The organism is Arthrobacter sp. TJ-236 (assembly GCF_058269235.1).
Window position 1 is genome coordinate 1,763,436 of the sequence record NZ_JBZCNI010000001.1, and the last position, 53,543, is coordinate 1,816,978.

General features: G+C 68.6%; 56 protein-coding genes, 1 tRNA gene and 3 pseudogenes (1 of these 60 only partly in view). 36 read left to right on the plus strand and 24 right to left on the minus strand.

Features of this window, described 5'->3' with window-relative positions:
* Nucleotides 1-1,700, minus strand: partial view of a 4-alpha-glucanotransferase gene (gene malQ, locus AC4D16_RS08395; RefSeq protein WP_490954600.1) — the 5' portion only. Its footprint begins 463 nt before the window's first position; 1,700 of the gene's 2,163 nt are visible here — the first part of the coding sequence; its start codon is at nucleotides 1,698-1,700; the stop codon falls past the left edge of the window.
* Between the two features lie 177 nt (nucleotides 1,701-1,877).
* Between malQ and AC4D16_RS08400 the strand changes: the two genes are divergently transcribed.
* Nucleotides 1,878-2,351 carry a hypothetical protein gene (locus tag AC4D16_RS08400; protein ID WP_490954601.1) on the plus strand — a complete coding sequence of 158 codons (474 nt, stop codon included), beginning with the start codon at nucleotides 1,878-1,880 and terminating at the stop codon, nucleotides 2,349-2,351.
* On the opposite strand, the gene AC4D16_RS08405 is transcribed toward AC4D16_RS08400, so the two are convergent.
* The gene (locus tag AC4D16_RS08405) at nucleotides 2,235-3,239 is read right to left on the minus strand and encodes an MBL fold metallo-hydrolase (RefSeq protein ID WP_490954602.1); all 1,005 of its coding nucleotides are present in this window, start codon (nucleotides 3,237-3,239) and stop codon (nucleotides 2,235-2,237) included. The two genes, AC4D16_RS08400 and AC4D16_RS08405, sit on opposite strands and share 117 nt — an antisense overlap.
* A gap of 128 nt (nucleotides 3,240-3,367) precedes the next feature.
* Between AC4D16_RS08405 and AC4D16_RS08410 the strand changes: the two genes are divergently transcribed.
* On the plus strand, nucleotides 3,368-4,441 hold the full coding sequence (locus tag AC4D16_RS08410; RefSeq protein ID WP_490954603.1) for a hypothetical protein: 1,074 nt from the start codon (nucleotides 3,368-3,370) through the stop codon (nucleotides 4,439-4,441).
* A gap of 245 nt (nucleotides 4,442-4,686) precedes the next feature.
* Here the strand turns inward: AC4D16_RS08410 and AC4D16_RS08415 are convergent, their stop codons facing one another.
* Both AC4D16_RS08415 and AC4D16_RS08420 read right to left on the minus strand, forming a co-directional pair.
* Nucleotides 4,687-4,791, minus strand: coding sequence for an MFS transporter small subunit (locus AC4D16_RS08415; RefSeq protein WP_490947856.1), 105 nt, complete (start codon nucleotides 4,789-4,791; stop codon nucleotides 4,687-4,689).
* Nucleotide 4,792: 1 nt separating this feature from the next.
* On the minus strand, nucleotides 4,793-6,187 hold the full coding sequence (locus AC4D16_RS08420; RefSeq protein WP_490947855.1) for an OFA family MFS transporter: 1,395 nt from the start codon (nucleotides 6,185-6,187) through the stop codon (nucleotides 4,793-4,795).
* A gap of 181 nt (nucleotides 6,188-6,368) precedes the next feature.
* Between AC4D16_RS08420 and AC4D16_RS08425 the strand changes: the two genes are divergently transcribed.
* Entirely contained in the window at nucleotides 6,369-7,700 is a 1,332-nt protein-coding gene (locus AC4D16_RS08425) for an APC family permease (protein ID WP_490954604.1), read from the plus strand.
* Nucleotides 7,701-7,905: 205 nt separating this feature from the next.
* Here AC4D16_RS08425 and AC4D16_RS08430 read toward each other — a convergent pair whose 3' ends face one another.
* Complete coding sequence (locus AC4D16_RS08430; RefSeq protein ID WP_490954605.1) at nucleotides 7,906-8,448, minus strand: thioesterase family protein; 543 nt, start codon at nucleotides 8,446-8,448, stop codon at nucleotides 7,906-7,908.
* A 125-nt stretch (nucleotides 8,449-8,573) separates the two neighbouring features.
* Between AC4D16_RS08430 and AC4D16_RS08435 the strand changes: the two genes are divergently transcribed.
* A complete protein-coding gene (locus tag AC4D16_RS08435; protein ID WP_490954606.1) occupies nucleotides 8,574-9,575 on the plus strand; it encodes an NADP-dependent oxidoreductase in 1,002 nt (333 codons plus the stop codon).
* 43 nt (nucleotides 9,576-9,618) lie between these two features.
* Entirely contained in the window at nucleotides 9,619-10,071 is a 453-nt protein-coding gene (locus AC4D16_RS08440) for an SRPBCC family protein (RefSeq protein WP_490954607.1), read from the plus strand.
* On the opposite strand, the gene AC4D16_RS08445 is transcribed toward AC4D16_RS08440, so the two are convergent.
* Entirely contained in the window at nucleotides 10,068-10,700 is a 633-nt protein-coding gene (locus tag AC4D16_RS08445) for a GNAT family N-acetyltransferase (protein WP_490947850.1), read from the minus strand. The two genes, AC4D16_RS08440 and AC4D16_RS08445, sit on opposite strands and share 4 nt — an antisense overlap.
* Before the next feature lie 215 nt (nucleotides 10,701-10,915).
* Here AC4D16_RS08445 and AC4D16_RS08450 point away from each other — a divergent pair, with 215 nt between their 5' ends.
* The 5 genes and pseudogenes from AC4D16_RS08450 (at nucleotide 10,916) to AC4D16_RS08470 (ending at nucleotide 14,371) form a co-directional block, all read left to right on the plus strand.
* Nucleotides 10,916-11,743, plus strand: a complete 828-nt coding sequence (locus AC4D16_RS08450; RefSeq protein ID WP_490947849.1) for an aldo/keto reductase — start codon at nucleotides 10,916-10,918, stop codon at nucleotides 11,741-11,743.
* A 195-nt stretch (nucleotides 11,744-11,938) separates the two neighbouring features.
* Nucleotides 11,939-11,989: pseudogene (locus AC4D16_RS08455) on the plus strand (hypothetical protein); the annotation flags it as partial.
* A gap of 259 nt (nucleotides 11,990-12,248) precedes the next feature.
* Entirely contained in the window at nucleotides 12,249-12,377 is a 129-nt protein-coding gene (locus AC4D16_RS08460) for a hypothetical protein (protein WP_490947847.1), read from the plus strand.
* Between the two features lie 152 nt (nucleotides 12,378-12,529).
* The gene (locus tag AC4D16_RS08465; protein WP_490954608.1) at nucleotides 12,530-13,306 is read left to right on the plus strand and encodes a sulfite exporter TauE/SafE family protein; all 777 of its coding nucleotides are present in this window, start codon (nucleotides 12,530-12,532) and stop codon (nucleotides 13,304-13,306) included.
* A gap of 24 nt (nucleotides 13,307-13,330) precedes the next feature.
* Nucleotides 13,331-14,371 carry a zinc-binding metallopeptidase family protein gene (locus AC4D16_RS08470; RefSeq protein WP_490954691.1) on the plus strand — a complete coding sequence of 347 codons (1,041 nt, stop codon included), beginning with the start codon at nucleotides 13,331-13,333 and terminating at the stop codon, nucleotides 14,369-14,371.
* 4 nt (nucleotides 14,372-14,375) lie between these two features.
* On the opposite strand, the gene AC4D16_RS08475 is transcribed toward AC4D16_RS08470, so the two are convergent.
* On the minus strand, nucleotides 14,376-15,038 hold the full coding sequence (locus AC4D16_RS08475; protein WP_490947845.1) for a pyridoxine/pyridoxamine 5'-phosphate oxidase: 663 nt from the start codon (nucleotides 15,036-15,038) through the stop codon (nucleotides 14,376-14,378).
* A 156-nt stretch (nucleotides 15,039-15,194) separates the two neighbouring features.
* On the opposite strand from AC4D16_RS08475, the gene AC4D16_RS08480 reads away from it, so the two are divergent.
* On the plus strand, nucleotides 15,195-16,004 hold the full coding sequence (locus AC4D16_RS08480) for a phosphatase PAP2 family protein (protein WP_490954609.1): 810 nt from the start codon (nucleotides 15,195-15,197) through the stop codon (nucleotides 16,002-16,004).
* Between the two features lie 55 nt (nucleotides 16,005-16,059).
* Entirely contained in the window at nucleotides 16,060-16,620 is a 561-nt protein-coding gene (locus tag AC4D16_RS08485; RefSeq protein WP_490954610.1) for a DUF4190 domain-containing protein, read from the plus strand.
* 251 nt (nucleotides 16,621-16,871) lie between these two features.
* Here the strand turns inward: AC4D16_RS08485 and AC4D16_RS08490 are convergent, their stop codons facing one another.
* Nucleotides 16,872-17,060: a hypothetical protein gene (locus AC4D16_RS08490; RefSeq protein ID WP_490947842.1), complete on the minus strand. Its 189-nt coding sequence runs from the start codon at nucleotides 17,058-17,060 to the stop codon at nucleotides 16,872-16,874.
* Nucleotides 17,061-17,205: 145 nt separating this feature from the next.
* Here AC4D16_RS08490 and AC4D16_RS08495 point away from each other — a divergent pair, with 145 nt between their 5' ends.
* Nucleotides 17,206-19,329: a LamG-like jellyroll fold domain-containing protein gene (locus AC4D16_RS08495; protein ID WP_490954611.1), complete on the plus strand. Its 2,124-nt coding sequence runs from the start codon at nucleotides 17,206-17,208 to the stop codon at nucleotides 19,327-19,329.
* A 246-nt stretch (nucleotides 19,330-19,575) separates the two neighbouring features.
* Here AC4D16_RS08495 and AC4D16_RS08500 read toward each other — a convergent pair whose 3' ends face one another.
* Complete coding sequence (locus AC4D16_RS08500; protein WP_490954612.1) at nucleotides 19,576-20,406, minus strand: helix-turn-helix transcriptional regulator; 831 nt, start codon at nucleotides 20,404-20,406, stop codon at nucleotides 19,576-19,578.
* A gap of 347 nt (nucleotides 20,407-20,753) precedes the next feature.
* Here AC4D16_RS08500 and AC4D16_RS08505 point away from each other — a divergent pair, with 347 nt between their 5' ends.
* Nucleotides 20,754-21,020, plus strand: coding sequence for an Atu4866 domain-containing protein (locus AC4D16_RS08505; protein WP_490947838.1), 267 nt, complete (start codon nucleotides 20,754-20,756; stop codon nucleotides 21,018-21,020).
* Nucleotides 21,021-21,448: 428 nt separating this feature from the next.
* Here AC4D16_RS08505 and AC4D16_RS08510 read toward each other — a convergent pair.
* From AC4D16_RS08510 to AC4D16_RS08525, 4 genes and pseudogenes are all read right to left on the minus strand, one after another.
* Nucleotides 21,449-21,622 (minus strand): annotated as a pseudogene (locus AC4D16_RS08510) (DMT family transporter); the annotation flags it as partial.
* Between the two features lie 173 nt (nucleotides 21,623-21,795).
* Nucleotides 21,796-22,629: an Atu4866 domain-containing protein gene (locus tag AC4D16_RS08515; protein ID WP_490954613.1), complete on the minus strand. Its 834-nt coding sequence runs from the start codon at nucleotides 22,627-22,629 to the stop codon at nucleotides 21,796-21,798.
* A 565-nt stretch (nucleotides 22,630-23,194) separates the two neighbouring features.
* Complete coding sequence (ppk2, locus tag AC4D16_RS08520; RefSeq protein ID WP_490954614.1) at nucleotides 23,195-24,244, minus strand: polyphosphate kinase 2; 1,050 nt, start codon at nucleotides 24,242-24,244, stop codon at nucleotides 23,195-23,197.
* Complete coding sequence (locus tag AC4D16_RS08525) at nucleotides 24,237-24,605, minus strand: DUF7793 family protein (protein WP_490954615.1); 369 nt, start codon at nucleotides 24,603-24,605, stop codon at nucleotides 24,237-24,239. The genes ppk2 and AC4D16_RS08525 overlap by 8 nt, the downstream gene beginning before the upstream one ends.
* Nucleotides 24,606-24,845: 240 nt before the next feature.
* Here AC4D16_RS08525 and AC4D16_RS08530 point away from each other — a divergent pair, with 240 nt between their 5' ends.
* Entirely contained in the window at nucleotides 24,846-25,667 is an 822-nt protein-coding gene (locus tag AC4D16_RS08530) for a DUF1684 domain-containing protein (protein WP_490954616.1), read from the plus strand.
* Between the two features lie 16 nt (nucleotides 25,668-25,683).
* Here AC4D16_RS08530 and AC4D16_RS08535 read toward each other — a convergent pair whose 3' ends face one another.
* Together AC4D16_RS08535 and AC4D16_RS08540 are read right to left on the minus strand one after the other, a co-directional pair.
* Nucleotides 25,684-25,905, minus strand: coding sequence for a hypothetical protein (locus AC4D16_RS08535; protein ID WP_490947833.1), 222 nt, complete (start codon nucleotides 25,903-25,905; stop codon nucleotides 25,684-25,686).
* Between the two features lie 3 nt (nucleotides 25,906-25,908).
* Nucleotides 25,909-27,435, minus strand: coding sequence for a glycosyltransferase family 2 protein (locus AC4D16_RS08540; protein WP_490954617.1), 1,527 nt, complete (start codon nucleotides 27,433-27,435; stop codon nucleotides 25,909-25,911).
* A 215-nt stretch (nucleotides 27,436-27,650) separates the two neighbouring features.
* Here AC4D16_RS08540 and AC4D16_RS08545 point away from each other — a divergent pair, with 215 nt between their 5' ends.
* A complete protein-coding gene (locus AC4D16_RS08545; RefSeq protein WP_490947831.1) occupies nucleotides 27,651-28,313 on the plus strand; it encodes an alpha-ketoglutarate-dependent dioxygenase AlkB family protein in 663 nt (220 codons plus the stop codon).
* Here the strand turns inward: AC4D16_RS08545 and AC4D16_RS08550 are convergent.
* Complete coding sequence (locus tag AC4D16_RS08550; RefSeq protein WP_490947830.1) at nucleotides 28,310-28,822, minus strand: mycothiol transferase; 513 nt, start codon at nucleotides 28,820-28,822, stop codon at nucleotides 28,310-28,312. The genes AC4D16_RS08545 and AC4D16_RS08550 overlap by 4 nt on opposite strands.
* 51 nt (nucleotides 28,823-28,873) lie before the next feature.
* Complete coding sequence (locus tag AC4D16_RS08555) at nucleotides 28,874-29,581, minus strand: FadR/GntR family transcriptional regulator (RefSeq protein ID WP_490947829.1); 708 nt, start codon at nucleotides 29,579-29,581, stop codon at nucleotides 28,874-28,876.
* A gap of 114 nt (nucleotides 29,582-29,695) precedes the next feature.
* Here AC4D16_RS08555 and AC4D16_RS08560 point away from each other — a divergent pair, with 114 nt between their 5' ends.
* The 4 genes from AC4D16_RS08560 to AC4D16_RS08575 all read left to right on the plus strand — a co-directional run bounded on the left by AC4D16_RS08560 (nucleotide 29,696) and on the right by AC4D16_RS08575 (nucleotide 32,965).
* On the plus strand, nucleotides 29,696-30,997 hold the full coding sequence (locus tag AC4D16_RS08560; RefSeq protein WP_490948750.1) for an alpha-hydroxy acid oxidase: 1,302 nt from the start codon (nucleotides 29,696-29,698) through the stop codon (nucleotides 30,995-30,997).
* A 14-nt stretch (nucleotides 30,998-31,011) separates the two neighbouring features.
* The gene (locus AC4D16_RS08565) at nucleotides 31,012-31,725 is read left to right on the plus strand and encodes a class I SAM-dependent methyltransferase (protein WP_490954618.1); all 714 of its coding nucleotides are present in this window, start codon (nucleotides 31,012-31,014) and stop codon (nucleotides 31,723-31,725) included.
* Between the two features lie 129 nt (nucleotides 31,726-31,854).
* Nucleotides 31,855-32,118: a hypothetical protein gene (locus tag AC4D16_RS08570; RefSeq protein ID WP_490954619.1), complete on the plus strand. Its 264-nt coding sequence runs from the start codon at nucleotides 31,855-31,857 to the stop codon at nucleotides 32,116-32,118.
* A 91-nt stretch (nucleotides 32,119-32,209) separates the two neighbouring features.
* The gene (locus AC4D16_RS08575) at nucleotides 32,210-32,965 is read left to right on the plus strand and encodes an ANTAR domain-containing protein (RefSeq protein ID WP_490954620.1); all 756 of its coding nucleotides are present in this window, start codon (nucleotides 32,210-32,212) and stop codon (nucleotides 32,963-32,965) included.
* Nucleotides 32,966-32,984: 19 nt separating this feature from the next.
* Here the strand turns inward: AC4D16_RS08575 and AC4D16_RS08580 are convergent, their stop codons facing one another.
* Complete coding sequence (locus tag AC4D16_RS08580; protein ID WP_490947825.1) at nucleotides 32,985-34,043, minus strand: alpha/beta fold hydrolase; 1,059 nt, start codon at nucleotides 34,041-34,043, stop codon at nucleotides 32,985-32,987.
* Nucleotides 34,044-34,173: 130 nt separating this feature from the next.
* On the opposite strand from AC4D16_RS08580, the gene AC4D16_RS08585 reads away from it, so the two are divergent.
* From AC4D16_RS08585 to AC4D16_RS08625, 9 genes are all read left to right on the plus strand, one after another.
* Nucleotides 34,174-34,578, plus strand: a complete 405-nt coding sequence (locus AC4D16_RS08585; RefSeq protein ID WP_490947824.1) for a hypothetical protein — start codon at nucleotides 34,174-34,176, stop codon at nucleotides 34,576-34,578.
* A 63-nt stretch (nucleotides 34,579-34,641) separates the two neighbouring features.
* The gene (locus AC4D16_RS08590; RefSeq protein ID WP_490947823.1) at nucleotides 34,642-34,872 is read left to right on the plus strand and encodes a hypothetical protein; all 231 of its coding nucleotides are present in this window, start codon (nucleotides 34,642-34,644) and stop codon (nucleotides 34,870-34,872) included.
* 251 nt (nucleotides 34,873-35,123) lie between these two features.
* Complete coding sequence (locus tag AC4D16_RS08595) at nucleotides 35,124-35,546, plus strand: DUF2243 domain-containing protein (RefSeq protein WP_490947822.1); 423 nt, start codon at nucleotides 35,124-35,126, stop codon at nucleotides 35,544-35,546.
* Nucleotides 35,533-36,375, plus strand: coding sequence for a cytochrome c oxidase assembly protein (locus tag AC4D16_RS08600; RefSeq protein WP_490954621.1), 843 nt, complete (start codon nucleotides 35,533-35,535; stop codon nucleotides 36,373-36,375). The genes AC4D16_RS08595 and AC4D16_RS08600 overlap by 14 nt, the downstream gene beginning before the upstream one ends.
* A 62-nt stretch (nucleotides 36,376-36,437) precedes the next feature.
* Nucleotides 36,438-37,121: a hypothetical protein gene (locus tag AC4D16_RS08605; protein WP_490954622.1), complete on the plus strand. Its 684-nt coding sequence runs from the start codon at nucleotides 36,438-36,440 to the stop codon at nucleotides 37,119-37,121.
* A 150-nt stretch (nucleotides 37,122-37,271) separates the two neighbouring features.
* Nucleotides 37,272-37,694, plus strand: coding sequence for a type 2 periplasmic-binding domain-containing protein (locus AC4D16_RS08610; RefSeq protein WP_490947819.1), 423 nt, complete (start codon nucleotides 37,272-37,274; stop codon nucleotides 37,692-37,694).
* Between the two features lie 72 nt (nucleotides 37,695-37,766).
* Nucleotides 37,767-38,048: a hypothetical protein gene (locus AC4D16_RS08615; protein ID WP_490954623.1), complete on the plus strand. Its 282-nt coding sequence runs from the start codon at nucleotides 37,767-37,769 to the stop codon at nucleotides 38,046-38,048.
* Nucleotides 38,049-38,105: 57 nt separating this feature from the next.
* Complete coding sequence (locus tag AC4D16_RS08620) at nucleotides 38,106-38,579, plus strand: DUF5684 domain-containing protein (RefSeq protein ID WP_490954624.1); 474 nt, start codon at nucleotides 38,106-38,108, stop codon at nucleotides 38,577-38,579.
* Between the two features lie 185 nt (nucleotides 38,580-38,764).
* Nucleotides 38,765-39,661 carry a GNAT family N-acetyltransferase gene (locus AC4D16_RS08625; RefSeq protein WP_490954625.1) on the plus strand — a complete coding sequence of 299 codons (897 nt, stop codon included), beginning with the start codon at nucleotides 38,765-38,767 and terminating at the stop codon, nucleotides 39,659-39,661.
* Between the two features lie 408 nt (nucleotides 39,662-40,069).
* Here the strand turns inward: AC4D16_RS08625 and AC4D16_RS08630 are convergent, their stop codons facing one another.
* Nucleotides 40,070-40,450 (minus strand): hypothetical protein, encoded by a 381-nt coding sequence (locus AC4D16_RS08630; protein ID WP_490947815.1) that lies wholly within the window; start codon nucleotides 40,448-40,450, stop codon nucleotides 40,070-40,072.
* 150 nt (nucleotides 40,451-40,600) lie between these two features.
* A tRNA-Ala gene (locus AC4D16_RS08635) sits at nucleotides 40,601-40,676 on the minus strand.
* 113 nt (nucleotides 40,677-40,789) lie between these two features.
* Here AC4D16_RS08635 and AC4D16_RS08640 point away from each other — a divergent pair.
* From AC4D16_RS08640 to AC4D16_RS08650, 3 genes are all read left to right on the plus strand, one after another.
* A complete protein-coding gene (locus AC4D16_RS08640) occupies nucleotides 40,790-42,424 on the plus strand; it encodes a DHA2 family efflux MFS transporter permease subunit (protein WP_490954626.1) in 1,635 nt (544 codons plus the stop codon).
* Between the two features lie 95 nt (nucleotides 42,425-42,519).
* Nucleotides 42,520-43,989 carry a S10 family peptidase gene (locus AC4D16_RS08645; RefSeq protein WP_490954627.1) on the plus strand — a complete coding sequence of 490 codons (1,470 nt, stop codon included), beginning with the start codon at nucleotides 42,520-42,522 and terminating at the stop codon, nucleotides 43,987-43,989.
* A gap of 206 nt (nucleotides 43,990-44,195) precedes the next feature.
* Complete coding sequence (locus tag AC4D16_RS08650; protein WP_490954628.1) at nucleotides 44,196-45,965, plus strand: glycoside hydrolase family 15 protein; 1,770 nt, start codon at nucleotides 44,196-44,198, stop codon at nucleotides 45,963-45,965.
* Nucleotides 45,966-46,001: 36 nt separating this feature from the next.
* On the opposite strand, the gene AC4D16_RS08655 is transcribed toward AC4D16_RS08650, so the two are convergent.
* A complete protein-coding gene (locus AC4D16_RS08655) occupies nucleotides 46,002-46,502 on the minus strand; it encodes a DUF456 domain-containing protein (RefSeq protein ID WP_490947811.1) in 501 nt (166 codons plus the stop codon).
* Between the two features lie 167 nt (nucleotides 46,503-46,669).
* On the opposite strand from AC4D16_RS08655, the gene AC4D16_RS08660 reads away from it, so the two are divergent.
* Entirely contained in the window at nucleotides 46,670-47,788 is a 1,119-nt protein-coding gene (locus tag AC4D16_RS08660; RefSeq protein ID WP_490954629.1) for a YrzE family protein, read from the plus strand.
* Between the two features lie 88 nt (nucleotides 47,789-47,876).
* On the opposite strand, the gene AC4D16_RS08665 is transcribed toward AC4D16_RS08660, so the two are convergent.
* From AC4D16_RS08665 to cynS, 3 genes are all read right to left on the minus strand, one after another.
* A complete protein-coding gene (locus tag AC4D16_RS08665; protein WP_490947809.1) occupies nucleotides 47,877-48,794 on the minus strand; it encodes an SDR family oxidoreductase in 918 nt (305 codons plus the stop codon).
* A gap of 411 nt (nucleotides 48,795-49,205) precedes the next feature.
* Nucleotides 49,206-50,066 carry a formate/nitrite transporter family protein gene (locus AC4D16_RS08670; protein ID WP_490954630.1) on the minus strand — a complete coding sequence of 287 codons (861 nt, stop codon included), beginning with the start codon at nucleotides 50,064-50,066 and terminating at the stop codon, nucleotides 49,206-49,208.
* A 25-nt stretch (nucleotides 50,067-50,091) separates the two neighbouring features.
* A complete protein-coding gene (gene cynS / locus AC4D16_RS08675) occupies nucleotides 50,092-50,541 on the minus strand; it encodes a cyanase (protein WP_490954631.1) in 450 nt (149 codons plus the stop codon).
* A gap of 201 nt (nucleotides 50,542-50,742) precedes the next feature.
* Between cynS and AC4D16_RS08680 the strand changes: the two genes are divergently transcribed.
* From AC4D16_RS08680 to AC4D16_RS08690, 3 genes and pseudogenes are all read left to right on the plus strand, one after another.
* The gene (locus AC4D16_RS08680; RefSeq protein ID WP_490954632.1) at nucleotides 50,743-51,591 is read left to right on the plus strand and encodes a helix-turn-helix domain-containing protein; all 849 of its coding nucleotides are present in this window, start codon (nucleotides 50,743-50,745) and stop codon (nucleotides 51,589-51,591) included.
* Nucleotides 51,592-51,794: 203 nt separating this feature from the next.
* Nucleotides 51,795-53,156 carry an MFS transporter gene (locus AC4D16_RS08685; protein WP_490954692.1) on the plus strand — a complete coding sequence of 454 codons (1,362 nt, stop codon included), beginning with the start codon at nucleotides 51,795-51,797 and terminating at the stop codon, nucleotides 53,154-53,156.
* 181 nt (nucleotides 53,157-53,337) lie between these two features.
* Nucleotides 53,338-53,543: pseudogene (locus AC4D16_RS08690) on the plus strand (small multidrug efflux protein); the annotation flags it as partial.

Here is a 53,543-nt window from a genome sequence, read left to right on the forward strand (position 1 = left end):
CGACGGTAGCTCTCAGGCGGCAGCGGGCCGTCGTCGTCCTGCTCGAACCAGAGGATGGAGGTTCCGAGAATGCCGCGCTCCGCCAGGTACTCCTGGACGCCCGGCTCGAAGACGCCGAGGTCCTCGCCGACCACCACGGCGCCGGCACGCTCCGCCTCGAGGGCGAGGATGCCGATCAGTGCCCGGTGGTCGTAGTAGACGTAGGCGCCCGCCCCGGGAGCCTGGCCCTGGGGGATCCACCACAGCCGGAAGAGCCCGAGGATGTGGTCCACCCGGATGCCCCCGGCGTGGCGGAGGATGTTCCGCAGCATGTCGCGGAACGCCGCGTAACCCGACTCCGCGAGGCGCTCGGGGTGCCACGGTGGCTGGCTCCAGTCCTGGCCTTGCTGGTTGAACATGTCCGGGGGTGCGCCCACGCTGATGCCGCTCGCCAGGACGTCCTGCAGCGCCCACGCGTCCGCGCCGCTCGGGTGCACACCCACCGCGAGGTCGTGCATGACGCCGATGCCCATGCCCGCACCGGTGGCCTCGAGCTGCGCCTCCTGGAGCTGCTCGTCGACGAGCCACTGCACCCACTCGTGGAACTCGATCCGCGCGGCGTGCTGGTCGGCGAAGGCGCGGGCGGCGTCCGAGCCGGGGCGGCCGACGTCGTCCCACTCCGGCGAGCCCGGCGCGAGGGTCTCCGCGAGCGAGGACCACAGGGCGAAGTCGGCGAGGCCCTGGCCCTGGTGCGCCCGGTAGTCGTCGAAGGCGTGCTGGCGCTGCTCGGGGCGCGGGACGGCGAAGATCAGCTCGAGGGCCTCCAGCTTCGCGGCGTAGCTCGTGTCGCGGTCCAGCAGGTCGATGCTCGTGTTGGCGGTCGCGAAGCCCGCGGCGAGCTCGTGCACGCGGGCCCTGCCGGCGTCGTCGAGCCGCGCGAACTCGGGGATGTCCTCGATCCGCAGGTACAGCGGGTGGAAGTAGCGGCGCGTGGTCGGCAGATAGGGCGAGGGCTCCACAGGCGGGGTGGGTTCGGCGGCGTGGAGCGGGTTGACCAGAACGAACCCGGCGCCGTGCTGCGCCGCGGCCTGGGCGATGCCGCCGAGGTCCGCGAGGTCCCCGATACCCCAGGACGACGACGACCGCGCCGAGTACAGCTGCGCCATCAGCCCCCAGGTGCGGCTCTCCCTGAGCGCGGCCGTGGTGCTCAGCGCGTCCGGCGTCACCACGAAGGAACAGGAGGCCTCCTGCCCGTCCACTGTGGCGTGCAGCGTGTGCCAGCCGAGCGGCAGGTCGTGGGGCAGCCGGCCCTCGCGGCGCTCCATGGTGCGGCCGTCCACCTCCCGGGACCCGACGGCGTCGCCCACCGTCCCGGTGAAACGCACGCCGTCCTCGTCCACGAGCCACAACTCCACCTCCGCCCTTGCGGGGGTGTGGAGGGTGATGTGGTCGGCGTCGCTGCGGCGGACGACGACGACGCTCGGCAGGACCTCCCGCCACGGGCCCGCGTCCACCTCCTCGAGCCCTGCGGCGATGGCATCCTCCGAGGAGGCGTCGACGCCGAGGGCGCCGAGGACGGTGACGAGGGTCCCGGGTGAGACCGTGGCCGGCTCGCCGTCCCAGCCCTTGAAGGTGGTGCCCACGCGGTGCGCTTCGGCGAGCTGCTCGAGCGGTGTCGGGGTTCTCGGGGCTGCTTCTTCGTGCTGTGTCGTGTCGGCCATGCCTTCAATCTAGGCATGCATCAGGGGGTGCTGCATCCGCAGATGCCCGCCACCGGCGATTTGACGGGGCCGCCGGGGCACCGCGGACGGCTCGCAGCCCGGTGATCGACCGGCAACCGCACCCTCGGTCACCTCACTGCTGGCCGGCGCGCCGGCCGCGGTGGCACTGTAGCGCCCATGGCCTATTTCCTCGAATACGTGGTCCCTGCTGAGAGTGGCGGGGCCGAGGTACCGCTCGACGACGACGGCGACGGCGTCACGATCCCGCTCGGCGAGACCGCGGAGCGGGTGGTGCACCTGGATGCCCTAACGGCGCGCAGCCGTATCGCTGCGGACACGATCGAGGACGCGCGCGCCGAGGCGGAGCAGCTCCTCCTGCACAGCAAGGCGGACTCCGGCGAACTCTTCGAGGATCCGGAGGACTCCCTCGAGGCCGGCTCCCGCGGCGCGTGGGTGCGTTCCGCGAGGGTGCGGGATGGGACGAGGACTGAGGCCCCAACCGCCGTTCTCCACGGACGGGGCGGTTCCGCCGTGTCAGGCAGGCAGGTCGTGTCCACGGACGTAGTCGCGGTGCATCTCGGTCTGCGACAGCGCGGAGAGGAGCTGGAAGCCGTGGAGGCCCTCCCACCCGGCCGTCCACGTGAGGTGTGAGGCGATCTCCCAGACCGTGGGCTCGGTCCCGTCGGCGTCGGCCCGCGCCAGCGCCGCTGCGACCTCGCGGGTCCTCGTCAGGTGGTGCGCGGCGCACTCCGAGGCGCGCTCGGAGAGGCCGCGGAAACGGAAACCGTGTCCCGGCAGCGCCTCGTACTCGGGGTAGCGCTTCACGGCGTCGATGGAGGTGAGGTAGTCGGCGAGCGCGTTCGACGACGTCGCTCCCCCGAGTCCCAGCCCCGCCACGACGTTCGGCAGGACGTGATCACCGGTGAGGAGCAGGCGGCGATCGTCGTCGCGCAGGCAGATGTGCCCGGCCGTGTGACCGGGCGTCGCCATGACGGTCAGTGTGAAGCCGGGGATGTCGAGGGTCTCGCCGTCGGACAGTCCCTGATCGACGGCGAGGGAGAGGCTGGCCGGCGAGCGGTCGAGGTGCTGTGCCAGCTCGTCGTGACGCTCATCCGGAACGCCCCACCCGGCGACCCGCCGCCGAGCGGCGCCGACGTCGAGTACCCGGTCGCGGTGGCTCTCGAGCGTGCGCCGCTCGATGTGGTGCAGCGCGAGCGGCGCGCCCGTGGCCTTGCGGAGCCGGGCAGCCATGCCCACGTGGTCCGGGTGCAGGTGCGTGCCGGTGATCCCCTGGACCTCCGCCCTCGGCGCGATGCTCTCCAGTGCGCCTGTCAGGCGCGCCCAGTTCTCGTCGGAGTCCCACCCCGGATCGACCACGTGTACGCCGCCGGGTCCCACGAGTAGATAGCCGAGGGAGTAGGCGAGGTGGCCGCCCGGCATCGGCTGCGCGAGCGCCCAGACGTCGTCGCGCACCTGCTCGAGGGGCGGGAGCTCGCCGCTCTCGAGGGCCTGCTGCTGGTGCGTGCTCGAATTCTCCATGCGTCCTCCGGGGTCCGCTCCATTGAACCAGTGCGGCGGTGGTTCACCGGCGCTCGTTGGCGGCAGCGGGGGCGGGTCTGCAGGAGCGGGCTGGTTCGACGTCGAGGCCCGCGTGCGAGGATGACGCCATGACTCGCGGGGAGGAGCTGCTCGAAGGGCCGCGTGGGCGGCGACTCTGCCTCGAGCTGGCCTTGGAGCTCTCCCAGGACCTGTGGTCCCCGGTGCTGCACCTCGCCGGCTCCCTCGATCCCGACATGGGCACTGCGCGCGCTCACCTGGTCGCCAGGTTCGACGACGACCCGCCGACGCTGGTGCGGGAAGCACCGCGACCACCGGCGGTATCGGAGGTGGCCCGTCTCCTCGGAGGCGTGGATCCGACCGCCGTCGACGAACGCCGCATCCACCGGGCGTTCGCCGAGTCCGTGGCCACGGCCCGCGGCTGGCAGGGACCCGACGGCGAGGACATCATGGCGGCACTGCCGGAGATCCGGCACGCGCTGCTGCCCCTGGCCGAGCAGGTCATGGGGACGCCGCTCGGCAGGTCCCTCCGAGCGCCCCGGCAGACCTCCCAGTGGCACATCGGCTTCCGCGGCGCCGAGGACCCGGCCCGGCTCCCCCGCGATCCGGGCGGAGAGCTCGAAGCCTGGGCGGCCGCCGCCCGTGCGGAGGAGGAACGGGCGCACCACGATCGGCCTACCGACCCGCGGGCGCCCTACGGCGGCACGTGGTGGTCCCACGCCGAGCGCCTGCTGCAGACGGTCACCCGCGTCCCCGAAGCCCTCGATCTCGTCGAGGATGCGCCGGCCGAGAAGGTTGCCACAGCGGTATCCGTCCGCGGTCTCGGGCGGACGCTCGAGATCGTGACGGCGGACGACTGGGCGAGCCTCTGCCGTGATCACCCGCTCGACGTCACGGCGTCCCGCCGCCATTCCTGGTTCGCCGTCACGGGCCGGGACGGACCGTGGGTGATCCCCGACTGGCAGTCGGTCGCCGCCGTCTGGGATGCCGTCCACCTCACCGCCCTCGCCTACCTCCGCTGCGCGACGTCGCGCATCGACGTGGACGGGACGCGCGCGTCGGTCATCACCGGCTGGAACCCCGACACCACCATCTGGCTGACCGATGTCGCCCGCGAGTGGATCGAGCCGCGGCAGCACTGGCGGCGGTCCGTCCACGACGGCGCATGGGTACTCACGGACTGAACACCCAGGAGAGCGACCGACCAGCATGGCTGCAGATGGCACTCATGGAGGCTACGCGCGTCGCCGATCGTGCCCCGCAGGACGTAGACCCGGGGGTACTGCTCCCCTGCACGGGTGCAGTACCCCCGGGGATGAGCGCCCGCCGCGGCGGCACCGATCACGGAGGCCGGCGGCGACGGGCCGGACAGCACGGAACCGCCGTCGTTCCCGACGGCGGTTCCGTGTCGAACGGGCGCTGCTGGGTGTCAGCCTCCGAAGAGCGCGGGCACCCGGGTCAGCGTCTGGAAGACGCCATAGGCGAGGGGCACTCCCACGAGTGCCCAGACGACGGCGATGCGTGCTCCGGCCATGTCAGGCCTCCCTTACGGATTCTCGGGGTGTCGATGTTGCCTTGGTGGGTTCGTGGAACCGGGGATCCACGGGCTTGATGAGCAGGTTCGCGATGAAGCCGACGATCAGCAGGCCCACCATGGTGAGCAGTGCCGGCTGGTAGGCGCCTGCGGTGAGCTGGCCCGGTGTGCCCTGCGCGTCGAGGAACGCGTTGACGATCAGGGGTCCGGCGATCCCCGCAGCCGACCACGCGGTCAGGAGACGGCCGTGGATGGCGCCCACCTGGTAGGTGCCGAAGAGGTCGCGGAGGTAGGCCGGCACGGTCGCGAAGCCGCCACCGTAGAAGGAGATGATCACGAACGCGAGGAACACGAACAGGAGCGTGGTGGACGCCCCGGCCAGCGCGAGCACCGTGTAGAGAGCCGCTCCGACACCGAGGTAGACCATGTAGATCCGCTTGCGTCCGATGATGTCCGACGTCGACGACCAGATGAACCGGCCGGCCATGTTGCCGATCGAGAGCAGCCCCACGAAGCCACCGGCGACCGCGACGGTCACCGCGGTGGAGCCGTCCGAGCCGCGGAAGAAGTCCTGGATCATGGGCGAGGCCTGCTCCAGGATGCCGATGCCGGCGGTCACGTTGCAGAACAGCACGATCCAGACGAGCCAGAACTGGCGGGTCTTGATGGCATTCGAGGCGGAGACGTTGTCCGTGGTGACGAGTGGCTTCGACTTGAGCTGGGACGGGTCGAAACCGTCCGGCTTCCAGCCGTCCGCGGGCACCTTGATGGTGAAGGCTCCGAACATCATGTACACGAGGTAGATCACGGCGAGCGTCAGGAAGAGCTTGCCGACGGCGTCACCGCTCGCCACCCAGCCCTCGGCGCCCGAGTTGGGGTCGTACATGCGCAGCAGCTGGGTGGACAGCGGGCTCGCGATGAGCGCGCCACCGCCGAAGCCCATGATCGCCATGCCGGTGGCCAGCCCCGGGCGGTCGGGGAACCACTTTATGAGGGTGGAGACGGGCGAGATGTACCCGATGCCGAGCCCGATGCCGCCGATCACGCCGTAGCCGAGGTAGACGAGCCACAGCTGGCTGGTGAAGATGCCGAGTGCTCCCACGAGGAAGCCGGTGGTCCAGAACAGGGCCGAGGTGAACATGGCCTTGCGCGGCCCGTTGCGGTCCACCCAGGTGCCCAGCACGGCGGCGGAGAGACCCAGCATCACGATCGCGATCGAGAAGATGATGCCGATCTGGGTCAAATTGGAGTCGAAATGTTCCACCAGAGCGGTCTTGTACACGCTGGTGGCGTACGCCTGGCCGATGCACAGGTGAACGGCCAGTGCGGCAGGTGGAATGAGCCAGCGGTTGAATCCCGGTGGCGCGATGGTTCGTTCGCGGTCAAGCCAACTCATCGGATACCTCTCTGTGAGCGTGAGTGGCCGCCCCACGGCCATCGTTGATGAAGGCAAGTATGCGGTGCATCACACCGAACTGGGAAAACACTACGACGGGCGGTAGGCGTGGCGCGACGAAATGCGCAAGTCGCACAACTCACAGGAAGGGTGCTTACCACTTCTGCTTACACTCTGCCCCATGGCCACACTCGCACATGTCCCCGACACCAAGCTGAAGCGGGGCATCTCCGGACCCCTGCTCTACCTCTTCATCCTCGGCGATGTACTGGGAGCAGGCGTGTACGCGCTCGTGGGGGTGATCTCGGCCGAAGTGGGCGGCGCCATCTGGATGCCGCTCATGGTCGCTCTCGCCCTCGCGCTGCTCACCGCGGGTTCCTACGCCGAACTCGTGACGAAGTACCCGAAGGCCGGTGGGGCGGCCGTGTTCGCCGAGCGGGCCTTCAAGACCCCGTTCATCTCGTTCCTCGTGGGCTTCTGCATGCTCGCAGCGGGAGTCACCAGCGCGGCCGGGCTCGCGCAGGCCTTCGCCGGCGGCTACCTCACCACGTTCATCGACGTACCGGCGGTCCCCGCGGCACTGGTGTTCCTCGTGCTGCTGGCGCTGCTCAACATGCGCGGTATCAAGGAGTCGGTGCGGAGCAACGTCGTCATGACGGTCATCGAGGTCTCCGGGCTGGTGCTCGTGATCGTGGTCGTCGGCGTGTTCATTGCGGGCGGCAACGGGGACCTCTCCCGCGTCAACGAGTTCCCGCCCGGCGTCGGCCCCGCGTCCGCGGTGCTCGCGGGGTCGCTGATCGCCTACTACTCCTTCGTCGGCTTCGAGGTCTCCGCGAACGTGGCCGAGGAGGTCAAGGATGTCAGCCGCGTGTACCCGCGCGCTCTGTTCGGCGCCCTGCTCACGGCGGGCGTGGTGTACCTGCTCATCGGGCTCGCGTCCTCGGCCGCGATGCCGCCCGAGCAGCTGGCAGGCTCGACGTCACCCCTCCTGGACGTCGTCGCGGCCACGGGAGCGGGCATCCCCACCTGGCTGTTCAGCCTGGTGGCACTGATCGCCGTCGCCAACGGCGCGCTCCTGACCATGATCATGTCCAGCCGCCTCACCTACGGCATGGCCGAGCAGGGCCTCTTCCCCTCCGTCTTCAGCCGGGTGCTCCCCCAGCGCCGAACCCCGTGGGTGGCCATCGTCGCCACGACCGCCGTCGCCATGATCCTGACCCTCACCGGCGGCCTGGAGTCCCTGGCCTCCACGGTGGTGCTCCTGCTGCTCTTCGTGTTCCTCAGCACCAACATCGCGGTGATCGTGCTCCGGAAGGACCGCGTGGATCACGAGCACTTCCGCATCCCGGTGGTCTTCCCGTACCTCGCCATCGCCTCCTGCGTCCTGCTGCTCACACAGCAGACGGGGGAGATCTGGCTGCGCACCGGCATTCTGCTGGCCGTGGGCCTGGCGCTCTTCGGGCTCCAGCGCTTGGTGCGCGGCAGGGCGGCAAGGGCGTCGTCCGGGCAGTAGCCCCGGATCAGCCGGGCACCTCGGAGGCGAACACCACCTTGAGAGAACGAGGTGGGGCCCCGCATTCTGGCTACTTACGTGGGCACGCAAGAGGTGACGGCCCCGATGGGCCCTGACTCCGAGCCGGGTGCACCTCCTCGCGCGGCGCTGCACCGTCCGCGCATCGCGTGAACCGACCATGGCGCCCCAGTGGGTACCGGCGCCATCACCAGACGTGCGGTGCCGGTCTCCGGGTGCTGGGAAGAGTGGTGCTCAGCCGCCACTCGTGGATCCATGCGGGCAGCACCATGTCGGCGGGCGGCGTGCCGAACGCCGCGACGACGTCGTCCATGCCGACCGGGCCCGCCGTCGAGACAAGTCGCGTGCCGATGTACGCGCGGGCGTAGATCTCGCCGTCCACCACGGCGCGCTGCTCGAAGTAGATGGCACGCTCGTCGAGCCCGATGATGCGGGTCTCGATCGAGTACCGCTGCCCGAGACGCAGCGATTTCCTGAAGCTGATCGTCTCCCCCGCCGCGACGGGGCTCCACCCGCGGCGCCGCATCTCACGCCACACGCCGCTGCGCACCATGAGGTCGAACCGGCCCAGGTCGAAGACCGAGAAGTACATGCCGTTGTTCATGTGCATCGCGATGTCGATGTCTGTCAGCAGCACCGTCAGGGAGGTGCTGCCCGCGTCCCAGATGCGCAGCGGCGGCCTGCGGCGGGACACGACCAGCAGCAGCAACGTGCGCAGGAGGAGGTGCATGCGCTCATATTACTCACCGGTAACGTGGAACGGCACGGGGCGGTGCACCACGGAATAAGGACCCGGAACCACCCGTTGCCGCCGTGAGGAAGCACCACGGAACCACGTTCGCCGAAGGAGCACTCATGACCGCCAGTACGCAGATCCAGCTCGCCACCCGGCCCGTCGGGACCCCCACGGCCGAGAACTTCTCCACCGTCACGGTGGACCTGCCGCCCCTCGGCCAGGACGAGGTGCGCGTCCACAACGAGTTCGTCTCCGTGGACCCCTACATGCGCGGACGCATGAACGAGTCGAAGTCCTACATCCCTCCGTTCGGCCTCGGCGAGACGATGACCGGTGGCGCGGTGGGCAGGGTGGTCGAGTCGGCGTCGTCGGCCCTTCCCGTCGGCACCGCGGTGCTGCACAACCTCGGCTGGCGCGACCTCGCGCAGGGCCCTGCCGCGCACTTCTCGCCCCTGCCGGAAACCGATCTCCCGCTGTCCGTGTTCCTCGGCGCCGCCGGGATGCCCGGTCTCACCGCCTACGCCGGGCTCATGCGCATCGCGGGGCTCACGGAGGGCGACGTCGTCTTCGTCTCGGGCGCGGCCGGCGCCGTCGGCTCGATGGCCGGGCAGATCGCACGCCTCCTCGGCGCCTCACGCGTCATCGGGTCCGCGGGATCGGCCGAGAAGGTGGACCTCCTGCGGACGCGCTACGGGTACGACGACGCCTTCAACTACAAGGACGCACCCGTGCGGCGGCAGCTGCGGGATGCGAGCCCCGACGGCATCGACGTCTACTTCGACAACGTGGGCGGCGACCACCTCGAAGCGGCACTCGACCGCCTGAACACCGGCGGGCGCGCGGCGCTCTGCGGCGCCATCTCGCAGTACAACGCCACCGAGCGGACACCGGGTCCCGACAACATGGCGAATCTCGTGATGCGATCGCTCACCCTCAGGGGATTCATCGTGTCCGAGCACCAGGACCTCCAGCCGGAGTTCGCGGAGCGGATGACACGCTGGCTCTCCGACGGCAGCGTGGTGTTCGACGAGACCGTCGTCGAGGGTATCGACCACGCGGTGGACGCCTTCCTCGACATGATGGGCGGCGCCAACACGGGGAAGATGCTCGTGCGCGTCTGAGGCCCCGGCACGGGACGGCCGGACACGCTGGGATACTGCCGTCATGACCGTCGAATTCACCTGCACCACCACCACCCGCCTCGCACAGGCCGAGCTGTTCGACCGCTCCCGCAGCATCGACGCCCACACGGAGTCCATGCGGTTCTCCCGCGAGCGAGCCGTGGGCGGGGTGACCACGGGCCTGATCGGCATGGGCCAGCACGTCACGTGGCGGGCCTGGCACTTCGGTGTCCCGATCAGGATGACGAGCGCCATCACGGAGTACGAGGCGCCCCACCGCTTCGTCGACCAGCAGGTCCGCGGGCCGTTCCGCGCCTTCCGGCACGTCCACGAGTTCTCGACGGACGACGGCGTCACCACCATGGTGGACAGGGTCACGTTCACCGCGCCCTTCGGGCCGGTGGGCGCCGTCGTCGAGCGCGTCCTGCTGCGCCCGTACCTCCGCCGGCTGATCGAGGTGCGGAACGCACACCTGGTCGCCCCGGAGCGGGCCTAGGCCTCCGGGACGGACACCCGCACGGAGTCGAGCCTCTTGCGCTGCTCCGGCGTGAGCAGGGTGCGGTACTGGGGAAACTCCCGGAGGAAGTTCCTCACCCGCGGGCAGTAGGGCACCACGGAGATCCGGCGACGGTGCGCGTTGAGCATCACCTGGCGGATCAGTGCCGGCTCCACGTCCGTGGGATCGAAACGGGGGTCCACCACGGCCTGGATCAGCACGGCGTAGGAGCTCTTCAGCTCGTACTTGACATGGCCCACCATGGTGCCGTCGCTGAAGAGTTCGAAGCGCGAGAACAGCGCGTTGTCCCGGAAGCCCGTGCGCACCCTGACGGGTGGCTTGTTGCTCTCGGCCTGTACCTCGCGGCGTTCGATCTCCCTGACGAGCTCCTCGTACTGGTAGATCGCCTCGGCGGGCGGGAAGTCGCGGTCAAGCTGACGGTACGTCTGATTGCACAGGACACGGAGGTGCCGGGTGCTGACCACGGTGAGATCGCCGGGGAACTCCGACTCGTCCAGCCGCGAGGCCGGGGAAGGAAGCGCGGCAGGTGCTGCATTCCAGTCGACATGGCTGTCGGTGGGAGGCGTCATGCCTGCAGGACGGTGTTCGACGAACGGGAAAGTGAACATAGCAGCTCCACGAAGACGGATCGTGGCCCGCTGCTGAGCCATACACGCACCATAGGCCTGCTGAAGTCTTTCGGAGAAATTAAGTGTACTTATTACTGCCGACAGTCTGCCGCGGTGATAGTGGCGCGTCCTTCGCCTCTCGTGTAGCGGGTTGACGTGGAACCCGCCAGGACGGAAGGGTGACGTGGTACCCCTTCCCGATCAGGAGCTCCCCCATGGCACTCGCCCCCACCGTCCAATTGCGCAGCGGTGCGCGCCTCCCCCTGATCGGCCTCGGGACGTGGCCATTGACCGACGACGAGGCGGCCGGGACCGTCGACACCGCCGTCCGGGCGGGGTACCGCCTCATCGACACCGCGGAGAACTACCGCAACGAGAAGGGTGTGGGCGAGGGCATCCGCCGCTCCGGTGTTCCGCGCGAGGAGCTCTTCATCACCACGAAGTTCAACCGTGAGCACCACAGCCGCAACGACGTGCGGCGTGCGTTCGAAACGAGTGCCGGGCTCCTCGGGGTCGACTACATCGATCTCCTGATGGTCCACTGGCCGAACCCTGCGCAGGGCCGCCATGTCGAAGCCGTCCAGGGCATCGCCGACCTCCTGGAGGAGGGCCTGGTCCGCGCAGTGGGCACGTCCAACTACACACCCGCGCACCTGCAGCAGGTGATCGACGCCGGGCTGGTCCCCGACGTCAACCAGATCCAGCTCGACCCCGAGCGACCCCGCATCGAGGAACGGGCCTTCCACAACGAGCACGGCATCGTGACGGAGTCCTGGAGCCCCCTCGGCCAGGGAAGCGGTCTCCTCGACGACCCGGGCATCGCCGCGATCGCCGAAGCGCACGGCCGGACGCCGGCGCAGGTGGTGCTGCGCTGGCACGTGCAGCAGGGGCTCGTCGCCATCCCCAAGTCCTCGAACCCCGACCGGCTGGCGCAGAACCTCGCCGTGTTCGACTTCGAGCTCTCCGGCGCCGAGCTCGCCGCGGTCTACACGGCGGACGGCGAGGATGCGGACGTCGTGGACTCCGACGAGTTCGGCCACTGAACCACTCCTAGAGTCGCCTCTTCTGCTTGACACCGGCTCCGCCCGCCGGGAGGGCAGTAAGCACGCTCAGTTCCTCACGGGCCGGGTTGAACGGCCTGCGCGGGAGCATCGACCGGAAGCAAGATCAGCATGGCGGGCGAACCCGGCAACCAGACCCCGAACACCCCTGATGTCAGCGAGACGGAACTGCGCGGCATGAAAGTGGACGAGCTCCGCGAGGAGGCCAAGGAGGAGGGGCTCCCGGGCACCTCCGGGAGCCGGAAGGGCGAACTCGTCGACGCCGTCGCCCAGGCGAAGCAGGAGGCATGCCTCGGGAGCGGGCGGGTCCGGCGACGGACCCGAAAAGTCCGCCGGGTACGAGAAATCCGGCGCGTCCGGAGACGGGTCCGGGGATTCGGACGACCTCGGTGCCGGGCCCGACGGCGGCAGGATCCGCACAGGTCCCTAGACGTCGAAGTCCATCAAGTACTCGCAGGAGATCACCTCACCCGACGGGCTGCGCCGCGTGAGCTGGGAGGAATGGTTCCGGACGTTCGACGAGCGCCAGGTGAACTTCGTCTACCAGGAGCAACGCAAGGACGGGAACCAGTCCACCTTCTTCATCCTCGAGAGCCCCAGCCGCGAGGACGCCTGACGCCGGACCGAGGCTCTGGCTCTGGCTCTGGCGTGGGGGAAGCGCGCGCGGCCATATCCTTGGCGTGGTGCCCTTCTCCGCCGACAGCCGCGCCTTCCTGACGGCGGTGCCTCGACCCGGCGGGCTCCCTCCACCCCCCGAGAGGAACCCGCGTGCTCGAGATCGTCGTCGTCCTTCTTGCCGGCTTCTGGGCGGGCATGATCAACGTGGTGGTGGGATCCGGCACGCTCGTCACGTTCCCCACGCTGCTCCTGTTCGGGTACCCGCCGATCGTCGCGAACATCTCCAACAACATCGGCCTCGTGGGCGGCGGGCTCTCGGGCTCGTGGGGATACCGGCGGGAGATCGTGGCCAACAAGCGGCTGCTGGTCCGGCTCCTCCCGCTGTCGGTCCTCGGCGGGATCGGTGGCGCGCTGCTCCTGCTCGTCCTGCCGGCGCAGGCCTTCCAGGCGATCGTGCCCGTGCTGATCATCATCGGGCTCGTGATGGTGGCCCTCGCTCCACGGCTGCAGCGCGCCGCCGCGGCCAAGGCCGGTGAGGAAGCGCCGGATACCGCCCCGAGCACGCGCCGTTCGCTGCTCCTGCTCGGCGGCATCGCCCTGCTCGGCGTGTACGGGGGCTACTTCGGTGCCGCGCAGGGCATCCTGATCGTCGGCTTCATGAGCATCGTCACCATCCAGAGCCTGCAGCGCATCAACGCCATCAAGAACCTGCTCACCACGGCAGTGAACGCCGTGGCAGCGGTGACGTTCATGCTGTTCGCGTGGGACTCCATCAACTGGACCCTCGTGCTCCTCATCGCCATCGGCGCAACGCTCGGTGGCCTGGTGGGAGCTCGCGTGGGCCGGAAGCTCTCACCCGTCGCCCTCCGCGCCACCATCCTGGTGATCGGTAGCATCGCACTGGTCCGCATCGTCTTCTTCGGCTGACCGCACACCACCTCGGGAGTCCCCATTCAACGCTTCACCTGCGCCGTCTGCTCGGCGCCGCTCTTCTTCGAGAACTCCCGCTGCCTCGCCTGCGGCACGCCCCTCGGCTTCCACCGCGGTGAGCGCATCCTCGCACCCCTGGACGACGACGGCGTGTACCGCGACCTCGAAGGGCAGTCGCTCGTGCGCTGCGTCAACCTGACGCTCTCGGGGTGCACCTGGCTGGTGAGGGAGACCGGCGACGAGTGCTTCAGCTGCACCCTCACCCGCAGCCGCCCCGAGGACCATGACACCACCGGGCTGGCGCAGTTCCTCGACGCCGAGCGGTCCAAGCGGCACCTGATCTACGAACTGGACGTCCTCGGGCTGCCGATCGAGGACAGGATCCAGAACCCCGAGCGGGGGCTCGCCTTCGACCTGCTCTCGAGCCTGGAGGAGAAGGTGGTGATCGGCCACCAGAACGGGTTGATCACGATCGACCTCGCCGAGACCGTGGACTCGCACCGGGAGAAGATGCGCGCGAAGCTCGACGAGCCCTACCGCACCATGCTCGGCCATTTCCGCCACGAGACCGGGCACTACTTCGAGGGCACGCTGGTGTTCTCGGACCCCGCCCTGACGGACCACGCGCGCAGCATCTTCGGCGACGACCGCGAGAGCTACAAGGACGCCCTGACGCGCCACTACGCCGAGGGTGCGCCGGAGGACTGGAAGGCGAGCTTCATCTCGCAGTACGCCACCATGCACCCGTACGAGGATTTCGCCGAGACCTTCGCGCACTACCTGCACATCTGCGACACCGTGGATACGGCGTTGCACCACGGACTCGCGTCGGGTCCCGGCCCCGCGACGAGCGAGGACTTCGGCGAGGTGGTGCGGAAGACGTGGATACCGCTCTCGGTGGCGCTCAACCAGGTCAACAGGAGCATGGGTGCCAATGACCTCTACCCGTTCGTGCTGCCACCCGCGGTGATCGACAAGCTGGACTTCGTGCACCGGCTGCGCGTGCGTGTCGGGGAACCCGTCCACCCGGACGGCGACGCCGCGCCGCCCACGGCCGGTTAGGGCCTCACGGCCAGAGCATCTCGCGATGCCACCCCTCGCCGAACCGCGTGTACTTCAGGCGCGTGTGCCGGCGCTCCTGATCGGCCTGCCAGAACTCGACGGCGTCGGGGGCCACCGTGAAGACGGTCCAGGTGGTGGACACGAGACCACCCGCCTCCTCGATCCGCTGCACCTGCTCCTGCACAGCTGTCTCGACGTCGGCCGTGTCCCTCAGGGGCGCGCTCTGGCTGCCGGCGAGGACGAGGGCCCGCGCCACGGGGTGGCGGCGCTGGAAGTCGGCGTCGTTCTCCTCGGTGGTGCCCGTGGACACGGTTCCCCTCACACGCACCTGACGTCCGGCGTCGGGCCAGAAGAACGTCAGGGCGGCGGCGGGATGGGCGGTCAGCTGGCGGCCCTTGGGGCTGTCGCTGCTCGAGGCGACCTGCCAGCCGGCTGCCGTCACGTCCTTCACGATCACCACGCGCGCATCCGGCACGCCGGCGTCGTCCACGGTGGCGAGGTTCACGGCGTGCGGAGCCATCACGCCGTCGGCCACCGCCCGCTCGAGCCACTCGACGAAGAGCTCGATCGGCGAGTCCGGTGCATTCTCCGGATCGAAGGGAGGCATCTCGTCGGGGAAGACGGGGACGCCGCGGACGATGTCGCGGATTTGGCGGATATCGCTCATGCGGTCAGCCTAGCCGTCGCCTCCCACGGGGTGCCGGGCAGGTCGCCGAACGGTCGCTGGACGAGATGCCGGGCAGGATGCCGCGTGGAGGGCAACCCCACCCGCTCCCCACGGCCAGGTTCCACGCCGCTGCCGGCATCGTCATAGAGTCGATGGATGCCCCTGCACCAGGACACCCATGTCGGCCGGCGGGATCTCACCCGGTGGACCACTCCCCTCGGCCGCTTGCTCGTGCGGTGCGTCGGTCCGATCGCCCGGGCCATCGGTGCACACGCCGCACTGCTGCTGCTCATCGCCGTCGGCGGCGGGGTCGCCGCGGCGCTCACCGCGGCCTCCGCGGAGGTGTACGAGTCCGTGGTGGAGGCCAACGGCGTCGCCGCGCTCGATCAGCCGGCCCTCGGTCTCGCGGTGTCGCTCCGCAGCGGGCCGGTCGATGCCTTCATCACGGGCTACACGAACATCGGCGGACCGGTGGGCATGCCCATCCTCGCCGTCGCCGTCATGGTGCTGCTCGCCGTGCGCCGACGTTCGTGGACGCCCCTGATCCTCCTACCCGCCGCGGCGTTCGGCTCGCTGCTGATGACGGTCGCGGGGAAGGATGCCATCGGACGCCTGCGGCCTCCCATGGACCTCGCCGTGCCCCCGTACGAGACCTCGCCGTCCTTCCCGAGCGGGCACTCCCTGAACGCGCTCGTCATCGCCGGCATCGTCGCGTACCTGCTGGTGATGCGGCAGGAACGCACCCGCACGCGCGTCGTCACCATCACCCTCGCGGCGCTGTTCGCCGTGTCGATGGGCCTCACCCGCGTGTTCCTCGGCCATCACTGGCTGACGGACGTGCTGGTCGCGTGGACGCTCGGGCTGGCGTGGCTCGCCGTCGTCATCACCGCGCACAGACTGTTCCTCACGTTCCGGCTCCATCGCGCGGCCGGACACACTGGGCAGGTCAGCGGCGAACCGGCATGATGGTGCTGACCGGGACGACAGCGCGGCAGACCGCGCACCGGGCAGGGGAGCAACCATGACGAACGATCCGACCACCGGCCCGCACTCTTCCGGTAACGAGTCCACACCCTCCGACGGCGGCGCCTCCGGCCAGCCGAGTAACCCGTTGAACGGCCCCGACGCCCAGCCCTACGACGGCGGCGCGTACGACCGGACGAACAGCCACGACAGCCGGCCGTACGACGCGGATCAGCCGTACCAGCAGCCCTACGAGCCCAGCCAGACCCAGCCGTACCAGCAGGGCTACGGGCAGAGTCAGGATTACGGGCAGGGCCAGGGCTACCAGCCGGGCCAGGCGCAGCCGTACGGTCAGCTGCGGCGCTCCCCTGCCGGTGAGAGCGCGGCGCAGCTCTCGCTCATCCTCGGGATCGTCGGTCTCTTCTTCGCCGGCATCGTGCTGGGGCCCATGGCCATCTGGCAGGCGGGCAAGGCGGAGAAACTCGGTGTACAGGCCACCGCGGGTAAGGTGCTCGGCTGGATCAGCACCATCCTCTGGGCGCTCGGCGTGCTGTCCGGAGTCGCATTCTTCGTCATCATCCTGGCCGGCCTCGGCGCGGCGGGCAGCTACAGCGGCTGAGCCGCACCTACTCCTTACCGGCGCAGAGGGCCCGCCGGGGCCCAGCGCGAGGTCTGCGCAATTTGTCTCCGAGCTCGTCGGGTCAGTACCTCCCTCTTCGTCGCGGATCTCGCGGCGACACCGCAGGGCCGCCATCAAGCTCGGCTCCGGTTCCCGCGGGCCCTGCTTCTTGGCACGACCGATCGCTGGAGGTCCGCCCGGAGTCGTCTCCGGCATCGCGCGCGTGAACCGAGCCGAAGTTCTCGCCCTGTTCACATCAACTCAAGATTGAACTCACATGGGTCGGTGAAGCTTTCCTCCGGACGAAGATCCATCTCTCTTCTCACCAGCATTGGAGCACCCATGCCCTCTTCCAGCCGGACAACCTGGCCGTCTCGCTTTCCTCCCCCGAGCAGGACGCCCACGACCATGGTGGCCTCGCTGCTTGCGATGGTCACCATCGCAGCGGGGTCGTCCCTGTCGACAGGGACTTCGTCCGCTCATGCAATCGATGAGCCCCTCACCACCGCTGGCAACCTCTCATCCGTCGACTCGCCTGCCGAGACGAACGCCACGAGCGATCTGGCGTCGCGATTCACCTTCGCCGTGCTTCCGGACACCCAGTTCTACTCGCGGTACGCGACCTCGCAGTTCGAGCGCCCGGACCGCTACGGGCCCGGCAACAACCCGTTCGCAGAACAGACCGAGTGGCTCGCCACGCACGCTGAGGAGCTCGAGATCCCCTTCGTCGCGCACCTCGGCGACGTCGTCGATCAGGTGAACCAGGACGGTGAATGGCATACCGCGGACCGGGCCATGCGCACCCTCGAAGAGGCCGCGCTCCCGTACTCGATCCTCGCGGGTAACCATGACGTCCGGAACAGTTCGGACACCGTGTACGACACCGAGTACGACCTCGCCCGAGAGCCCTACCTGAAGTATTTCGGTAAGGACCGCGCCGCTGGTCAAGCGACCTACGGCGGCAGTGACCCGACGGGCATGAACCAGTACCACGTCTTCGAGGCCGAGGGGCAGGAGTTCATGGTCCTCGCTCTGTCCTGGCGGGCCTCCGACGCCACGCTGGACTGGGCGAAACAGGTCATGGCAGCCCATCCCACGGTGCCCGTCATCCTCACCTCCCACGAGGTCATCGACATCGAATCCGACGGCGTCACCCCGAAGGACACGGCCTACGGACTGCGCCTGTGGAACGACCTCATCCGCGGCAATGATCAGATCTTCATGACCCTCAACGGGCACTTCCACGGCGCCGCACGGCAGACCAAGCTCAACGACGCAGGGAACACAGTCACGCAGATCGTCACGGACTACCAGATGGCCTACGAGGGCGGGAACGGGTACCTCGGGCTCTTCGAGTTCGACCTGACCAACAACCGGATCTCCATGCAGACCGGGTCACCCTGGGTGGTGTCGAAACCGACCGAGATGCTCACCTCGTTCGACCAGGCATTCCTCGAGGGGCCCAACCAGCAGTTCACCATCGATCTGGACTTCCGCGACAGGTTCAGTGGCTTCAACCCCTCCTTCACTGCCGGCTCCGCGGACGAGCCCTCTCTGACGCAGAAAGCCCGGGAGATCCTGCTCAAGGACTTCACCGAACCCGAAGCGCCCGTCGTCGTCCCCCCTGCCTCGACCGAGGACTACCCCGAGGTCGAGGGCACTCTCGCCCACTGGCGCATGAACGGCAGGGAAGGCGTCCTGCCCGCAGGCGGAACCATCCCCGACGTCGAAGCAGGTGCTGACCTGACCCGGGCGACGACCGCGGAGTCGGGATCCCCCACCGCGCAGGACGGCGATGTCACCGTCACCGGCGACGCACACCCCCTCTCAGCCGACAGCGCTGCCATGTGCTTCACCGGATCGAGCAAACGCACCGACCGGTTCAGCTACCTGACCACACCGGTGGACGCTCCGGTCAACAACGCTGCCCTCCCGAACGGCTACACGATCGAGACGTTCCTGAAGATCGACCCGACGTGGACCGAGGACGACAACGCATGGATGAAGGCGATCGTCCGCTCCGGCAACCGGTCGAAGATCGGCGTGCCGCAGACCCGCTGGGACTGGACTGCGAGCCCGGCGGCTCTCGGCGTATCGAGCCTCAAGGAATTCCAGTGGACAGAAGTACCGAGTGACACCACCAAGGGTGACCGCACCAACTGGTCCGGGGAGATCATCCTCGACCGCTGGGTCCACGTCGCCCTCGTCAACAAGCCCGATACCGCGGAGACCACGATGTACGTCGACGGTGCGCCCGTGCTTCGAATCGCTACCAACACGATCGGACACGGACTGCAGCAGAACATGCCCTGGCTCTTCGGCTCCGACTGGGTCGATGACAAGGCCACGAACGGGTGGAACGGATGCATCGGTGAGACGCGCGTCGTCGATCACCCCCTCGAGCAGTCCGAATGGCTCACTGCCCGCGCAGACGTCAACGACGTCGCCTTCACAAGCCCCGTCGACGGAGCCACAACCAAGCCGCTCAAGCACGTCACCGGAACAGGTGTGCCGGGAGCGACCATCACGATGACCGGCAGCATGACCGCGACAACAACGGTCGACGACGAGGGTCATTGGGCGATCAGTGCCAGAAAGCCGGTCCTTCCCGGCAACCGGAACCTCACCATCACCCAGAGCCTTGGGGAACGGGTGTCGGAACCCCTGACCGTTCACTTCCGGGTCGGAGGCAAACCCACCGCCGGCTGATCCTCCACCCCTCAGTGCTCCCGCGGCACAAACGTGCGCCCCTACCTATGAAGGCAGGGGCGCACGTGCGTTGTGCAACCAATCGGTGCTACTGGTCTTCATCGCCGCGCAGCACCACTTCCTCGAAGGGCTCGCTCACACAGGGCTGAAAGGCTGAAACGGTAAAGAAGGAAGATCATCAATCAATGGTGGTCGCGGTGACAACTCGACGGACCGCAGGTCATCGGTCACCCGGCCAAGATACAGCTAGGCATCTTCGGCCTGATCGGTTGCGGACAGCGTTCCCAGGAGTTCCAGGGCATCGGAACTCGGGCTGCCTGTCTCTGCGTGGTAGATCAGGAGCTGATGGCCCGGCGTGCCGGCGACTTCCAGCGTCTCGTAATCCAGAGTGACCTCGCCAACCTCCGGATGGAGGAAGCGCTTCGCTCCTTGTGTCTTTGTTCGTACCTGGTGTTTCTGCCACATCGCTGCGAACTCGCTGCTGTTTTGGACGAGCTTCTCAGCAATCTGTGTCGCTCGGGCCCGGGAGGAAGGCATCCCTTGGGCCGATCGGAGCGCTGCGACACTGTACTCGGCCACCTGATCCCAGTCCCGGTAGAACGTCCTGGCGTCAGAATCGAGGAACACCATGACAAGAAGGTTTTCGGAGAATCGAAGACCTGGGAAAAAGATGTCAGCGATACGATTCCTTGCGAGTACGTCGAAGGTCGGATTGAGTATCAGCGCGGGCTGCGACGGCCAGTTCGCGATGAGGCGGACAAGATTTGGGGAAGGAGTCACTCCCAGGGGTCGGGCGAGAGGTGGCTCAAGACCAGCGAGCCGATACATGTGCGTTTTCTCGTCCCCAGTCAGTCTGAAGATCCGAGCCAGCGCCTCAATGACTTGAGGAGAAGGATGCTTCTCACGTCCTTGCTCGAGACGGGCGTAGTAATCGACGCTGATGCCCACGGTTGATGCAACCTCTTCCCGCCGCAGACCGCTCACCCGCCTGGGTCCGTAGCTGCGCAGCCCTAGCTCCGCGGGCTGGGTAGCAGCACGCTGCACTCGAAGGTAGGTACCGAGATCTGATGTGATCATGGATTACAGCCTATGTTCGCTGATGAGGGACGTGCGTAGCTCTGCCACACCTAGCCTCACTTTGCCTCGATTCCTGCGGTGCGCGCGATCAGTTCAAGCGCCCTACGGCCCGGGATGCAACGCGCAGTGCTACACCCGATAGGCAACCGCGATCTGAGCGTCGCAGGCGCCTAGCAGCCGGTCCTAACGCAAGGGTTACGGGACAACCAGACGCCGAGTTCTCGAGTGGTCGGGTGTCGGCGAGCAGCATAGGTGCGGCACACCCACGCCGTCTCGACAAACACTTCCTACTGTTGAAGCGATGCGACGACAGCCCATTGAAGTCGCGGTGTTTACAGGAGAATTATATGAGTGCCTCAAAAGCAGCCTCCGACGTGCACGTCGTCGGGATGTGGGTAACAGCCGATGGCCACATCCGTCAGGAGCTTCTTCCCGACGGCCGGTACGACGAAGCGAGGGGGAACAGGACGAGCGCCTACACCGGCACCTATCAGGTCGCCGGATCGCATCTGGATTACCGGGACGACACCGGTTTCACTGCTACGGGTGACATCAGGGACGGAGTTCTTTATCACGAGCACCTCGTGCTTTACCGCGAAGATGACAAAGGATAGCCACCCTCCGTACTACGTTCCGGCAGTTCCGTCAGTGATCCCCAGTAATTGATGCTCACGTAATTTCGGTGCTTGCCTATAGTTCCTGATGGTGAAACGCGAAATCAACTATGTAAAGGCCATCGCAGCATCATATGAAGAACGAAGGGACTGCACCGGTAACGGAAGCAGTCCCTTCTCATGCATGGAAGGACGATTGTGATCAAGGCCTCGTCAAGCGCGGCTAGGGAAGAGTGGAGAGGGTGCTGGCACCAAGCGCCAGGATCGTCCCGGCCACGGTTGCAAAGACGACAGTAGTGCCAGAAGTGGGAACTATGAGATCAAGCTGGAGAGAACCGATGAGTTGCCCCCTCCGATCATGCACAGGCTGGTGAAAAGAACCGCCAGGCTGCGGACGAGCACGGTCCCGACGCACATGAAGATGCGACTCATGGGCCCACCAGGGTGACCCAACACTCGGCTGGGAGCCCGTTGGCTGGACCGCTCAGAGGGAGCCTAATCAGCCAAGCAGCAAGGAGCACGACTGTGCCAGTGAAGAAATTTACGAGAGTAGTAGTCAGCGGCGAGCCGTAGGACACCGAGGTAGGGCCGTTCACAGCCTGGTGGGAAGCAAGCTGGCGAAAATCGAGGCTGGGCGACGTGTGGTCACTCTCCTACCTCGAGATAGTTCTGCTCATGACTGGTTCGCTCCTGGTCGGGCAATAGGCACGTGAGTTGCAGGTAGATCCGTCCTTCAAGCCCTCATACATGCAGCGGCTGGAAGGACGGCCCTGTACTACTTGCGGTCGAGCCGGTACATGACGTGATGCAGGCGATCCCCTACGAAGTCGCCGAAAGCCCAAAAGCCGAGGTCGTCGAGGTAGTCGATCCGCGTTCCGTCGATCCAGAAGCGTCCCTGGTAGGCGTGCGGTCGGCCTCCTCGGGTTTCGTCGTAGCGGCCGTCAGCGGTGAGCTCCTGGTAGAGGAAGCCGTTCTCATCGATCCACATGCCCAGGTAGGGGCTGTCGCTGAGGTCCTGGGGTCCGGTGCTGGTACCGGACCCACTGAAGGTCGTGCGGAGGTTGGTGTAATCCCATCGCACGATCTCGCCCTTGGAGAACAGAGCCATGACCTTCTCGGGGTTGTTGATGAGGGTGTCGGCGGCCTGGGCGATGGTGCCGGCGAATTCGGTGGGAATGACAGCAAGGTCCATATGATTCCCGGATGTGATGGTGCCGATCCGGTCCGTGCGCTTGCTACGCAGTCCGAGGACCGCGAGGGAGTCGATGACTGTCGGCACGATCGTCATTCCTGCACAGTCGATGAGGATCATGCCATCGTCGCCGGCGGCCGTGAGAAGGCCCGGCCCGACCCCATAGATGGTGTCTCCACCGTAGAGAACGTCTCCCCGAGGGAAGTCGCCGGTACGCGGATCGAGCGTAAGAACGGTTCCGCCGGTAAGCAGGGCGAAGTGCTGTTCCTCGCTTTCACCTGTGAGGGTTCGGAAGGTCTCCGCGTTCCACGTCGGAACGAAGGAAGTTTTGTCTGTCGTGTTCGGGGTGCTCATGAGGTGCTCCGTTTTCCTGAAGGGCACGAACGGCCCGCCAATAATCGTCGAGGTTGCGTCCATCTCCAGCGCTGTGCTGAGCGGACATTGATCAGTCTCGGCAGTACGAAGGAGAGCAGGAAGGCAACGCCTCACCCCGGGTGTAGGACACCTACCTCACCGCTTAGCAGCGGGATACCTCACGGGCATCAGTGCGGGCAACATGAGTGATCACAAGCTGTTGCATGAGACGTGAAGGAATCGAGAAGGGGCCGCACCCAAGAAAGGTGCGGCCCTTTGCCCCCGCGATGCGCCTCTGAGGAACGCGCACCATGCATGCACTACTGCTGACTCGCACCGGGACCATGAGCAGTTTGGCTTTTCGCTCTGACGCCGAATGTCTTCATGCGCTGCATCGAGTTTCTCAGCGGACGAGGGGACGTCTCCTCTCGTTTCCACGAAGACGCTGGCGCCGTCCTGACCCACTGTCCGTTCCTGATCGAGGAACGCGACACGGTCGAACATCGCTGCGACGGCACCGATGTAACCGCAGATGTGCTCAGCACCGTCGAACACCTACCACGGGCAGAGGAACCGTCGATATGGCGCGTTCTCCCTGCACTTCCAGCCGCCCCAGCCGACCTGCCGCCTACCGCGTGGGGAAGAGCCGGCCCAGGTTGCCGTCGGACGGGAAGTCGGCGGAGCCGGGGCCCGTGGCGACGATCAGTGGATCGGGGGTCCCGACGACGTCGTGGTCCTTCTCGTCGTAGTCGAGCACCGACAGCACATGGCGGATGGCCTCGATCCGGGCCCGCTTCTTATCGTTGCTCTTCACGATGGTCCAGGGGGCGTCGGCCGTGTTCGTGGAGAAGAACATGGCTTCCTTGGCCTCGGTGTAGGCGTCCCATTTGTCGAGTGACTGCAGATCCATGGGGCTGAGCTTCCAGCGGCGCACCGGATCCGTGTGGCGCTGCGCGAAGCGCCTGCGCTGCTCCTCCTGCGACACGGAGAACCAGAACTTGATGAGGTGCAGGTCGCTCCGCACCAGCATGCGCTCGAGCTCCGGAGCCTGCCGCATGAACTCGAGGTACTCGGCCGGCGTGCAGAACCCCATGACGCGCTCCACCCCCGCACGGTTGTACCAGGAGCGGTCGAACAGGACGATCTCCCCGCCGGACGGCAGCACCGACACGTAGCGCTGGAAGTACCACTGGGTACGTTCCTTCTCGCTCGGCTTGTCCAGCGCCACCACACGGGCACCGCGCGGGTTCAGGTTCTCGGTGAAACGCTTGATGGTGCCGCCCTTGCCCGCGGCGTCGCGCCCCTCGAACAGGACGGCCACCTTCTCACCGCGCGCCCTGACCCAGCCCTGCATCTTCAGCAGTTCGATCTGAAGCGCCCGCTTGGCCTTCTGGTACTCACGCTCGGTCATCCGGGTGTCGTACGGGTAGTCCTCCCGCCAGGTGGGCTGGTCGGGATGCGGCAGCACCACATGATCGACGTCGTCCGTGTGGGGAGCGGGTACCGGCACCGGCACACCGGGCGCCTCCGCGGGGCCGACGACGGCGGTGCCAGGATCGTCCGTCCCCGCGTCGTCGGGCGTCCCCGCGTCGTCGGGCGTCTCGGCGTCGTCGCTGGTCACGGGGCGCGCCTGAGCGGTCGTCCCGTCAGTCGTCTCGTCAGTCGTCTCGTCAGTCATCGTGCTCCTCGTCATCCTCCTGCAGCCACTCGAGCGCCTCCTCCTCTGCGCTGAAGAAGCGGGTGAGCGACATCGACTGGTGGGCGAAACCCGTGATCACGGCGTCCACCGGGTCAGCGCAGATCAGCGCGACCTTCGGCCCGATATCGGTGGTGGTGATGAGCTCCCGGGCCTCGGGGTCGATCCGCACCAGCTTCCGCACATAAACGGCGAGTCCCGTGAAGTCCCCACCCGTCAGGTCCTGCAGCACTTCTCCCGAGCGCGCGACGTCGGCGACAGTGATGGTCGCACCCTCGTTCCATCGCAGCTTCACGATGGAACCACTGCGTTCCATCGTGAAGGAATCCGGCTGATGAACCATTCAGACCCTCCGGGAAGCGGTGCGTATCGGTCGCCTCTCCGACACCGACTCCCCATCGTGGCAGAGGAGCGCCGGCGCCGCTGCGGAAGGGCATGCACTCCGACGGGGTGGACGGGCATAGCCCCGGGCGCTATGCCGCGTCACCCGACGCGGCCGGAAGGTGCAGCGGGGCGGGCGAGGAATGGACCGGCTCGGCTGCCGGTTCTGACCGGTGCAGGCACCGTCGACCAGGAGGACACCGTGACACGACCATCGGCAGTGGAGGGCTGGACCCGTTTCCGTGCGGCCCGGGATGCGGCACTCGCCGAGCCGCACGGCTGGCTGACTCTGACGTCCTTCCAGTGGCTCGGCGCAGAGCCCGCGCCGGTGGAGCACGTGCCGGGGCTGTGGTCCGCGGACCCGGAGGGTGCGTCGGTCATTGCCGGGCCCGACGACGCCCTGACGGAGCTCGCGACGGACCGTCCCGTGGTCGGGGCTCTGATCGTGGCGCTCGAGGACGAGGAGTCGCTGATGTGGGTGGCCCACGGAGGCGGGGACGGCCGGCGGATCGTGGTGGAGCTCGCGCGCCGCGCGGGGCGCTACGCGATCAGGACGAGGGACGCAGAGGCCCCGACGCTCGCTCGCTTCACCCGGGTGCCCGTCTTCGACCACGCGCCCGACCTCGTGGTCATGGCCCGATTCGAGCCCTACGCGGAGCCTCGCACGGAGGTGATCCGCACGGCGCACCCGGAGGTGTCCGGCGAGCAGGTCAGCGCGGGCGATGTCGTCTTCACGCTGCCGGGCGGTGAACGGCAGCATCGTCTGCGGGCCGTCCAGGAGGAGAACGGGTCCCTCGCGATCACGTTCCACGACACCACCAACGGACTGAGCACCGCCCCCTGGCGGAAGGTCTCGACCGGCCGGCCCGGGCCGGACGGCACGGTGGTCATCGACTTCAACCGCTCGGTCAACTACCCCAGCGCCTTCACTCCGTTCGGCACCTGCCCCATGCCGGTGGACGGCAACCGGATCGACACTCCCATCGAAGCCGGCGAGCAGGTGCCCGCCGGCGGCGAGGGGTGAGCTGGTGGAGCTCCTGTCAGGCCTTCGCGTCGGGATAGATGCTGCGCGTCTCGGTGCGACGGTTGCGGTTCGTGACCCAGTCCGAGGGGTAGACCTTCGGCAGGACGTTCGAGAGCGCCAGGCAGGCGTAGATCACGGTGTTGATGGCCACGAAGGCGGCCAGCACGGCGAAGAGGTTCGAGTGCAGCACACTCTCCGGGAGGAGGATTCCGGCGGGGACGATGATGGCGGGGCTCATGGCTCAGGCTTCCTGTGACTCGAGGGTGCGGGTGGACGAGGCGTGGTCGAGGTGCTTCCACGCGGCCTGGCGGCCGACGGAGATGTCGATGATGCCCTTGACGTAGATGATGTTGAGGACCATGTCGAAGACGAGCTCGGGGAAGAGCGTGGCGGCGAGCAGGCGTGCCCTCCAGCCGCCCTTCCACACCGTGATGACGCGCTCGGCGGTGAACAGCAGGCCGAGGCCGAGCCAGAACGGGAACCACACCCACTCCTGCAGGGCCACGATGGTGATGAGGATGAGCCCGAGGTAGGCGCTGAGCGCGATCACGCCGTAGCCGATGCCGAGCTGCTGCGCCCAGTACCGCATGGTCGAGGAGGTGAGACCGTAGGCACCGATGTTCTCGAGGGCACCCCGCTGCCAGCGCAGGCGTTGGTTCCAGAGCGTCCGCCACGACGGCATCAGCTCCGTGACCACGGTGCACTGCTGCGGTGAGATCATGAGCCCGCCGAGGGACTTGATGGCGATGGTCAGCTCGTTGTCCTCGGTGAGGGCGGCGGTGTCGAACACGTCGCCCTGCGTGCCCGGGATGGAGGTTCCGCGGCTCGCGGCGATGGTGCGGAGCGCGACGGGCCGGAAGAGCGACGCCGTGCCGGTCAGCACGAACACGCGGCCGCGGCGGCGGCGCATGAGACGGCCGTAGCGGATGTACTCGTTGCGCTGGAACTGGCCTATCAGGCCGTGCCCCTCCTCGCCGTAGAACAGGCCGCCGACGGCCATGAGCGCGCGGTCCTGCTCGAAGTGCATGGCAGCGTGCGAGAGGAAGTCGTCGTCGAGCTGGGTGTCGGCGTCCATGACCATGACGACGTCGTTGTCACCCTGATGCGGGAGCACGAGCGTCAGCGCCTGGTTGAGGGCGCCGGCCTTCTTCTTCGTGTTACCCACGGACTCGATGACCTCCACGCCGGCCTCGCGGGCCAGGCGGACGGTCGCGTCCGTGCAGTTGTCGGCGACCACGATGATGCGCTCGGGCCGGTGGGACTGCGTCTTGAGAGAGGCGATGGTCTGCGGGAGCGACGCCTCCTCGTTGTGAGCGGGGATCAGCACCGTGATGGTGACCTCGCCGGCGAACTGGCCGCGGTTCGAGGCCATGACGATCTTCGGGGCCAGGGGGCGGTGGCCGGAGTCCACGGAGCGGCGCGAGGAGATGGCGATGCGGCGTTCGACGACGGCGAGGCCGGCGGCCGTGAGGAGCGCCAGCGCGATCGCGGCGAGGATGACGCCGGCCTCGGGAGCCTCGGAGTTGTACAGCACGCTCCAGACGCCGATCACGGCGTCCCTCGATTCGGAGATCGAGGTGTCGGGCCCCTGGGCCGCGACGGCGAGCCAGAGGAGACCGGCGGCGGCCAGGACGATCGCTGCGATCACCAGACCGACCACGCGGTCGAGCTTGCCCCGTGAGCGGTAAGTCGGCGGCGTCGCGTCGTCGTGCGTCTCGTCCTCGACGGCCGGTGCGCCGTCACTGTGTCGTGTCCCCTGCAGTGTCATCGCGGTTCGTGTCCCCTGATAGGCAGTCGATGGCGGCTCGATCCGAGCGCCGGGTCTGGTTTCGCCCGGTCTCCCCGGCGTCCTGACGAGTCTTTCGTCGCAGCCTTGATCGGGCCCCGCGGGAAGTCCGAAGAAACCCGCAACAAACGGCGTGGCTACCGAGCGCCCGGTGCGGACACCGAAGACGAGGGGAAGATGTGGGGAAGAATGGAATCATGACCCATCCGGCGGACGCCCTGCTCCCCCGGCCGCGACGCACGCTCGCCCCGGGCGCCGTCCACGTACCCGGCTGGCTGGACCCCGAGGAGCAGCGCACGCTCGTGGAGCTCTGCCGCACGTGGGCGAGCGGGCCGGTGCCGATGCGCAGGGCGCGGATGCCGCACGGCGGCGTCATGTCGGTCAGGAGCATGAGCCTCGGGTGGCACTGGCTGCCCTACCGCTACAGCCGCACGGCCGATGACGTCGGGGGCGCCGCCGTCGCCCCCTTCCCGGACGTGCTGCGCACGCTGGCCCGCAGCGCCGTGGAGACCGCCATCGACGCCGGTGCCGCGGAGACGTACGAGCCGGACGCGGCGCTGATCAACTTCTACGACGACGACGCCCGCATGGGCATGCATCAGGACCGGGAGGAGCGCATCGACGCCCCCGTCGTCTCGCTCAGCCTCGGGACATCATGCGTGTTCCGCTTCGGCAACACGACGAACCGGAACCGGCCGTGGCAGGACGTCCAACTGGAGTCGGGTGACCTGTTCGTGTTCGGCGGGGCGTCGCGCTTCGCCTACCACGGTGTGCTCCGCACGCTCCCGGGTACGTCGCCCCCCGATCTCGGTCTCGACGGCCGGCTCAACATCACCGTGCGCCGAACCGGCCTGTCCTAGCGTGCGGCGAGGATCATGCCCCGCGCGTAGGCCGCCTGGCCCGCGTGCTGCACGGCGTCGTCCACCACACTGACCAGCCGCACCAGCAGCGTGACCGGTGGGTCCCAGCGCTCGTCCACCACCGTCCGGAGGTCCTCGTCGTCGAGCCCCGCGATCAGGCTGAGGGTCAGCGCATGGACGGCGCCGAAGTAGTCGAGCAGCTGCTGGGCGGAACTCACGGTCACGGCGCCCACCTGCTCCGGCGTGTGGCCGTAGCCCGTGTCCTCGGGATCGAGCTCCAGCGCCCAGCGGTCCGCGTAGCCGTGGGCGAGCCACACCTGGTCGTGGCCGAAGGCGTCCGCGAGGTGGTCGTCCTCCACGCGGGTGAGGTGCCAGATCAGCCAGGCGATCGAGTTGCCGGTACCGCCGGGCCGCTCGGCGAGCTCCCGGGCGTCGAGGCCCTCGAGGGCGCCTCGGACGAGGTCCGGCACGCGTCCGTGGGCCTCGGTGAGCACGTCCACCGATGTCATGGCTGATTCCTTCCGCTCGCCCGCCGCGCCGGTCGGCGCACTGCCCGCAGTCTAGGCGTCGGTGCGCGTGGCGTCGCGGGTGACGCCGGACTCGCGGTAGAAGCCCTCGATGTGCTCCCGGACGAGGGTGGCCGCACCTGCGCCCCGGCCCGCCGTCACCGCCTCGAGGATGCTCCTGTGCTCCCCCCGCAATCGCTGCGACGTCGCGGACCAGTCGGGGAGACCCTCGGTGAGGCGCTGCGTGTACTCCTGGATGGAACCGCGGAGCGAACCCATCATGGCGCCGATCAGCACGTTCCCGGCGGCGCCGGCCAGCGCCACGTGGAACAGCGCGTCGAGTTCCAGGAAGCGGGCCGGTCCGTCGTCGTGCCCGTCCATCTCGTCGAGGAGCCGCGCGGCATCGGCGAGGGAGGGCGAGTCCGGTGAGGCGTGGGCGGCCGCCCAGGTCTCCAGCAGCACGCGTGTCTGGACGATGTCCGCGACCGGCAGGTGCGTGCTGGCCACGTGGAGGCGGAGTGCGGAGTCCAGGGCGAGTGCCGGGTTCGCGGTGATCACGGTGCCCGCGCTGGGGCCGGATCCCACCCCCGCGCGGACGACGCCGAGCGCCTCCAGCACCCGGGTGCCCTCGCGTACGGACGCCCGGGAGATGTTGAGCTGCTCGGCCATCGCCCGCTCGCCGGGGAGGCGGGAGCCTACGGCCAGGCGTCCGGCAGCCAGTTCCTGCTCGAGCCAGGCCGAGACGACCTGATGGTTACGCATGCGGCCAGCATAGCTTGTGTGGTCGGACCACAGGTCGTAGGATCGGTGGCCAGACCGCTCCGGCGGTTCCCGGCGTTCGTGTGCGCCGCGCCCGACGACGAGCAAAGGCCCCTCATGCAGACACCCTCGAGCAGCTCCGTGCCTCCCGCCCTCAAACGCCGCGTCCCGAAGGTCGCCGACCTCGCGCCGCTCATGCAGTTCAAGAAACCGGAGTTCAGCGCGGCGGCGCGGCTGAAGCGGGCCAACACCATCTGGGACCTCCGCGACATGGCGAAGCGCCGCACTCCCACCGCACCCTTCGACTACACGGACGGCGCAGCCGAGGCGGAGATCTCCCTCGGGCGTGCCCGCGAGGCCTTCCTGGACCTCGAGTTCCGCCCGGGCATCCTGCGGAACGTCCAGACCGTGAGCACCGTGACGCCGATCCTCGGCCGCGATTCGGCGCTCCCCTTCGGTATCGCCCCGACCGGCTTCACCCGGATGATGCAGTCCGAGGGCGAATACGCCGGCTCCCGTGCCGCCGAGGCCGCCGGCATCCCGTACACGCTCTCCACCATGGGTACGGCGTCCATCGAGGACGTCGCCGCCGCCGCGCCGAACGGGCGCAACTGGTTCCAGCTGTACCTGTGGACGGACCGCGAGCGCTCCATGGAGCTCATCGCGCGGGCAGCCGCCGCGGGGAACGACACCCTCATGGTCACGGTGGACACCGCCGTCGCCGGTGCGCGACTGCGCGACGTGCGGAACGGCATGACCATCCCTCCCGCCCTGACGCTGAAGACCGTGCTCGACGCCTCCTACCGGCCGGCGTGGTGGTTCAACTTCCTGACGCACGAGCCGCTCTCCTTCGCCTCGCTCTCGCGCTACTCGGGCACCGTGGCGGACCTCATCAACTCGATGTTCGACCCCACGCTCACCTTCGAGGACCTCGACTGGCTGCGCAGCGTCTGGAAGGGCAACCTCGTGGTGAAGGGCATCCAGACGCTCGACGACGCCAAGAAGGCCGTGGACCACGGCGCCGACGGCATCATCCTGTCCAACCACGGCGGCCGGCAGCTCGACCGAGCACCGGTGCCCCTGCACCTCCTGCCGCACGTCGCGGCGGAGCTGAAGGGCAAGACGGCGATCATCCTCGACACAGGGATCATGAGCGGCGGTGACATCGTCGCCGGCATGGCGCTCGGGGCCGACTTCACGCTCATCGGCCGGGCGTACCTGTACGGACTGATGGCCGGCGGGCGGAAGGGTGTGGACCGCACCATCGAGATCCTCGGGACGCAGACCGCCCGCACCATGCAGCTGCTCGGCGTGAACCGGATCGAGGACCTCACCCCCGACCACGTGCGCCTGCTGGGCGACGCATCGGTGAACGCCGCGGTGCGCACGGACCTGCCCGCGGCGGCCATGTCCCTCTGATCCCGGCACGCACTGTGTTCACCGATTTCATCAGGGCCTGGAACCAGGGCCGGAACGCCGCGCTCTACGAGAAGGAGAACGCCGCGATCGACCACGAGGGCTCGCTGTGGCGCGCTCTCCGGGCCGCCGGCCCGTGGGAGGGCAGGGACCTCCTCGACCTCGGCTGCGGCACGGGGTACTGGCTTCCGCTCTATGCCGGGGAGGCCCGGCGGGTGTACGGGGTGGAACCCGATGAGTCCCTCCTCGAGGCGGCGCGCGGCAGGCCGGGCGGGGCCGAGGTGCTCCACGGGTCGGCAGAACACATCCCGCTCCCCGGCGCGAGCGTCGACGTGGTGCACGCCCGCTTCGCCTACTTCTTCCCCTCGCCCACGAACGACTGCTCAGGCGGACTGGCCGAGGTCCTGCGGGTCCTCCGGCCCGGCGGCACGCTGGTGGTGATCGACAACGACCAGCGTGAGGGCGAGTTCGCCGAGCTGCTGCGGGCCGAGGACGCCGCGGAACACCAGGGTCCGGGCGCCTTCATCCTGAAGTGGTGGCGTGAACAGGGAGCAACGAGCCGACAGGTGATGAGCAGCTGGACCTTCGGATCCCATGGCGACCTCGCCGACGTGGTGGGGATGGAGTTCCCCGGGGGCGCGGCCCACCCCTGGCTCGACGATCACCCTCACCGGACGTCCCTGACCTACGGCTACCTGCTCCACACGCTGACGGCGCCGGCGGCCCTCTGACGCTGGCGTCACAGGGGCTGTGGCTCCACGTCGTCCCGGAGTGGGTAGGATGAGCCCCCGGTGCTGCCTTCGGCATTGGTTCAGACGAGAGCCGCCCGTCATCTCCGTCGTACCCAGAAAGGCGATCCCTTGGACTCGCGACTCACCCCTTCACAGCCCTTCCCCGAGGACCTCACGTCCCTCGACCTGCCCGACGTCGAAGTACTGAACAGCAAGGTCGAACGGGAGCTCGACCACGAGCACATCAATCACGGCGAGACACATCCCGAGACGGATTTCCGCCACGAGGAGCTCGACGAGGAGCTCGACCGTCGCGACGCCGACTCGGCGTCCGACTCGGCGTCCGACCAGCAGTCCGTGGACGAAGAATCCCGGAACACCGCGTCGTCCTGACCCCCGGGTCGACGCGGGTTCTTCCTGTCCAAGGACCACCCGGTTCTTCTCCCACTCCGCATGAGCTGACCGTTCGACGAAGGAACCGCCCGTGCCCGACGAAGGCGAACTCGCAGTCCAGGCATCCGCTGACCGGATGACCGCCCTGCTGCAGGACATGGTGCTGGACAGCGCCGATGTGCACGAGTTCCTCCACGGCCTGGTGACCGTCGCCGCGCAGGCGTTCTCGGTCGATCACGGCGAGGTGTTCTGCGGCGTCACGCTCCTCCGGCCGAGATCGATGGCCACCGTGGCGAGCAGCAGCGAGCGGGCGCAACTCATGGACGAGGTGCAGTACGGGTTCGACGACGGGCCCTGCCTTCTCGCGGCCCGCGAAGACCACACCGTCCACGTGCCGGACTTCCTCCTGGAGACCCGCTTCCCCGCGTACCGGGAGGCGATCGCCCGCCATGGGGTCCGATCGGCGCTGGGCATCCCCATCCGGCTGGATTCGGGGGCGAGCGCGGGCCTCGACTTCTACTCCCTCGAACCGCACGCCTTCGAAGCGCGGAGCATCGCCGTGGCGGAGGGGATCGCCCGCGACGCATCGAAGTCCCTGCGCCTGGCCGTCCGGATCGCCGCGCTCGACGACAAGGCCGCGCACATGACCGCCGCCATGCAGTCACGCACCACCATCGATCTGGCGGTCGGCGCCATCATGGGTCAGAACCGGTGCACCCAGGACGAAGCCATCGCGATCCTCCGCACGGCGTCCCAGGGCCGCAACCTGAAGCTCCGGGACCTCGCAGCCGACCTGCTGCGGTCCCTCGGGCAGAAGGACCCCGTGCGCACCCACTTCATCGATTGACGGCGGCACCCGTCCCCTCCTAGGTGCGGCCCCTCGACCGCGCTTCGGCCTGCTGCTCGCGGCCGCGTTCGACGAGGCGGTCATCACTGGACGCGTTACCCCTGAACTCGATGGCCACGCCCTCCACCTCGTCCATCACGGCCCGGGCGGCCTCGGTCACAGCGAGGTCGGCGTCCTCCTTCGGCAGTGCCGGGACGACGGCGATGGCCGTCACGGCGTCGTCGTCGTCCGCCGCAGTGGCGCTCGGCGCACCGTCCCCGCCGTCGTCCGCCGCAGTGGAGACGGGGGCAGGGGCGACCGCCGCGGGCCCTCCCGTGGCGTGCCGGATGCAGAGCTCGGCGACCTCACGGGCGTGCGCGTGCATCACCGAATGGGCGGCTCCCTCGATCTCGACGACGCCGGCGGTCGCGGGGAACGTCCGGCCGAGCTGTGCGACCCAGGGGCGCGGACATACGGCGTCGTGCTCACCGCGGATGACGAGCGTGGACGCCCGCACGCGGGCGGCCGCTTCCTCGATGCGGTAGGACATCATGCGCGGGAGGATCTTCAGGAACCAGCCGAATCCGCACGTGAGGTACGCGACCACGGCGAGCAGCTTCACCCGGAAGGGCTCCCGCAGACCCGCCCTCAGGAAGCGGAAGGCCTGCACGGGCACGGAGCGCGCCGTCGCCTCGATCACCGGGCTGATCAGCACGAGGGTGGAGAGCTGCGGCCGGGACGCCGCGAGTTCGGTGCAGATCTGGGTGCCCATGGAGTGCCCCACGATCACCGGGTCCTCGAGCCCGAGATCCTCGACGGCCTTCGCCACGAGGTCGGCGAACTGCGCGATCGAGAGGGCGTGACGCGCGTGCGGCACTCCGCCGAACCCGGGCAGATCCAGCGCGTGCACCGGCCCGAACCGCAGGAGGTGGGGCGCGAGTTGCTCGAAGTAGTGGGAGGACACCCCGATACCCGAGACCAGCACGAACGCGCGCCCTCCGGCCTCCCCCACCGAGCTCACACGCGCCCAGACGCCGTCGCCGTGGACCCTCCGGACAGTGATGTCCGGGCTGTGCTCCGACCGCCCTGTTTCTGCCACGTCTCATTCTGATACCGGACGGCGGCAAAGCCTGAATCCGGGACTACTATTCAGGCAGGGTCCCGCTGGGGCGGACCCGATTCATCAGTCTGGGGAGACACACATGGAGCGTGGGCGAATTCGTCATGCGTTGCGATACAGGCGTGCACGGACGCTGCTCTACGTCATCGGCCTGTTCTGGCTGTGGGTCTGGCTCGGCAGCGCCGCACTCCTCGAGGGTCTGTACCACTCGCCGCTGCACGCAGCGCTGGCCATGTACGCCATCGCAGTCGCCGTCCTCGTCTCCCTCCCCACCGCACTCCTCGCCGTCCTCCGGATGATCCTGGCCCACCCCGGGCGCAATGGCGTGGTCGTGGCGCTTCCGCAGCGTGCCGCGCCCCCTGCTGACACCGCGGACTGGTGGGAGGACCGGCATCGGCTCCTCGGCGGGCCGATCACCGCGTCCATCGCCCGTGTGTCCCCGGCACGACCGACGTCGCCGGTCTTTCCGGGCGGGCCGGACCATCCGGGCGTCCGCGCCGAACGACGAGCGTAAGCCGGGCGGTGTCCGTCCGGCCTGCGGGCCGCGTGTGCGCCCCGCACTACCGCGGGGAGCAGCGTGCAGCATGTGGATCGCGGTACGGCCGCGCTGCTCGCGCTCGGCGAGGAGGTCGACGACGGCGAACGCGGCCACGTCCGCGCCTGCCCGGAGTGCGAGTCCGCCGTCGCCGTGGTCCGCGCGGACCTGTTCCGCCTGAACGACCCCGACTCCCCCGCACCGCCGCCGCCTGCGTCCGTGTGGGAGCGGATACTCCGGCGCCTCGACACCGACGGCCGATCCGCACCGTGAGCGGACTCCGCGCGCCATGAGCATCTTCGCCGGGCTGCGCAAGCCCCCTGACGGACGCACGTGTGCGATGGACGCGATCCGCCGGCCCTGCAACGCTGATCGGTAGACCATGCCGAGCAGGCTGACCGACGTCCCAGGGGGCCACCATCACGTCATCCTCCCGTTCGTCGGGCGCGCGGCCCGGCGACTCCCGGCCGGGCCCCGGCCTGTCCTCCCCGCAGGAGGCAACGCGGCGCAACGTCCTCGTCGGCGTGCTCTTCGGCCTCGGGATCGTCGCCTTCGTGGACGAGACCGTGTTCCATCAGCTCCTCCACTGGCACCACTTCTACGACCGGTCCACGCCGGCCGCGGGGCTCGTGTCCGACGGCGTCTTCCACGCCTTCAGCTGGTTCGCCACGGTGGCGTCCCTCTTCCTGTTCGCCGACCTGCGACGCCGCGGCATCCTGCACCTGCGTACCTGGGCTGCGGGCATCCTCCTCGGCGTCGGCGCATTCCAGCTGTACGACGGCCTGGTGCAGCACAAGGCGCTCGGCCTCCATCAAGTGCGGTACGGCGTGGACCTGCTGCCGTACGACCTCGTGTGGAACCTCTCCGCGTTGGTGATCCTCGGCGCCGGCGCCCTGATGCTCCTCGGGCTCCGACGCACGGCGAGGTCCACCCGTGGCGGTGCCTGACCCGCACGGGCATCCGCTGCCGCCGGGGCCCGGCGCCGGGCTGCCCGGGGAGGCCACCGTCGTCGTCCTCTGGATGGCGCTCTGGGTCGCGCTGGCGGTCCTCTACCTGCTCGCCGGCAGGGGTGCCGCCCTGCGGGGGCGCGGCAGCTGGCCGCCCGGGAGGACGGCGTCGTGGCTCGCAGGCGTGGGCCTCGGCGTCGCCGTCACCACCGGCCCCGTGGCGAACCACGCCGCCGGCTCGCTCACCACGCACACCGCCGTGCACGTCGTGCTCGCGATGATCGCCCCGGTGCTGCTGGTGCTCGGCGCGCCCGTCACGCTGATCCTCCGTGCAGTGCCGGCGCATGCCGGACGGCGGATCAGCAGGATCGCGCGGTCCCTACCGGTCAGGGCCATGACGCATCCCGTGACCGCCGCCGTGCTGACCACCGGGCCCATGGCCGCGCTCTACTGGGACGGCTCGGGCCTCGCGATGCTGCACCGCCCGGTGCTGGGACCGCTCCTGCACCTGCATTTCCTGGCGTCCGGCGCCCTGTTCGCCTACGCCGTCGTCGGCCCCGATCCGAACCCGCACCGCGCAGCACCCTGGCTGCGCTGCGCGGTGGTGGTCGCATCCATCGCGGCGCACGGCGTGGTCGCGAAGCATCTCTACGGCGTGGCGGAGCGGCCGGGGCTCCCCGCCGACACGGAGCAGGCTGCGCAGCTCATGTACTACGGGGGCGACGCCGCGCACGCACTGTTGCTCGTGGTGCTCTGCGCGCAGGTGTACCGGCGGACGGGGCGCCGGCTCCAGCCGGCAGTGGTCGCTTCTCCCCAGCGCCTGGCCTGACCATCGGGCTGTGTTGTTAGCCTTGCCGGAGTCACGGACCGACATCCACCCGAAGGACCTCCATGCCCTGCCCCCTGACCGTCGCCGGTCTCGCTCTCGCCACCCTCCTCGCCCTGACCGCCTGCTCCACGCCCTCGGAGGAGGCACATGCGAGCCGGACCTACTCGTCGGAGGAGCTGTCCGGGTTCCTCGGGGAGGTCACGGACGCGGACGGGGAGACGCTGAGGGTGATTCCCACCGCCGATCTCGCGGAGGGCATGGCGCAGTCCAAGGCGTTCCTCGAAGGCGTGACGATCACTCCCGAGGAGTGCAGCGTCTACGTGTCCAACAGCTTCGACGTCCCTGAGGACGCGGGGTACGCCACCGGGGTCTCGGGCGCGGAGGGCGACGCCGTCCAGACCCTCGTCTCGGTGGCCTCGTCCGACGACACCGCGTTCACCGAGGAGCGGCTCACCGCCAGCACGGAGGCGCTCGACACCTGTGCCACCTTCACACTGACGACCCAGGGCTTCGAGGTCACCCAGACCGTCGAGTCGCTCGACGCCGGCACCGACGCACAGGAGACGTACGGGACGGTGACCCGACAGACCTCGGGTGACGGCGGGGAGCAGCAGACCATGACCGTGATCGGCAGCAGCGGGTACCTCTCCGTCACCGCCGTCCGAACCGCGACGGGCGAGGTGCCCGAAGGGACGCAGGGCCAGCTGGAGGAGCTGATCAACTCCACCCTCGCGGCCGTCGGCTGACCACGACCGCCTACACCCGCGGGAGCCCGATGGCGTCAGCCACTTCGTCACGGCGCTGCCGGGTGGACAGAAGTAGGTCATTCCTCATATAACTAGTTTTGTGAACTATCAGCCGTGATACTTCGCGGACGGACAAAGGACGATGAGGACATGACGCAGACGCTCGACGCAGCCCAGCCCGCCACCGATGCTCCGCTCCACTGCGGCGACGCCATGGTCCTGCGCGAGACGTCCTACCGCGGGACGCCCTACGGCGTCATCGGTGAATCTGCACGGCCCGCCGACATCGAACTCGTCTGGGCCTGTGCCTGCGGCTTCCAGCTGGCCCACGAGGAACCCGCCTACCTGGCCCTCGCCCTCTCCCCGTACCTGCGGAAGGTGGCGGCGGCGGCAGCGGACGTCGAGTCCACCCGGTGGCACCTCGACCAGGTGACGGAGGAGCTCGAGACCGCGGTGGCCGACGCCGTGGAATCCGGAGTGGCGATCGACGTCATCGCGGACGCCGCGGACCTCGAAGCCAGGGAGACCCATCAGCTCGTCCCAGGCGGAAGCGAACTCATCGACGTCGGATAGGCCGACGAACGGCCCGATGCGGACCTCCGAGTGGATAATGGAGGTGCACACCATGCTCCTGAGGAGGGCCGCATGAGCTCGAACGACCAACCGGGCACCATCGACACCGTCGACTTCACCCCCTGGCCCCGTCCTGTGCCCACGCACGTGCTCAGCGGGATCAAGAAGCTGTTGCTCGTGCTGACCATCCTCGTGGGAGTGCATCAACTCCTGCCGTCGACGACGATCGGATCGTCCCTGAGCAGCACGTTCACCCTGCTGGTGGTGCTGTCCTGGCTCGGCCCTCTGGCACGGATCCTCGCGGCGAAGCCCTGGGAGCGGAAGAGCGGCGGGGAACCGGCGAAGGACGCGTAGCCGCAGGTTATCCGCAGCACGTCACGGATTCATTAACTTCCACATACTGTTCGCTTCATGACCCTTTCTCTCGCCCTCTCGGGCGCTCTTCCCCTGATGACCACCTCGACCACCAACGACGCCGCAGCGGCTGCGGGTGCGGCAATCGGCGGACTCATCAGCGCGGTGTTCGGGATCCTGATCCTCGGCCTGGCCCTGATGGGCATTTTCAAGAAGGCCGGGCGGCCCGCGTGGGCGGCCTTCGTCCCGGTCTACAACATCGTCGTCCTCCTGCAGATCTGCGGGCTCTCGCCGTGGCTCGTCCTTCTGGCCTTCATCCCCGTCGTGCAGATCGTCCTCATCGTCCTGATCGCCATCAACCTGGCGAAGGTCTTCGGTAAGGGTGTCGTGACAGCTGTCCTCATCTTCTTCTTCGCGGTGATCATGTACTTCGTCCTCTCGTACGGCTCAGCGCGCTACCTCGGCACCGAGGCAGCCCGCCTCCCGCTCGGCCAGGCTCCCAACGCCCAGATGAGCAGCTACCAGGCCTGAGCGACGCTTGACCACTGATTGGTAGATCGACCGGATGCAACAGAGCGCGGCACCTCTCGTAGGGGCCGCGCTCTTCTGCTCTCGGTACTGTTCTGCTGATCGCCCGCGATCGGCGGCACAGGATCGCTCCGCCGTATCGATTCCGCCGCGTCAGCTAGGCCCGGCGCGGTCCGTCAAGGAGGAAGGTGAAGGCTGTGGGCATCGTCCTTCGAACACCGAGCATCGACGAGCTCGGCCAGATCGGCCGTGTGGTGGGGTCACGGCACCACGACGGCGGGGCGCTGCAGCTACATCCCGGCGATTTCGGCTGGTACTCCCTGAGGGGGCCGGTCGCCACCGCCGCCGCCATGCGCGTGTGGTCCCAGGACGGATCGCTCCTGACTGTCGCTCTCCTCGACGGTGCCGACCTGCTGCGATTCGCCGTCGACCCGACGCGGTGCCGTGATGACGCTCTCGCCGCTCGCGTCGCCGCCGACGTGGATGACCCTTCGGCCGGCGTCCTCCAAGCAGAAGCGGCAACCATCGAGGCACGTGGTGCAGCCGCTCTGACGAATCACCTCGCACGGAACGGTTGGTCCGACGACGAACCGTGGACACCGCTTCATCACGATTTCTCACCAGAGCCCGACGCCTCGGCCCTTCGGACCGAGATCCTCGAACCAGCGCAGACCGCTGAGTGGGTGGCTGTCCACTGGTCCGCCTTCCGAAGCACACCGATCTCCGACGAGGACCGACAACGCTTCGTGCAGGGGTGGCGTCTGGCGACGATGAGCCCCTTCGTCCGCGGCGCGCGCATCCTGGCCCTCCGGTGCAGTGAAGGGCCAGCCGTGGCGGTCGCGGCGGTGTGGTCCGCCGACGAGGGACGTCCCGGGCTCATCGAACCGCTGGCGGTGCACCAGGACCACCGTGGTCGCGGGCACGGCACGGAGATCACACGAGCAGCAGTGGACGCACTTCGTCGGATGGGCTCCTCGAGCGCCGTCGTCTGCGCGGAGGCATCCAACACAGCTGCTGTCGCAACCTACCTGGCGGCGGGCTTCGTGGCGCACGCAGACGTCACCGACTGGAGGCGTGCCGGCTGACGCCTTCGCGTTGCCCCGTCCGTGGGGCGAGGAAGGACCACTCACGAGGTGGTGGCAAGCCGTTTCGTGAACATCAAGGTCGCGCTGTTGTCCAGCACCACACTCTCGCCTGCCCGCACTGCGCGGTTCGCGTACATCAGGCCTTGACCATCCGGGACGTACCCGCGGCCTACATATAGTCGGTGAGCCGCACCGTAATCGGCATACAGTCCCACCCCCAATCCGATCACAGGTGAGCGTTGCCCTGCGACGTGCTCGAGGTGATCGAGCAGACACGTTGCGATTCCCGCTCTGCGTTGGTGCGGGAGCACGTTGAGGTCGGAGACCTCGGGCATGCCCTGATCGGCTTCTCGAGGTTGCTCGCGGCGCAGGCCTGTCGCAGGATGACCGGATTGCTTGCCGCTGTCATCACCCGATCGTCACCTGTGCGGCGATGAACCGCGTGAGCGCGACGATGTGCAGGTACCCGTAGAAGACGGACGGGCCGATGCTGAGAGTCACGAAAGCCAGGTTCGACGGCCAGACCCACCAGCTCGTGGAGCGACGGTCGAGGAAGAAGCTGAGGCAGGCGAAGAGCGTCAGCCAGGGCAGCGCCATGATGGTTGCGCCGACGAGGAACTCGAGGATAGGGCCGCCCGCCGGGCGATGGCCGAGCAGTGAGAGGTTGAAGCAGGCCAACGGCAGCCATGACCCTACGGCGATGATCTGGAGCACACGTCGAAGAACGCCGCTGTCCGGTCGGGCGGACAGGTCGGACCTTCTCATGGTCCTGACCTCGAGCTGTGTCATGGTGTCCCCCGTCGTCGTGCCTCGCACCCTACGCCGTCGTCGTCCTGGGAACTACGGTCCGTCGACCCGCTAGGCTCCGAGCGGCGTCAGCAGGCCCACATGCGAAAAGCGCGGTTCCTCGATGAGGAACCGCGCTCTTCACGCATCCGATGGTGGAGCTTGGGGGAATCGAACCCCCGACCTTTTCATTGCGAACGAAACGCTCTACCAACTGAGCTAAAGCCCCGAACACCACTTCTGAACACCAACACTGTACCCAGAAGGACGTCCGACACCCAAAGCCGCGGGGTGCGGGGATCGGTCCGCGGACTGTCAGGCACCGGGCGTAGTCTTCGACCCATGCCCAGCAACTCCCCCGCGCGGACCCCCGCACCCCAGGTCCCGGACGTCCGGCCATGGCCCGCCCTGTGGTCGCTCGTCATCGGCTTCTTCATGATCCTCGTCGACTCCACCATCGTCTCGGTGGCGACGCCGGCCATCATGGCGGGGCTCGACGCCGGGATCGACAGCGTCATCTGGGTCACCAGCGCGTACCTCCTGGCCTACGCCGTGCCGCTGCTCGTGACCGGCCGGCTCGGGGACCGTTTCGGCCCCAAGCGGATCTACCTTGTGGGGCTCGTGGTGTTCACCCTCGCCAGCGCGTGGTGCGGTTTGTCCGGGACCGTCGAGGCGCTCATCATCGCCCGCGTGCTGCAGGGGTTCGGGGCGGCCCTCATGACGCCCCAGACGATGTCCGTCATCACGCGCATCTTCCCGCCGGAGCGCCGCGGCGCAGCCATGGGACTGTGGGGATCGGTCGCGGGCATCGCGACGCTCGTCGGGCCGATCGTCGGCGGGCTGATCGTGGACTCCGCCGGCTGGGAGTGGATCTTCTTCATCAACGTACCCATCGGCGTGATCGGCTTCATCCTCGCCTCGCGTCTCGTCCCCACCCTGCCGACGACGTCGCACCGCTTCGACATGATCGGCGTCTTCCTCAGTGCGGCGGGCTTGTTCTGTCTCGTCTTCGGCATCCAGGAGGGCGAGAGCTACGACTGGGGCACCATCGCCGGGCCCATCTCCGTCTGGCTGCTGATCATCACGGGCATCGTGCTGCTCGTCGCGTTCGTGCTGTGGCAGCGGGTCAACCGGGGCGAGCCGCTCGTGCCGTTGAGCCTGTTCAGGGACCGCAACTTCTCCCTCGGTAACACGGCGATCACCTCCATGGGCTTCGCCATCACCACCATGACGCTGCCCCTCATGCTGTGGGCGCAGACGGTCCGCGGCCTCTCCCCCACGCAGGCCGCACTCCTCCTCACGCCGATGGCCATCATCTCCGGTGTGCTGGCACCGTTCGTCGGGAAGTACGTGCAGCGCAGCAATCCCAAGTACATGGCGATCGCCGCGTTCGCCGGACTGTCGATCGCGCTGTTCTGGATGGGCTCGATCCTGACAGCTGACGTGCCCATCTGGATGGTGCTGCTGCCCGTCGCGCTCATCGGGCTGGCGAGCGCCGGCATCTGGGCGCCCGTCTCCCTCACCGCCACGCGGAACCTCGCGCCGTCCCTCGCAGGTGCGGGTTCCGGCGTGTACAACACCACCCGGCAGATGGGCGCCGTGCTGGGGAGCGCCGCCATCGGGGCGATGATGCAATCCAGGCTCCTGGCGAACATCGGTGGCGACGGCGTCAGCGCCACCCCCGGCGCCGCACTGCCGGAGGAGGCGAAGGCGGGGTACGCCCTGGCGATGGGGCAGTCGCTCTACCTACCCGCCGTCGTCATCGTCATCGGTTTCCTCGCGGCTCTGTTCTTCGCGAAGCCCCAGCAGACCACCGCATGGGCGAGCGATGCCGGAGCGGCGGTGCCCAACGCCGAAACGCCGGCGTCCTCGAACGACACACCCGAACCGACCCAGGACACACCCGCCGGGCCCTCCGGAACGTCCTCGGAGAGGTCACGCTCCGGAGAGCGGGAGACGGCGCCCCACCCCCGGTGAGCCACCGTCGGCGACACCGACATCGTCGAAGACATCCCCGTTGACATCGCCGGTGACACTGCGTCCGTTGCCTCGGGCACCGGTAGCATGGCCCCATGGCTGACGAGGCGCAGGACACATTCAAGGATCAGGCAGGCGCTGACGCCAAGGAGGTGTCCGACGACTTCGCGGTGAAGGAGCACGTCTCGCCGTCGGGCCTGAAGTACACCACCACGACAGGCCGCCTCGTGCTGCGCCGGGAGGAGACGAAGGACGGCAGGGCCGATGGCTTCAAGCCCAAGGCCGAGATCTTCATCGTCGCGTACACGAAGCAGGACGCCGAGCCGGGCCGTCCCGTGACCTTCGCGTTCAACGGCGGTCCCGGGTCCGCGTCCGTCTGGCTGCACCTTGGTTTGCTCGGCCCGCGGCTCGTGAACTCGGGCGACGTCGGTGCGATGACCCCCGCGCCGTTCGGCCTCGTCGACAGCCCCGACTCCCTGCTGGAGTCCAGCGACCTCGTGATGATCGACCCCGTCGACACCGGTTTCTCCCGCGTGGTGAAGGGCGAGAAGGCGGACGAGTTCCACGCCTTCGTGGAGGACCGCGATCTCGTGGCGGAAGTCATCCGGCTCTGGACCACCCGCAACAACCGGTGGCTCTCGCCCAAGTACCTCGTGGGCGAGTCCTACGGCACGCTCCGGGCGGTCGCCGTCGCCGGCCGCCTCTTCGACGCCTACGGCATGGCCGTCAACGGGCTCGGCCTCATCTCCACCGTGCTCAACATGTCCACGCTGCGCTTCTTCCCCGGCAGCGACCTCCCCTACGCGCTGCATCTGCCCACCTACGCCGCCATCGCGCACTACCACGGGCGCCACGGCGACCGCGCACTGTCGGACGTCGTCCGGGAGGCCGAGGAGTACGCGGCCCGCGACTTCGGGTACGCCCTGACGCAGGGCACCCGCCTCACGGCGGAGGAGCAGGACGACGTCGTCGCGCGCCTGCACGCGATCACCACGCTGGACGAGGCGTTCATCCGCCGTACCAATTTCCGCTGGGCCTACCACGAGTTCGCGGCCGAGATCCTGCGCTCCGAGGGTCTGGCGGTCGGTCGGATCGACGGCCGGTTCTCCGCGAGGCCGGAGAGCCTGCAGGCCTCGGACGCCTTCGACGACCCCAGCATCCGCGCGATCACCGGGCCGTACTCGGCGGCGATCAACCACTACGTCCGCGCCGAACTGGGCTACGAGAACGACCTCCCCTACGAGATCCTGACCGCGCGGGTGCACCCCTGGAGCTACCGCACGTTCGAGGGTGCGCCGGTGGACGTCTCGGGCGTGCTGGAGCGGTTGCTCGTCCACAACCCGAACCTCCGCGTGCACGTCGACTACGGCTATCACGACGGCGCCACACCCCACTTCGCGGCGGAGTACGTGTGGGCGCACATGAACCTCGACGAGCACGCCCGGGCCCGCTTCACGCACCACTATCACGAGGCCGGGCACATGATGTATCTGAATCCGGTAGCACGGGACACCCAGCTCCGCGCGCTGCGGGCGTTCGTCACGCACGAACCATCCGCCGGTTGATCATCAGTACCATGAGGAGCACGGCGCATCCCGTCGTCGACCCCGCCAACCAAGGAGCCCGCCGTGCTGAAGAGAATCCTCATCGCCCTCGTACCCGTCATCGCCACCCGCATCATGAACAAGCGCCGTGACGGCCAGCAGCCCCGGGCCGACAAGCAGCGCTACAACGGCAACTGACGTCCGCGCACGGCATGGACGGTCCGGCCATGGCTCGGCGTGACGAGGACGGCTTCGCCGACATCCGCTCGTACGCGGCCATCGGTGACGGCCGGACCGTGGCCCTCGTGGCGCTCGACGGCTCGATCGACTGGTATCCGACGCCGGACCTCGACTCCACGCCGGCGTTCGCGCGGCTGCTCGATGCCGACGAAGGCTTCATGGCTCTGGCGCCGACCACGGACTTCAGCGTGGAACGGCGCTACGTGGAGGGCACGAACGTCCTCGAGTCCGTCTACACCACGGCCACCGGCACCGCGCGGGTCACGGACTCGCTGAACACCGGTGTTGCCGGGCGGCTGCCGTGGGGCGAGTTGGCCCGCCGCGTCGACGGCCTGACCGGCGCCGTGGACATGGCGTGGTCCATCACGCCCGGCACCTGCTTCGGCTCCGCCTCCCCATGGCTCGACGGCGACGCCGACCACCCGGTCCTCAGGATCGACGCCGTGGGGCTCAGTATCCGCGGTATCGACCACGGACCCAAGGTGGCGGAGGGAAGACAGGTGGAGGGGGCCTTCACCACGTCAGAGGGCTCGCGGCACCTGGTCGCCGTCGTCTCGACGCATGCGGAACCCCTCCCCCAGCCCGATCCGGCGACGATCGACGCCGGGGTGGACCGCACCATCCGCAACTGGCAGGCGTGGTCCGACGAGCTCGCGTACGACGGCGACTACAGGCCGGAGGTCCTCCGCAGCGCCCTGGCGCTCAAGCTCCTCCTGCACAGCCCTTCCGGCTCCATCGCCGCAGCAGCCACGACCTCCCTCCCGGAGAGCGCGGCCGGTGGCAAGAACTGGGACTACCGCTACGCCTGGGCGCGGGACACCGCGTACACGCTCCACTCGCTGACCCGCGCGGGTCTCCGGGAGGAGGTGCATGCCGCCGTCTCCTGGATGCTCAAGAACCTCCGTTCGCAGGGCTCCGACCTGCAGGTGTTCACCCGGCTCAACGGCGAGACCCCCGATGGCACGAGCCGCCCCGACCTCACGGGCTGGAGGAAGATCGGCCCCGTGGTGGACGGTAACCCGGCCGCCGGGCAGCTGCAGCTCGGTGTCTTCGGCGACGTGTTCGACATCGTGTGGCAGTACGTCCAGGCCGGGCACCTGCTGGACCCGGCCACCATGCGCCAGCTCGCCGATCTCGCCGACCTCACGTGCGACATCTGGCGCCGACGCGACGCCGGCATGTGGGAACTGCCCGAGGAACGCCACTACGTCACCTCGAAGCTCGGCTGCTGGAACGCGCTGCGGTGCGCCGTGATGCTCGCCGAGCACGGACAACTGCAGGGCCCGGTGGAGCGGTGGGCCGCCGAGCGCGACAGCATCGAGGCCTGGGTGCACGAGCACGGCTGGTCGGAGGAACGCCAGAGTTACATCTGGTACCCGGGCTCCCCGGAACTGGACGCCTCGATCCTGCTGCACGCCATGAGTGGCTTCGACACCGGCCCCCGCATGTCCTCGACCCTCGACGCGTTGCGAGACGAACTCGGCGCAGGGCCGCTGCTCTACCGCTACAGCGGCATGCAGCACGAGGAGGCCACGTTCGTGGCCTGCGCCTACTGGATGGTGTCGGCACTCGTCGCCGTCGGCCGCCGCGACGAGGCCGTGGACCTGATGGACCAGCTGCTGCCGCTCGCCAACGACGTCGGCATCATGTCGGAGATGATCGAACCGTCGGACAACTCGTTCATGGGCAACATCCCCCAGGGGCTGAGCCACCTCGCACTGATCGTCGCCGCGCTGTCGATCTCCGGGCGCTCCTGACCGGACGTCCGCCCGGCAGGCCACCTGTCAGCGCGGTCAGGCGGTCGCGAAGTAGACGTACACGCCGATGACCCACGTGGTCCCGGCCAGGCACGCGAGGCCCAGTTCGGCGAGGATGCCGAGCCCGGTGGCCTTCAGCGCGTGCAGGCTCGAGGTGAGGGCGGCCCGGCCGTCACGCTGGCGCGAGTACTCGCTCGCGAACAGCCCGAGGGCGAACCCGACGAAGAGGCCCACCACGGGGATCACGAACATGCCGAGGATCCCGGCCAGCACGCCGACGGTGACGGACCGGCCGGGGATCTGACGTTGCTTGAGGGTGCGGCCGGTCAGGACGATCCCCGCGGCCAGTCCGGCTCCGGCGAGGACGGTCCCGATCGCGAAGACCACCCACCCCTCGGTGCTCGCGACCGTCAGTGCCCAGGCCAGCAGCGAGACGATGATCAGGATGCTGCCCGGCAGCACCGGGATCACCACGCCCGCGATACCCACGGCGATCAACGCTCCGCACACCACCGTCATGAACACCTGGAGATCCATGGCTCCAGTCTTGCACCCGGAGGCACCGCCGCCCTGCATGCCCACTGCGCCGTCGTCCTGCGAGAGCGCGGTGCGGCTTACGGACCGGGGCGGGGTCCCGCGTGGAATACTGGGGCGGATAGTAAGCCACCTTAGCGAGCCTGAGGGCCCCGAGATCAGGAGGACCCATGAGCACACCAGTATCAGGCGGCGCCGACGGCGCTCGCCGCGACGACTCCACGGACGGCACCCGCCGCGAGGACGCCCAGAACCCCACCGAGGTCATCGACACCGGACGGTCGGGGGCGGGGGCGAGCAGCGCCGGGCGCGCGGACTCCGGTCCGGGCACCGGGAGCGGTCCACGGGACGACGACGGCGGCAGCACCTACGTGCCCGGCGCGTACTCGGCGGACGAGGACACGAGCGGCGACTACGTACCGGGCATGTACTCGGGCGGTTCGGACGCCGGCGACTCCTCCAGGACCGACGCCCCGACCTCCGCCGGCGCGGGCCCAGATTCAACCCCGACCCGGCGGCAGGACCCCACGCCGGTCTCGGCGACCCGACAGCACGAGCCCGCCACGCAGGCCCACACCAAGGCGGTGCCGGTGAGCGCCACGAAACATGCGGACGACGACGACCGCGACCGCACGCGGGAGCACCGCCTGCCGCGCGGTGCGGCCACGGGATCCGCCGACGTCGACACCCGACCCCGCTCCGGCGTGCCGACCCTCGATGACCGGAAGCTGCTGCACCAGCGCGAGAAGGAACACTTCGGCGGCATGAAGTTCGGCGCCGGGTTCTTCGGCTGGCTCACGGCCACCGGCCTCTTCGTCCTGCTCTCGGCACTGGTCGGGGGCATCGCTGCGCTCCTCGGTATCGGCGGCGACCTCTCGGCGACGAATCTCCAGAGCGGCTCGGCCGCTGCGCAGTCCACGGGTGTGACCGCCGCCGTCGTGCTGGGGGTCATCCTCCTCGTGGCCTACTTCGCGGGCGGATACGTGGCGGGCCGCATGGCCCGGTTCAGCGGCCTCAAGCAGGGTGTCGCCGTCTGGCTCTGGGCCGTGATCGTGGCCGTCGTGCTGGGGATCATCGGCCTGATCGTCGGCAACCAGAGCGCCGTGACGGATCGCTTCCAGGGTGTCGGCGTGCCGTCCACGCAGGATCTCGCGGGCCCCGGCCTGATCAGCCTGCTCGTCGTCGCCGCCATCGCGCTCCTGGGTGCGATCCTCGGCGGGCTCGCCGGCATGCGGTACCACCGGCGGGTCGACCGCACCGACTTCGACGCCCTCGAGGACGCCGCGTAAATCTGCAGGACCACCCAGGTCCTACACAGTGATGCCCCGGACTCCGAGAGGAATCCGGGGCATCTCTGTGTAGGAGGCGCCGGGTGGATCAGGGCGAGGGCATACCGCCGTTGACGTTGAGGGTCTCACCGAGCACGTAGCTGGATTCCGGCGAGGCCAGGAACACGTAGGCGGGAGCGAGCTCGGTGGGCTGACCGGCGCGGCCCAGCGGGGTGTCCTTGCCGAACTCCGGCAGGGCCTCGGCGGGCTGACCGCCGGAGGGCTGCAGCGGCGTCCAGATGGGCCCGGGCGCCACGGCGTTGACGCGGATGCCCTTCGGAGCCAGCTGCTGCGCCAGACCCTTCGTGAAGTTGTTGATCGCCGCCTTCGTGCTGGCATAGTCCACGAGCGTCGCGGAGGGCTGGTAGGCCTGGATCGACGTCGTGTTGATGATCGCCGAGCCGGGCTGGAGGTGCTTGAGCGCCTCCTTGGTCACCCGGAAGAACGAGTAGATGTTCGTCTTGTAGGTGTGGTCCAGCTGCTCGTCCGTGATGTCCTCGAGAGCTTCCACGGCAACCTGCTTGCCCGCGTTGTTCACGAGGATGTCGAGCCCGCCGAGCCCGTCCACCGCCTGCTGCACCAGCGAGACGCAGTACTCGGGGTCCTTGAGGTCACCCGGGATGCAGACCGCCGTGCGGCCCTCGGCCTCGATGAGCCCCTTGACCACCTGGGCGTCCTCTTCCTCCTCGGGGAGGTAGGAGAGGGCGACATCGGCACCCTCCCGCGCGTAGGCGATGGCGACGGCGGCACCGATGCCCGAATCGGATCCGGTGATCAGCGCCTTCCGGCCGACGAGCCTGCCCGTGCCGCGGTACGAGATCTCCCCGCGGTCCGCCTTCGGCTGCATGTCCGATTCCAGGCCCGGCTCGGGCACGTGCTCCGCCGGCGGCTCGATGCTCTCGAAACGGGTGACCGGGTTCTGGAAGGTGTACTGGTCGGTTGATCCTGCTGTGCTCTCGGAGGTCATGTCACTTCTCCCTGTGCGGTGTGCGTGTCCCGCGCCACGAGGGCGCTCCATGGGCTGTCGACTGGGCCGTGAAGCTAAGCCTGCTTACTACCCTAGGTGTGGAGCGGGTCGGGGACAACCGGAGACCTCGGCAGGACGGCGGTGGCGCTGAACCGGGTAGCGCGTTACGGGCGTTCCCGGCTCACCCAGCGTCCATCACGGGGAGCGAGCGAACGCAGCGTCAGAAGATGACCGAGAACAGGCCCGCACCCACACTGAGCACCAGGGCGATGATGACGAGCCAGACGACGGGGGTTTGGAGCTTGCGCATGCGGTCCATAGTGGAGCCAGTCTAGCCGCGGACGCACCGGCGGGCCGCTCCGGCATCCGGCCGCTGAAGGGCGACGGCCCGAGCGGCCGCCGCCCTCCCACTCATCGCCGCGCTGCCAGTTCGGCCGCGACCGGGGCGTCGGGCGCGTCGACCTTCGCCCCGCGAACAGGGCCCGTCCTGGCATGGGTGCCGAAGATGACGAAGCCCACGAAGGTCAGCCCGCCCACGAGGTTGCCGATCACGGTCGGAAGCTCGTTCCACAGCAGATAGTCCCCGATGGTGAAGTCGCCGCCGAGCATGAGCCCGATCGGGAACAGGAACATGTTCACGATGGAGTGCTCGAATCCCATGTAGAAGAAGAGCATGATGGGCATCCACATGGCGATGACCTTGCCGGGCAGGCTGTCCGACATCATGGCTCCCACCACACCCGTGGACACCATCCAGTTGCAGAGGACACCTCGCACGAAGAGGGTCAGCATGCCGGCCGCACCGTACTCGGCGTAACCGACCGTACGGCCCTCACCGATGGTGCCGATCGCCTGGCCCACCTCACTCGGCGGGGTCGAGAACCCGTAGGTGAAGACGATGGCCATGAGCACCGCCGTCGTCAGCGCCCCGGCGAAGTTCCCCAGGAACACGAGCCCCCAGTTCCGGAGCATCGCCCCCAGCGTGACGCCGGGCCGCTTGTCGAGCCAGGCGAGCGGTACCAGCGTGAAGACACCTGTGAGGAGGTCGAAGCCGAGCAGGTACAGCATGCAGAACCCGACGGGGAAGAGGACCGCCCTCAGGAGGGGCTGACCGGTCTGCACGCTGATCGTGACGGCGAAGGCCGCCGCCAGAGCCAGGATGGCTCCGGCCATGAAGCTCCGGATCAGAGTGTCGCGGGTGGACATCAGGGCTTTGGCCTGCCCCGCGTCGATCATGCGGACGGCGAAGTCTTTCGGGGCTACGTAGGACATGGGGGTGCTCCGTCTCGGGCTCGGTCTACCACTGGTACTTCAGGAACTTGCCGTCGATGATGACGCGCACGCGGTCACCGTCGGGATCTGCGCGCCGCTCGAGCTCGACGTTGCAGTTGATCGCACTCATGATGCCGTCGCCGAACTCCTCGTGGATGGCCTCCTTGAGAGCCGGGCCGTACACCGCGAGGAGCTCGTAGAAGCGGTAGATGGTGGGATCGGCCTTCAGCGAGTCGCTTCCCAGGCGGTAGGGCTGGCGCTGGAGGGCCAGCACGGTGTCGTCGTCGAGCCCCAGGAGCGTGCCCACCTCCGCCGCGGGCCCGGCGGGCACAGGGTGGGAGCCGAGCAGCGCGGCGATGGTCCACAGGAGCGGGCGGTCGATGTGTTCGGCGACTGCCGCCCAGGTCGTGCCGGTGCGTTGCACCGCTCCGCGCACCGCGTGCGTCGCGGCGTCACGGGGGTCGTTCCACGTCATGATTCCTCCAGATGGGACGGGAGGCCGGGTGCCTCCTGACGGGATCCAGCCCACCAGCGGCGCGGGGCACACGACTAGGCCTTCCGCGCAGAGCACCCTGCAGAACACGCAGGCGGCCGGCAAATTAATGCTCGTGAAACACGCCGGCAACGCGGCGGGAAACACCCCGCGGATACCGTGGACCCCACGACGGGAGGACCCATGACCGCGTTGACTCGTCCTGGTGGGATCCATGGCCCGAACGGCTCGTCCGTGGATGCCGCGCTGCTGGCGGAGATCATCTCCGCCGCCTCCATCCCCCTCTGGGCCATCGGCCCCCAGGGGCGGGTGGTGCTGGCCAATACCGCAGCCATCTCCTTCCTCGGGTACCGCAGCGGCGTGGACGTGGTCGGCGGCCCGAGTCACGACCTGCTGCACAGGATCCGCCCGGACGGCTCGCACTACTCCTCCCACGACTGCCCGATCGTCCGCTCGCACGGTTCGACCGGCGTACCGACCGCCGCCTCCGAGTGGTTCCTCACCCGTCATGGGGATCTGCGACCCGTCTCCTGGTCCGCCCGGCCGATCGGGCGCTCCGGGATGACCCTGCTGCAGTTCCGCCCGGCGCCGCCCGCCGTCGGACGCGCGGGCGTCGTCACGCCGGTGCGTCGCCCGATCACGTCCTCCAACTCCGCGCACAGCCGCACCACCGTTCGGGAGAACGTCTCCACGATCATGCGGGCACGCTTCCGCGACCCCATGTTCTCCCTCGCGGAGTTGTCCGCCGAGACCCACCTGTCGATCCGCTCTTTGCAAGCCCTCTTCCAGGGCGTGGGCCGCCCGCCCGGAGCCGAGATCCGGCGGCTCCGCCTGGAGCATGCCTACTCCCTGCTGCAGGCCGGACACGGCGTCCGTTCCGCCTGCCACGAGAGCGGCCACCTGGACCCCGACTCCTTCAGCCGGGCGTTCCGACGCCATTTCGGGGTGCCTCCGAGCCGCGTCCAGCCGACGACGACGCCCGCGCACAGTGACGAGGAGGACCGGTGTCCGCTGCCACCCGCAGGAGCGTGACAGCGGTCCTTCAGCCGCCGGCCTCCCCTGGGTAAACTGGCCGCATGACCCGGGACGAGGCGGATCCTGCGCGTGCCGACCGCGCCGCGACGACCGGCGAGGCTCCCCGTGCGCGTGAGGCAGCGCCGTCGTCATCATCATCTGACCCACCCGCCGGCGTCGATCTGTCCGTGCGCAGCGCGGAGGAGCGCCGCCGGACGTTCATGGGCATCCTCGTCAACACGGGCGTCGCGAACATCACCACGAGCTACCTGTGGTTCGCCCTGACCTTCTGGGCCTACCTGCAGACCCGCAGCGTGATCGCCACCGGCGTGATCGGTGGCGCTTACATGCTGCTGATCGCGCTCTCGAGCATCAGCTTCGGCACTTTCGTGGACCGCTACCGGAAGCTCTCGGTGATGCGCTTCGCGGGGGCGTTCACGCTGCTCATGTTCGTGCTGGCCGGCGCGCTCTTCCTCGTGATCCCGACGGACGCCATGCTGGACCTCCGCCAGCCCTGGTTCTGGCTCTTCACGGTGATCATCCTGATCGGTGCGGTGGTCGAGAACATGCGCAACATCGCGCTCTCCACGACCGTCACCATCCTCATCGAGCCCGATCGTCGGGCGAACGCCAATGGGCTGGTCGGCATGGTGCAGGGCATCATGTTCATCATCACGTCGGTGCTCTCGGGGCTGTCCGTGGGCTTCCTGGGAATGGGCGGCACCATCGTCGTCGCCCTCGTCCTCACCGCCCTGGCGCTCGCCCACCTGCTCACGCTGCGCATGCCCGAAGAGGTGCACGCTGCGGCGTCGGACGCCCAGGGCGGTTTCGACCTCCGCGGCTCCTACCTCGCCGTCCTCGCGGTGCCGGGCCTGTTCGCCCTGGTCCTGTTCTCCACGTTCAACAATTTCGTGGGCGGCGTCTACATGGCCCTGATGGATCCCTACGGCCTGGAGATGTTCTCCGTGGAGATGTGGGGCGCGGTCTTCGCGTTCGGCGCCACCGGGTTCCTCGTGGGTGGCGCCCTGATCGGTAAGTTCGGGCTCGGCAGGAACCCGCTGCGCACCATGCTCCTCGCGGTGGTAGCCATGGGACTCATCGGGGCGCTGTTCACGGTGCGCGAGTGGGCGTGGCTGTACGTGCTCGGGATCTGGCTCTACCTCGTGCTCGTACCGTTCATCGAGGCCGCCGAGCAGACGGTCATCCAGCGCGTGGTGCCGCTGAACCGGCAGGGGCGGGTGTTCGGGTTCGCCATGGCGTTCGAGTCCGCCGCCGCCCCGCTCACGGCGTTCGTCGTCGCGCCCCTCGCGGAGTTCCTGATCATCCCGTACGCGCGCTCCGCGGAGGGCGCCGAGCGGCTGGCCCCGCTCCTGGGCGAGGGCACGTCGCGCGGGATCGCCCTCGTGTTCCTCGTTGCGGGCATCGTGATCATCGTCGCAGCGGTGCTCGCCTTCCTGACCCCCGTGTACAAGCGGATCTCGGCGTCCTACCTCGACGCGGCGGCAGCGGAGGAAGCACCCACCGAGGACGTCGACGGCGCGGTGCGGGTGGAGCAGGGCTCCACGCCCGACGGCGGCAGATAGGCGCCGGCGCACCCTCCGGGAGCTGGTGTCCGACACCACATCCACCCCGGCTTGACCCTGTTCCTTGCACATGGTTTCAACTGGTCCCGTACCAGAACAGAGCCGCTCCGCAGCTGACACCGACTCGCATCGAATGCGACGATCTGCAGCCCCGGGCGGCCCCGGAACCGAGGAGAACACAGTGGACAATCCGTATGAGGGAGTGCGCGAGTTCGTGCAGCAACTCCCCGAGATCGTGCAACCGGTGGGCGTCGCCCTCGCCGGCACCATTCCGTACATCGAGGGCGAGGGAGCAGCAGGCATCGGCATCCTCCTCGGGATCAACCCGATCGTCGCGGCTCTCGCGGCGATGATCGGCAACTTCCTGAGCGTCCTCGCCGTCGTCAC

Coding starts and splice junctions, on each gene's coding strand:
- AC4D16_RS08420 (WP_490947855.1), bottom strand. CDS start 6,187: ATGAGTTGGCTTGACCGCGAACGAACCATCGCGCCACCGGGATTCAAC.
- AC4D16_RS08630 (WP_490947815.1), bottom strand. CDS start 40,450: ATGACACAGCTCGAGGTCAGGACCATGAGAAGGTCCGACCTGTCCGCC.
- AC4D16_RS08680 (WP_490954632.1), top strand. CDS start 50,743: ATGACCGCGTTGACTCGTCCTGGTGGGATCCATGGCCCGAACGGCTCG.
- AC4D16_RS08685 (WP_490954692.1), top strand. CDS start 51,795: ATGGGCATCCTCGTCAACACGGGCGTCGCGAACATCACCACGAGCTAC.
- AC4D16_RS08475 (WP_490947845.1), bottom strand. CDS start 15,038: ATGAGCGATATCCGCCAAATCCGCGACATCGTCCGCGGCGTCCCCGTC.
- AC4D16_RS08525 (WP_490954615.1), bottom strand. CDS start 24,605: ATGGTTCATCAGCCGGATTCCTTCACGATGGAACGCAGTGGTTCCATC.
- AC4D16_RS08410 (WP_490954603.1), top strand. CDS start 3,368: ATGACTCGCGGGGAGGAGCTGCTCGAAGGGCCGCGTGGGCGGCGACTC.
- AC4D16_RS08500 (WP_490954612.1), bottom strand. CDS start 20,406: ATGATCACATCAGATCTCGGTACCTACCTTCGAGTGCAGCGTGCTGCT.
- AC4D16_RS08645 (WP_490954627.1), top strand. CDS start 42,520: ATGGCTGACGAGGCGCAGGACACATTCAAGGATCAGGCAGGCGCTGAC.
- AC4D16_RS08535 (WP_490947833.1), bottom strand. CDS start 25,905: ATGAGCCCCGCCATCATCGTCCCCGCCGGAATCCTCCTCCCGGAGAGT.
- AC4D16_RS08550 (WP_490947830.1), bottom strand. CDS start 28,822: ATGACATCGGTGGACGTGCTCACCGAGGCCCACGGACGCGTGCCGGAC.
- AC4D16_RS08425 (WP_490954604.1), top strand. CDS start 6,369: ATGGCCACACTCGCACATGTCCCCGACACCAAGCTGAAGCGGGGCATC.
- AC4D16_RS08640 (WP_490954626.1), top strand. CDS start 40,790: ATGCCCAGCAACTCCCCCGCGCGGACCCCCGCACCCCAGGTCCCGGAC.
- AC4D16_RS08515 (WP_490954613.1), bottom strand. CDS start 22,629: ATGGACGCAACCTCGACGATTATTGGCGGGCCGTTCGTGCCCTTCAGG.
- AC4D16_RS08650 (WP_490954628.1), top strand. CDS start 44,196: ATGGCTCGGCGTGACGAGGACGGCTTCGCCGACATCCGCTCGTACGCG.
- AC4D16_RS08660 (WP_490954629.1), top strand. CDS start 46,670: ATGAGCACACCAGTATCAGGCGGCGCCGACGGCGCTCGCCGCGACGAC.
- AC4D16_RS08405 (WP_490954602.1), bottom strand. CDS start 3,239: ATGGAGAATTCGAGCACGCACCAGCAGCAGGCCCTCGAGAGCGGCGAG.
- AC4D16_RS08555 (WP_490947829.1), bottom strand. CDS start 29,581: ATGCGTAACCATCAGGTCGTCTCGGCCTGGCTCGAGCAGGAACTGGCT.
- AC4D16_RS08480 (WP_490954609.1), top strand. CDS start 15,195: ATGCCCCTGCACCAGGACACCCATGTCGGCCGGCGGGATCTCACCCGG.
- AC4D16_RS08545 (WP_490947831.1), top strand. CDS start 27,651: ATGACCCATCCGGCGGACGCCCTGCTCCCCCGGCCGCGACGCACGCTC.
- AC4D16_RS08485 (WP_490954610.1), top strand. CDS start 16,060: ATGACGAACGATCCGACCACCGGCCCGCACTCTTCCGGTAACGAGTCC.
- AC4D16_RS08415 (WP_490947856.1), bottom strand. CDS start 4,791: ATGGCCGGAGCACGCATCGCCGTCGTCTGGGCACTCGTGGGAGTGCCC.
- ppk2 (WP_490954614.1), bottom strand. CDS start 24,244: ATGACTGACGAGACGACTGACGAGACGACTGACGGGACGACCGCTCAG.
- AC4D16_RS08610 (WP_490947819.1), top strand. CDS start 37,272: ATGACGCAGACGCTCGACGCAGCCCAGCCCGCCACCGATGCTCCGCTC.
- AC4D16_RS08540 (WP_490954617.1), bottom strand. CDS start 27,435: ATGACACTGCAGGGGACACGACACAGTGACGGCGCACCGGCCGTCGAG.
- AC4D16_RS08505 (WP_490947838.1), top strand. CDS start 20,754: ATGAGTGCCTCAAAAGCAGCCTCCGACGTGCACGTCGTCGGGATGTGG.
- AC4D16_RS08450 (WP_490947849.1), top strand. CDS start 10,916: ATGGCACTCGCCCCCACCGTCCAATTGCGCAGCGGTGCGCGCCTCCCC.
- AC4D16_RS08430 (WP_490954605.1), bottom strand. CDS start 8,448: ATGCACCTCCTCCTGCGCACGTTGCTGCTGCTGGTCGTGTCCCGCCGC.
- AC4D16_RS08440 (WP_490954607.1), top strand. CDS start 9,619: ATGACCGTCGAATTCACCTGCACCACCACCACCCGCCTCGCACAGGCC.
- AC4D16_RS08615 (WP_490954623.1), top strand. CDS start 37,767: ATGAGCTCGAACGACCAACCGGGCACCATCGACACCGTCGACTTCACC.
- AC4D16_RS08655 (WP_490947811.1), bottom strand. CDS start 46,502: ATGGATCTCCAGGTGTTCATGACGGTGGTGTGCGGAGCGTTGATCGCC.
- AC4D16_RS08445 (WP_490947850.1), bottom strand. CDS start 10,700: ATGTTCACTTTCCCGTTCGTCGAACACCGTCCTGCAGGCATGACGCCT.
- AC4D16_RS08620 (WP_490954624.1), top strand. CDS start 38,106: ATGACCCTTTCTCTCGCCCTCTCGGGCGCTCTTCCCCTGATGACCACC.
- AC4D16_RS08400 (WP_490954601.1), top strand. CDS start 1,878: ATGGCCTATTTCCTCGAATACGTGGTCCCTGCTGAGAGTGGCGGGGCC.
- AC4D16_RS08490 (WP_490947842.1), bottom strand. CDS start 17,060: ATGGTGACCATCGCAAGCAGCGAGGCCACCATGGTCGTGGGCGTCCTG.
- AC4D16_RS08665 (WP_490947809.1), bottom strand. CDS start 48,794: ATGACCTCCGAGAGCACAGCAGGATCAACCGACCAGTACACCTTCCAG.
- cynS (WP_490954631.1), bottom strand. CDS start 50,541: ATGACGTGGAACGACCCCCGTGACGCCGCGACGCACGCGGTGCGCGGA.
- AC4D16_RS08605 (WP_490954622.1), top strand. CDS start 36,438: ATGCCCTGCCCCCTGACCGTCGCCGGTCTCGCTCTCGCCACCCTCCTC.
- AC4D16_RS08670 (WP_490954630.1), bottom strand. CDS start 50,066: ATGTCCTACGTAGCCCCGAAAGACTTCGCCGTCCGCATGATCGACGCG.
- AC4D16_RS08560 (WP_490948750.1), top strand. CDS start 29,696: ATGCAGACACCCTCGAGCAGCTCCGTGCCTCCCGCCCTCAAACGCCGC.
- AC4D16_RS08435 (WP_490954606.1), top strand. CDS start 8,574: ATGACCGCCAGTACGCAGATCCAGCTCGCCACCCGGCCCGTCGGGACC.